The 57,671-nt window shown below is 58.7% G+C and carries 50 protein-coding genes and 2 pseudogenes (1 of these 52 running past the window's edge); 16 read left to right on the forward strand and 36 right to left on the reverse strand.

The features are described 5' to 3' along the window. From GGR00_RS24935 to GGR00_RS24965, 7 genes and pseudogenes are all read right to left on the reverse strand, one after another. Positions 1-122 (reverse strand): annotated as a pseudogene (locus GGR00_RS24935) (S-(hydroxymethyl)glutathione dehydrogenase); the annotation flags it as partial. Continuing rightward, entirely contained in the window at positions 119-1,147 is a 1,029-nt protein-coding gene (locus tag GGR00_RS24940; protein ID WP_184701964.1) for a xylose isomerase, read from the reverse strand. The pseudogene GGR00_RS24935 and the gene GGR00_RS24940, both read right to left, overlap by 4 nt. Before the next feature lie 65 nt (positions 1,148-1,212). Continuing rightward, positions 1,213-2,235: a BMP family protein gene (locus GGR00_RS24945; RefSeq protein ID WP_184701966.1), complete on the reverse strand. Its 1,023-nt coding sequence runs from the start codon at positions 2,233-2,235 to the stop codon at positions 1,213-1,215. A 21-nt stretch (positions 2,236-2,256) separates the two neighbouring features. Next, positions 2,257-3,210, reverse strand: coding sequence for an ABC transporter permease (locus GGR00_RS24950; RefSeq protein WP_184701968.1), 954 nt, complete (start codon positions 3,208-3,210; stop codon positions 2,257-2,259). After that, positions 3,207-4,295 carry an ABC transporter permease gene (locus tag GGR00_RS24955; RefSeq protein ID WP_184701970.1) on the reverse strand — a complete coding sequence of 363 codons (1,089 nt, stop codon included), beginning with the start codon at positions 4,293-4,295 and terminating at the stop codon, positions 3,207-3,209. The genes GGR00_RS24950 and GGR00_RS24955 overlap by 4 nt, the downstream gene beginning before the upstream one ends. After that, positions 4,285-5,889 carry an ABC transporter ATP-binding protein gene (locus GGR00_RS24960; protein ID WP_184701972.1) on the reverse strand — a complete coding sequence of 535 codons (1,605 nt, stop codon included), beginning with the start codon at positions 5,887-5,889 and terminating at the stop codon, positions 4,285-4,287. The genes GGR00_RS24955 and GGR00_RS24960 overlap by 11 nt, the downstream gene beginning before the upstream one ends. A gap of 25 nt (positions 5,890-5,914) precedes the next feature. Continuing rightward, on the reverse strand, positions 5,915-7,024 hold the full coding sequence (locus tag GGR00_RS24965; protein ID WP_184701974.1) for an aromatic ring-hydroxylating oxygenase subunit alpha: 1,110 nt from the start codon (positions 7,022-7,024) through the stop codon (positions 5,915-5,917). A gap of 293 nt (positions 7,025-7,317) precedes the next feature. Here GGR00_RS24965 and GGR00_RS24970 point away from each other — a divergent pair, with 293 nt between their 5' ends. Next, positions 7,318-8,223, forward strand: a complete 906-nt coding sequence (locus GGR00_RS24970; protein WP_184701976.1) for a LysR family transcriptional regulator — start codon at positions 7,318-7,320, stop codon at positions 8,221-8,223. Between the two features lie 243 nt (positions 8,224-8,466). On the opposite strand, the gene GGR00_RS24975 is transcribed toward GGR00_RS24970, so the two are convergent. Continuing rightward, a complete protein-coding gene (locus tag GGR00_RS24975) occupies positions 8,467-9,597 on the reverse strand; it encodes a hypothetical protein (RefSeq protein ID WP_184701978.1) in 1,131 nt (376 codons plus the stop codon). A gap of 6 nt (positions 9,598-9,603) precedes the next feature. Further along, on the reverse strand, positions 9,604-10,428 hold the full coding sequence (locus tag GGR00_RS24980; protein ID WP_184701980.1) for a Shedu anti-phage system protein SduA domain-containing protein: 825 nt from the start codon (positions 10,426-10,428) through the stop codon (positions 9,604-9,606). Between the two features lie 332 nt (positions 10,429-10,760). On the opposite strand from GGR00_RS24980, the gene GGR00_RS24985 reads away from it, so the two are divergent. Next, on the forward strand, positions 10,761-11,534 hold the full coding sequence (locus tag GGR00_RS24985) for a hypothetical protein (protein ID WP_184701982.1): 774 nt from the start codon (positions 10,761-10,763) through the stop codon (positions 11,532-11,534). Positions 11,535-11,726: 192 nt separating this feature from the next. Here GGR00_RS24985 and GGR00_RS24990 read toward each other — a convergent pair whose 3' ends face one another. From GGR00_RS24990 to GGR00_RS25060, 15 genes are all read right to left on the reverse strand, one after another. After that, positions 11,727-13,175 (reverse strand): ApeA N-terminal domain 1-containing protein, encoded by a 1,449-nt coding sequence (locus GGR00_RS24990; RefSeq protein WP_184701984.1) that lies wholly within the window; start codon positions 13,173-13,175, stop codon positions 11,727-11,729. A gap of 165 nt (positions 13,176-13,340) precedes the next feature. After that, positions 13,341-18,665: an ATP-binding protein gene (locus GGR00_RS24995; protein WP_184701987.1), complete on the reverse strand. Its 5,325-nt coding sequence runs from the start codon at positions 18,663-18,665 to the stop codon at positions 13,341-13,343. A 375-nt stretch (positions 18,666-19,040) separates the two neighbouring features. Further along, the gene (locus GGR00_RS25000; RefSeq protein WP_184701989.1) at positions 19,041-19,823 is read right to left on the reverse strand and encodes a hypothetical protein; all 783 of its coding nucleotides are present in this window, start codon (positions 19,821-19,823) and stop codon (positions 19,041-19,043) included. A gap of 242 nt (positions 19,824-20,065) precedes the next feature. Beyond that, entirely contained in the window at positions 20,066-20,698 is a 633-nt protein-coding gene (locus GGR00_RS25005; RefSeq protein ID WP_184701991.1) for a tyrosine-type recombinase/integrase, read from the reverse strand. A gap of 132 nt (positions 20,699-20,830) precedes the next feature. Then, positions 20,831-22,315 carry a hypothetical protein gene (locus tag GGR00_RS25010; protein WP_184701994.1) on the reverse strand — a complete coding sequence of 495 codons (1,485 nt, stop codon included), beginning with the start codon at positions 22,313-22,315 and terminating at the stop codon, positions 20,831-20,833. Between the two features lie 216 nt (positions 22,316-22,531). After that, positions 22,532-24,379, reverse strand: a complete 1,848-nt coding sequence (locus GGR00_RS25015) for an ATP-binding protein (RefSeq protein ID WP_184701996.1) — start codon at positions 24,377-24,379, stop codon at positions 22,532-22,534. Then, positions 24,372-25,508 (reverse strand): hypothetical protein, encoded by a 1,137-nt coding sequence (locus GGR00_RS25020; protein WP_184701998.1) that lies wholly within the window; start codon positions 25,506-25,508, stop codon positions 24,372-24,374. The genes GGR00_RS25015 and GGR00_RS25020 overlap by 8 nt, the downstream gene beginning before the upstream one ends. A 450-nt stretch (positions 25,509-25,958) precedes the next feature. Continuing rightward, a complete protein-coding gene (locus GGR00_RS25025; protein ID WP_184702000.1) occupies positions 25,959-27,254 on the reverse strand; it encodes a hypothetical protein in 1,296 nt (431 codons plus the stop codon). 590 nt (positions 27,255-27,844) lie between these two features. Beyond that, positions 27,845-28,615: an ABC transporter ATP-binding protein gene (locus tag GGR00_RS25030; protein WP_184702063.1), complete on the reverse strand. Its 771-nt coding sequence runs from the start codon at positions 28,613-28,615 to the stop codon at positions 27,845-27,847. A 7-nt stretch (positions 28,616-28,622) separates the two neighbouring features. After that, on the reverse strand, positions 28,623-29,624 hold the full coding sequence (locus GGR00_RS25035; protein WP_184702002.1) for an ABC transporter substrate-binding protein: 1,002 nt from the start codon (positions 29,622-29,624) through the stop codon (positions 28,623-28,625). A gap of 61 nt (positions 29,625-29,685) precedes the next feature. Further along, positions 29,686-30,534 carry an ABC transporter permease gene (locus GGR00_RS25040; protein WP_184702004.1) on the reverse strand — a complete coding sequence of 283 codons (849 nt, stop codon included), beginning with the start codon at positions 30,532-30,534 and terminating at the stop codon, positions 29,686-29,688. A gap of 25 nt (positions 30,535-30,559) precedes the next feature. Beyond that, positions 30,560-31,924 (reverse strand): LLM class flavin-dependent oxidoreductase, encoded by a 1,365-nt coding sequence (locus GGR00_RS25045; protein WP_184702006.1) that lies wholly within the window; start codon positions 31,922-31,924, stop codon positions 30,560-30,562. Positions 31,925-32,009: 85 nt separating this feature from the next. Continuing rightward, positions 32,010-32,567, reverse strand: a complete 558-nt coding sequence (gene msuE, locus GGR00_RS25050) for an FMN reductase (protein ID WP_184702008.1) — start codon at positions 32,565-32,567, stop codon at positions 32,010-32,012. 260 nt (positions 32,568-32,827) lie between these two features. Beyond that, positions 32,828-35,941, reverse strand: coding sequence for an AAA domain-containing protein (locus GGR00_RS28620; protein ID WP_184702010.1), 3,114 nt, complete (start codon positions 35,939-35,941; stop codon positions 32,828-32,830). A gap of 655 nt (positions 35,942-36,596) precedes the next feature. Further along, on the reverse strand, positions 36,597-36,875 hold the full coding sequence (locus GGR00_RS25060) for a helix-turn-helix domain-containing protein (protein WP_246441633.1): 279 nt from the start codon (positions 36,873-36,875) through the stop codon (positions 36,597-36,599). Positions 36,876-36,927: 52 nt separating this feature from the next. Here GGR00_RS25060 and GGR00_RS25065 point away from each other — a divergent pair, with 52 nt between their 5' ends. Then, positions 36,928-37,464, forward strand: a complete 537-nt coding sequence (locus GGR00_RS25065; RefSeq protein ID WP_184702012.1) for a hypothetical protein — start codon at positions 36,928-36,930, stop codon at positions 37,462-37,464. Next, a complete protein-coding gene (locus GGR00_RS25070; RefSeq protein ID WP_184702014.1) occupies positions 37,454-37,912 on the forward strand; it encodes a hypothetical protein in 459 nt (152 codons plus the stop codon). Before GGR00_RS25065 ends, GGR00_RS25070 begins: the two co-directional genes overlap by 11 nt. 210 nt (positions 37,913-38,122) lie before the next feature. Here GGR00_RS25070 and GGR00_RS28625 read toward each other — a convergent pair whose 3' ends face one another. The 4 genes from GGR00_RS28625 to GGR00_RS25085 all read right to left on the reverse strand — a co-directional run bounded on the left by GGR00_RS28625 (position 38,123) and on the right by GGR00_RS25085 (position 40,669). Further along, on the reverse strand, positions 38,123-38,284 hold the full coding sequence (locus GGR00_RS28625; protein ID WP_343065642.1) for a hypothetical protein: 162 nt from the start codon (positions 38,282-38,284) through the stop codon (positions 38,123-38,125). A 322-nt stretch (positions 38,285-38,606) separates the two neighbouring features. Next, positions 38,607-39,371: an HWE histidine kinase domain-containing protein gene (locus GGR00_RS28630; protein ID WP_343065643.1), complete on the reverse strand. Its 765-nt coding sequence runs from the start codon at positions 39,369-39,371 to the stop codon at positions 38,607-38,609. Then, positions 39,349-39,486, reverse strand: coding sequence for a hypothetical protein (locus GGR00_RS28380; protein ID WP_246441634.1), 138 nt, complete (start codon positions 39,484-39,486; stop codon positions 39,349-39,351). Before GGR00_RS28380 ends, GGR00_RS28630 begins: the two co-directional genes overlap by 23 nt. Before the next feature lie 229 nt (positions 39,487-39,715). Beyond that, the gene (locus tag GGR00_RS25085) at positions 39,716-40,669 is read right to left on the reverse strand and encodes a sensor histidine kinase (RefSeq protein ID WP_184702016.1); all 954 of its coding nucleotides are present in this window, start codon (positions 40,667-40,669) and stop codon (positions 39,716-39,718) included. A gap of 41 nt (positions 40,670-40,710) precedes the next feature. On the opposite strand from GGR00_RS25085, the gene GGR00_RS25090 reads away from it, so the two are divergent. Both GGR00_RS25090 and GGR00_RS28555 read left to right on the forward strand, forming a co-directional pair. Next, positions 40,711-40,995 (forward strand): hypothetical protein, encoded by a 285-nt coding sequence (locus tag GGR00_RS25090; protein ID WP_184702018.1) that lies wholly within the window; start codon positions 40,711-40,713, stop codon positions 40,993-40,995. Between the two features lie 767 nt (positions 40,996-41,762). Next, positions 41,763-41,897 (forward strand): hypothetical protein, encoded by a 135-nt coding sequence (locus GGR00_RS28555; protein WP_281389309.1) that lies wholly within the window; start codon positions 41,763-41,765, stop codon positions 41,895-41,897. A 184-nt stretch (positions 41,898-42,081) separates the two neighbouring features. Here the strand turns inward: GGR00_RS28555 and GGR00_RS25095 are convergent, their stop codons facing one another. The 3 genes from GGR00_RS25095 to GGR00_RS25105 form a co-directional block, all read right to left on the reverse strand. Further along, on the reverse strand, positions 42,082-42,255 hold the full coding sequence (locus GGR00_RS25095) for a hypothetical protein (RefSeq protein ID WP_184702020.1): 174 nt from the start codon (positions 42,253-42,255) through the stop codon (positions 42,082-42,084). Beyond that, positions 42,252-42,446 carry a hypothetical protein gene (locus GGR00_RS25100; protein ID WP_184702022.1) on the reverse strand — a complete coding sequence of 65 codons (195 nt, stop codon included), beginning with the start codon at positions 42,444-42,446 and terminating at the stop codon, positions 42,252-42,254. Before GGR00_RS25100 ends, GGR00_RS25095 begins: the two co-directional genes overlap by 4 nt. Positions 42,447-42,945: 499 nt before the next feature. Then, entirely contained in the window at positions 42,946-43,083 is a 138-nt protein-coding gene (locus GGR00_RS25105) for a hypothetical protein (protein ID WP_184702024.1), read from the reverse strand. 686 nt (positions 43,084-43,769) lie between these two features. On the opposite strand from GGR00_RS25105, the pseudogene GGR00_RS28385 reads away from it, so the two are divergent. The 7 genes and pseudogenes from GGR00_RS28385 to GGR00_RS25135 all read left to right on the forward strand — a co-directional run bounded on the left by GGR00_RS28385 (position 43,770) and on the right by GGR00_RS25135 (position 48,176). Next, positions 43,770-44,068: pseudogene (locus GGR00_RS28385) on the forward strand (PRC-barrel domain-containing protein). Between the two features lie 287 nt (positions 44,069-44,355). Continuing rightward, entirely contained in the window at positions 44,356-44,547 is a 192-nt protein-coding gene (locus GGR00_RS25110; RefSeq protein ID WP_184702026.1) for a hypothetical protein, read from the forward strand. A 268-nt stretch (positions 44,548-44,815) separates the two neighbouring features. Then, the gene (locus tag GGR00_RS25115; protein ID WP_184702028.1) at positions 44,816-45,121 is read left to right on the forward strand and encodes a hypothetical protein; all 306 of its coding nucleotides are present in this window, start codon (positions 44,816-44,818) and stop codon (positions 45,119-45,121) included. A 49-nt stretch (positions 45,122-45,170) separates the two neighbouring features. After that, the gene (locus tag GGR00_RS25120) at positions 45,171-45,404 is read left to right on the forward strand and encodes a hypothetical protein (protein WP_184702030.1); all 234 of its coding nucleotides are present in this window, start codon (positions 45,171-45,173) and stop codon (positions 45,402-45,404) included. Positions 45,405-45,428: 24 nt separating this feature from the next. Further along, positions 45,429-45,632 carry a hypothetical protein gene (locus GGR00_RS25125; protein ID WP_184702032.1) on the forward strand — a complete coding sequence of 68 codons (204 nt, stop codon included), beginning with the start codon at positions 45,429-45,431 and terminating at the stop codon, positions 45,630-45,632. An 827-nt stretch (positions 45,633-46,459) separates the two neighbouring features. Beyond that, a complete protein-coding gene (locus GGR00_RS25130; RefSeq protein WP_055975764.1) occupies positions 46,460-46,960 on the forward strand; it encodes a YciE/YciF ferroxidase family protein in 501 nt (166 codons plus the stop codon). Positions 46,961-47,159: 199 nt separating this feature from the next. Beyond that, on the forward strand, positions 47,160-48,176 hold the full coding sequence (locus GGR00_RS25135; RefSeq protein ID WP_184702033.1) for a YihY/virulence factor BrkB family protein: 1,017 nt from the start codon (positions 47,160-47,162) through the stop codon (positions 48,174-48,176). Between the two features lie 21 nt (positions 48,177-48,197). On the opposite strand, the gene GGR00_RS25140 is transcribed toward GGR00_RS25135, so the two are convergent. The 3 genes from GGR00_RS25140 to traA are packed head-to-tail and all read right to left on the reverse strand — an operon-like array spanning position 48,198 to position 53,177. After that, a complete protein-coding gene (locus GGR00_RS25140) occupies positions 48,198-49,346 on the reverse strand; it encodes a conjugal transfer protein TraB (RefSeq protein ID WP_184702035.1) in 1,149 nt (382 codons plus the stop codon). 1 nt (position 49,347) lies between these two features. Continuing rightward, the gene (gene traF / locus GGR00_RS25145; RefSeq protein WP_184702037.1) at positions 49,348-49,878 is read right to left on the reverse strand and encodes a conjugative transfer signal peptidase TraF; all 531 of its coding nucleotides are present in this window, start codon (positions 49,876-49,878) and stop codon (positions 49,348-49,350) included. Further along, positions 49,875-53,177, reverse strand: a complete 3,303-nt coding sequence (gene traA, locus GGR00_RS25150) for a Ti-type conjugative transfer relaxase TraA (protein ID WP_184702039.1) — start codon at positions 53,175-53,177, stop codon at positions 49,875-49,877. Before traA ends, traF begins: the two co-directional genes overlap by 4 nt. A gap of 143 nt (positions 53,178-53,320) precedes the next feature. On the opposite strand from traA, the gene GGR00_RS25155 reads away from it, so the two are divergent. From GGR00_RS25155 to traG, 3 genes are read left to right on the forward strand one after another with little or no spacing between them, the layout of a single operon-like run. After that, the gene (locus GGR00_RS25155; protein WP_055975748.1) at positions 53,321-53,599 is read left to right on the forward strand and encodes a TraC family protein; all 279 of its coding nucleotides are present in this window, start codon (positions 53,321-53,323) and stop codon (positions 53,597-53,599) included. 4 nt (positions 53,600-53,603) lie between these two features. Next, the gene (gene traD, locus GGR00_RS25160) at positions 53,604-53,819 is read left to right on the forward strand and encodes a conjugal transfer protein TraD (RefSeq protein WP_055975745.1); all 216 of its coding nucleotides are present in this window, start codon (positions 53,604-53,606) and stop codon (positions 53,817-53,819) included. After that, positions 53,806-55,695, forward strand: a complete 1,890-nt coding sequence (gene traG, locus GGR00_RS25165) for a Ti-type conjugative transfer system protein TraG (protein WP_184702040.1) — start codon at positions 53,806-53,808, stop codon at positions 55,693-55,695. The genes traD and traG overlap by 14 nt, the downstream gene beginning before the upstream one ends. A gap of 91 nt (positions 55,696-55,786) precedes the next feature. Here traG and GGR00_RS25170 read toward each other — a convergent pair whose 3' ends face one another. Both GGR00_RS25170 and GGR00_RS25175 read right to left on the reverse strand, forming a co-directional pair. Then, entirely contained in the window at positions 55,787-57,241 is a 1,455-nt protein-coding gene (locus GGR00_RS25170; protein WP_184702042.1) for an NAD-dependent succinate-semialdehyde dehydrogenase, read from the reverse strand. Between the two features lie 36 nt (positions 57,242-57,277). Beyond that, a protein-coding gene (locus GGR00_RS25175; protein ID WP_184702044.1) for an arginase family protein crosses the window boundary here: on the reverse strand, positions 57,278-57,671 show its final stretch. Its footprint extends 614 nt past the window's final position; the window shows 394 of its 1,008 coding nt (coding positions 615-1,008); its start codon lies off the right edge, out of view; the stop codon is at positions 57,278-57,280.

Here is a 57,671-nt window from a genome sequence, read left to right on the forward strand (position 1 = left end):
TGGCAGATGCCGGTCGCCTTGATCTCGACGAGCACCTCGCCCTCGCGCGGACCCTCCAGGTCCACCTCCATGATCTCGAGCGGCTTTCCGGCTCCAACGGCTACGGCGGCGCGGGTTTTCATGCAATTTTCTCCAAGGCCGGGAAGCGGTCGTCTTTGGCCGCTTCAACGTTGAGGGTCTGCCAGAGGTCGCGGATCCATCCGCCGATGGCGACGCTCTGTTCGAACAGCGAGTATCTGGCGTTCTGGCCGTAATCGATGAGATCGATGATTTCGGTCGTGATGTAGCGCAGACGGCTGTCCGGCGTGTCGCGGTGATGCCGCAGCACCTTCTTCACGACCTCCTTGAACGGCTCCAGCTTGTAGGCGAACCATTCCGAATGAAATTCGCCGGGTCGCGGCCGCATGAACGGATACTGACAGGCACGGCCGGCATTGCCCTGTTCGTCCTTCGCCCAGAGGTTTTTCGGGCCGTTGGGAGCGACCGGACGCACTGCATGCCAGAGTGTCATGTTTCTGCCGATCCAGTCGTCAACGATGTTGCCGGGTTCGAAAGGATCGAGAATGATGTCGCCGGCTTCGACTGCCGCACGCATGCCGCAGCGCTCCTGCTCTTCCGGATTGTCGAGCTTTATGAGCACATGGCTGTGGTCGAGCAGGAAATTGAACGGCACGCCGCGAGCTTGAACCAGATCGGCGACCTGGTTCACGCGCCTTACGTCTTCCGACCACATGTAGATGTGTACTTCGAAGGTGATGTCGATGCCGATGCGCCGCGCTTGGTCATAGGCAAACAGATAGAAATCGGCGACGGCTTCGTTGCTGATTGCATGGCCACTAGCGTGGGTTGCGTACAGCATGATGTTATGGCATTCGCCACCCGCTTCCTTGGTCAGCCGCAGATTGTCGACGAGCAGCTTTTCGTCCCTGCCCAGGGTGTAGGTCCACAGGCCGGTCAGGATCGGCAGGTGGTGCTTCTGCGCGGCGGCGATGTATTCCTTCTCCAGGCCTGGCTGCGGCAGGCGATCGAAATAATCGAAAACGCCGCTTTCCTTGACCATCCGAAACTGGTCGTCAATCGAAGGTGGGTTGCCTGGCAGGTGCTGCGCACCGCGACCGTTGCATCCCAATAAAAATGTCTTTGCCATCGTGTTCTTCCGTCTTTTTGGGAAGGCGGGGACATTCCCCGCCCCAAGCTCAGGATCGCCCGCAACTATTTCGGCACGAACGCGACTTTCAGGGTGCCGGATTTGATGTCGACCAGGGCCTTGTCGAAGGCGGCGGTCGTTTCAGCCGACGGCCTTCTGTGGAAATCCGGATGGACTATCACCGAGATGCCGCCCTCCGGCACGCCGAAGGAATAGGCCTTGCCCGGACGGAAGCTGTTCGCCCCGATGTCAGCAACCATCCTGTCCAGCAGGACGTCGAGGTTCCAGACGACGGAGGCGAAGACATTCTTCGGCGCCAGACTCGACATGTCGCCAACGTAGCTGGTGGCGCCGAGATTGCGCTCCTTGGCCGCTTCAATCGTGCCGAGCGTGACCCCCTGGCCGCAAGACATGAAGTAGTCGGCGCCCTGATCGGCCAAGGCCAGCGCCGCCTGCTTGGCCTTGGCCACATCGACGAAATTGCCAGTGACAGTCGAAAGAACCTTTACGTCCGGCTTGACGCTCCTGGCGCCAGCTTCGAAGGCGGCCATCGATGCATGGCATACGGGAATGTCGAACCCGGTGACCGCGCCGATGACACCGGATTCGGTCATTCCACCGGCCAGGACACCCGCAAGATAGTATCCCTGGTAGAAGGGTTGGTCATAGTCCGCGAGGTTTTCAGCCGTCTTGCCGATGCCGCCCGGCCAGGCGAAATTGACGTCGGCGAATTGCCCGTTCATCCGAGCCACGGACTTGCCGTAGGTGAAGGAGTGCGTGACGATCAGTCGGTAGCCTTGCTGGGCATATCCGGCGATGATCGGATCGAGTGTGGTAGCGTCGGGTTTGACCGCTTCGCTATAGGCAAACTCGATCTTACCTTCATCGCTCAGCTTCTTCGCCGCCTCGTAGGCGCGCTGGTTCCACGACAGATCGTTGATCTCGGCTGGCAGAACGAGTGCGACCTTGGTCTTTTCCGCCGCATGAGCGGAACTGACCGAAAGGGCCGCGGTCAGGATCAGCAGAGAGCAGCTGGTGCTTTGAGTAATACGCATGTTCTCCTCCGTTTGTTTTGTTGATGCGGGCAATCCGCCCGTCTTTTCTGGGACTCAGTGTTTCTGTCCTTTGATGAAGGGGATGCCGAGCGCGGACGGCTGGGCATTCCTGCGGGCACGCATGGCCGAAAGCACGAGCACGGCCATGGTGATGACGTAGGGCAATGCCTGGAACAGCTCGAAGGGAATGGCAGAGTCTATGCCGCCAGCCACGACCTGTATCTTGAGCTGGATCGCGTCGACAACGCCGAACAGCAGGGCGCCGGCGAAGACCCATAGCGGCTTCCAGCGGCCGAAAATGACCAGCGCGATGGCGATCCACCCGCGGCCGGCGGTGATGTGATCGGCGAACAGGTGAAGTTGCGCGATGATCAGCACGGCACCGCCGAGACCAGCCATGGCGCTCGATATCAGGATGCCGAACCAGCGCAGGCCATCCACACTGAGCCCGGCAGCATCGCCGGCTTCGGGCTTTTCGCCCACAGCCTGCAGGGCGAGGCCCAGCGAGGTGCGCTCAAGCATCCATGACAGCAACACGATCAGTGCCAAGGACGCGTAGACCAACGACGTCTGCTGAAAGAGGATCGGACCGATGACCGGAATGTTGCTGAGCAGCGGGATATGAAGCAGTGCCAGCCCCTCGATGCGCGGCGGCGTCGTGCCGACGTGGAACAGGCTGCCATAAAGATAGGATGTGAGACCAAGCGACAGCAGCACGACGACGATGCCACTGACGACCTGCTCGGCCTTGATTGAGATACACAGCACACCCATCAGGATGCCGAGGGAGACGCCGCCAGCCACGCCGGTTAGCACACCGATCCAGGAGCTGTCGAAATAGAAGGCGCCAAGGAAGGCGGTCAGCGCGCCCATCAGCATCATGCCTTCGACGCCGAGATTGAGCAGGCCGGTGCGTTGGCAGATACACTCGCCGACAGCGGCCAGGCCGACCGGAATGCTCAGCACGAACGCCATTGAAAGCAGCGGGATCAGGAAATCGATGTTCATTGTTCAACACCCCGTGCTCGCTTTGCCAGATGATCGCTGACCAGCAGGAACAAAACCAAAAGTGCGCTGAGCGTCGCCACGGCGGATGCGGGAATGCCGTGGGTGATCTGCATCGCGTTGCCACCAACGGTGATGGCGGATAGAACGACCGCGGCCGCAAGGGCGCCGACAGGGTGGAGACGGCCAAGTAGAGCGACCATGATCGCGGTGAAGCCGAAGCCAGGAGAAAGGCCTTCCAGCAGGGCATATTGAACGCCCAGCACCTGAATGACGCCCGCGAGACCGGCGAGGCCACCCGAGATCACCATCAGCTCGATCGTCATGCGGGATGGATCGACGCCGACGGCGCGGGCGACACTCGCACTGCTGCCGATCATGCGGATCTTCATGCCGTAAGGCGTCGCGGACAGCAGGTAGGCGAAGAGAGCAACCAGCGCCAGGGCGACGAGCAGGCCGATATTGGTGCCGAGTCCTGGAATGAACGGCAACTGTGAAAAGGCCGGAACATCCTTGGACTGCGGCAGAAAGCCCATCGGGTCGCGCAGGGGACCACGGATCAGGTAGCTGAAAACAAGCGCCGCGATGAAGTTGAGCAGAAGGGACGTAATGACTTCATGAACTTCCCACTTGGCCCGCAGCCACCCGACGATAGCGCCCCAGCAGCCGCCTGCTGCAAAACCGGCTAGCATGGCGCAGGGTATGGAGAGCCAGCCGCTTTCAACTGGAAACTCGATCGCGACGAAGCCGCCGGCGAGCGCGCCGATCAAAAATTGGCCCTCGGCGCCGATGTTCCAGATGTTGGCCCGGAACACCGCGATCAGGCCAACTGCGATGATCAGTAGCGGCACCGTGCGTGTCAGCACCTGAGCAAATGCAAACCATGAACCGAACGCGCCTTCCAACATGGTCGCGTAGGCAGCCAAAGGATCGACACCCGATACCTTGAATAGCAGTCCGCCCAACATCAGGGCCGCAGCACAGGCGATACCCGATATGGCGATTGCCTTGAGGCGGGGGAGTAGGCGCGTGATCGTTGCAGGCGGCGGCGCGGCCGCGGCGACAGGTGGCGCTAGATTAGTGGACATGGACCGCTCCCAGCGCTGCTGTGTTCGAAGATTGATTGGCATGAGGCATGCCGCCCATGGCGAGGCCTACCGCCTCGCGATCAAATTCGTTGCGATGCCAATGGCCGATCAACTTGCCGCGGTAGATGACGTAACAGCGGTCGGCGAGTGCGAAGACCTCGTCGAGTTCCGTCGAAATCAGCAGGATGGCAACGCCATTGTCCCGGGCGGCGCTCAGCTTCTCCCAGACAAAGGAAACGGCACCCACATCGAGGCCGCGCGCGGGTTGTGCAGCGACAAGGGTGGTAATGTCTCGCGACAGGGTACGAGCAAGCACCACGCGCTGAGCGTTGCCGCCCGACAAGGTTCCTGCAGGCTGCTGCGGCGACTTCACCTTGATCGCGAAGCGGCCAATCAAATCGCGCGCATGACTTTGGATGGTATCGAGCGAGAGCCGCCACCGGTGGGCAAAAGGTTTTTCCCTGAAGCGGTCGACGACCAGATTCGAGGAGACGGCCATGTCGCGAACCAGTCCGTAACGGTAACGATCAGAAGGGATGTACGCCATGCCTGCCTTGGCCCGCTGGCCCGGATCGGTGCGGATGATATCTGCGCCGGAGAGCATAAGCCTCCCGGTGGTGCTCTCCCGCAGGCCGAATAGAACTTCCTCGAGTTCCGTCTGCCCATTGCCCGACACTCCGGCAATGGCGACGATCTCCCCTGCTCCCAGTTCGAAGCTGACGTCTTCCAATGCGTTCTGGCCGTGATCGCCCTCGGCGCTCAGACCTTCAGCGACCAGGCGCATCTGTGGCGCTTCACCACTCGTTGCACGCGCGATCCTGTTGTCAGCGGGGCGCTGAAAGTCCGCAACGTGGCCGACCATCATCCGGGCCAGGCTGCGTGCGTCGGTATCGGCGGCCTGCAGTGTCCCGGCATTTTCGCCTGCCCGCAGGACGGTCACATTGTCGGCAATCGTCAGCACATCGTGGAGATGATGCGAAATGATGATGATGGACGTGCCTTCGGCCGCGAGTGCCTTGAGCCGCGGCAGAAGCTGCTCGACCTCTTTTGGTGTCAGCATCGCCGTCGGTTCGTCAAGAATGAGGATCGTCGACTGATGGTAGAGGGCGCGTAAGATCTCGACCCGTTGTTGTTCGCCGACAGAAAGCTGCCAGATCGGCACATCCAGCCGAACGGTTAGGCCATACTTGACAATCAAATCCTTGAGTTGACCGCGAACCTGTTCGAGATGTCGCTCCGACAGGACGAATTTCGCGCGATCGCCCAGGATGATGTTCTGCAGCGGCGTAAGCGTTGGGACCAGCATGTAGTGCTGGTGCACCATGCCGATGCCTGCTGCCTTGGCAGCCTGTGGCGAGTCGAAGCGAACCTCGCTGCCATTTACTCTTATGCTCCCGCTATCCGGCTTAAGCAGACCGTAGAGCATGTTCATCAAGGTTGACTTGCCGGCTCCGTTCTCCCCGAGCAGTGCATGGATTTCCCCACGGCGAACCCGCAGCGTGACATCCTTGTTGGCGACAAATCGTCCGAACCGTTTGCTGATCGACAGCATTTCGACGGCGTAGTGATCGGCGTGATGTTGGTGGGTTGCCATTGGACCGCTTCCTCCCAGATTGGTCTCAAATTCCGCTGACGATCCCGAGCTCCTCGAGCCAGCGCTGGAACTCCATCAACGGCTTGTCCGCCGGGCCGAGCGGGAGTTCGATCTGCGTCCAGAAGGGCGGCAACAGCCATGGCCTCTGGCTCTCGATCACCGGCTTGTCCTGCGACCTCACATGAGCTGAGAACTCCTCGTAAATGGAATCGCGGCCAGGATTCATGTCGTAGTTGCGGGAGAAGGCCCAGAAATTGGTCGTGCGGTTGTAGGCGCTGGGACAGGTAGCCAACCAGACGACGTAGCGGCCCGCGTCGCTGTCTTTCACGAGGCGGATAACATTGGGCATGCCGACATAATCGGTATAGCGCAGAGCAATCTTCTCGACCTTGTCAGCACCCTCGGCGGACATGTCGGTGGTGGCCAGGTTCGGTGGCTGCTCGACGTCGTATTGCAGGACCAGATACTGGCCCTCGCGCCATACCTTGTGATCCGGTGCGGCGGGCTCATCCCGACTGCCGAGGATACCTTGATGGACCCACGGGAAGTGGGTGTCGTCGAGCGTACCCATGATCATGCGGATCGAGGAGGTCTTCGACGGCTGCTCTTCCTTCATGACGACTGTGCGGAAGGTATCGTCGCCCCATTCCGGATAGTCCGGGATGTCGAATTTCGGCTCGTCATCGAGGCAGACCCAGATCAGCCCGTATCTGATCGCAACCTTGTAGGAATCGACACGCGCATTCGGCGGAATCTTGCGGCCTTCGAGCAATTGCGGAATGCGTTTGCAATGCCCGTCCGACCCGTAGGACCACCCATGGTAGGGACACATCACATGCTGCAGGCCATCAAGATCGATGACTTCGCCAAGTGAAAGCCGGGCCTGGAAATGCCTGCACAGATCACGCAATGCAACAACCTGTCCATTGAGCCTTGCAAGTGCGATGCCGATGCCCAGCAACTCGACACGTACAATCTTGTGTTCAGGCAGGTCGGCTTCGGACAGTACAGGATGCCAAAAGGGCTTCATGCCGTCATAGAAGGCGGCAATGGCTTCTTGTGACGGCCCGTCGGAGTCACAAAAGCTGGGTTTTCCAGATGGAGCCTGGTCGGCAACGGGTGCGGTTTGGGTCATGACCTCTCCTTCTGCTGCCGAGCAAGCGCCGGCATCAGTCCTTGTTTGCGATCCGGCTCCGCGCCTCACATAAATGAGGCAGCCGTTCGTTCATGAGTTGCACTGCGCTGGTAGTGCGGACCGGCGTCGGTCAGCTCTCAAGCCCTACCAATCGGCTTGCTCCATGGGGCTTGCTCGCCCTCTTATTTGGTTACGTTAGCAGGGCGGCCCGTTGCCGAGTATCGAAAGCTTTTATAAGCTTTCTTGAAAATTTCTCAAAAATGGAGTGCGCTTTTTTGGTCGAAGTGAGCGACATGACCGTATTCGCCAAGGCGGTGGAATGCTCGAGCTTGACCCTGGCAGGACGCGAATTGCGGATGACGCCGGGCGCGGTCACAAAACGCTTGAACAAGCTCGAGGAACGGCTGGGCGTCAGGCTTCTGAACCGGACAACGCGCAAGATTGAGCTGACCGAGGCAGGCACTGAATACTACGCAAAGGCCCGGGTCATTCTGAGCGACATCAGTCTGCTCGAAAGCTCGTTGTCGACCTTGAGCGACGAACCTCGCGGCTACCTCAAGATCACCGCCCCTACTCTCTTCGGCCGGATACAGATTTGCCCGATCATATTGGAGTTCCACGAGCGATACCCCAACGTTCACGTCCACCTGCAACTCACCGATCGCAGTATCGATCTCTTGCCGGCTGGCTTCGACATGGCCATCAGCAACCTGGCAATGAGAGAAACGAGCTTCGTGGCGCGCAAGCTCGCGATCGACCGGCGCGTCGTTTGCGGGTCTCCAGGTTATTTCGAGCGGCATGGCCGGCCGCAGGTACCGGCAGATCTGCTCAATCATAGCTGCCTGTTGCTGCGCTTCCCCGGCACAAAGGAGTATCGCTGGCATTTTCAAGAAGGCGATCTGCACACATCGTTGGATATGAAGGGCAAGGGTGCGCTCGACTCCGACAGCGCGGAAGCGCTGCACCAATGGACCCTTGCCGGTGCCGGTCTCTCAATGCGCTCGACGGCAGAGATCGCCGACGATCTGCGATCTGGCCGTCTGGAAGCTGTTCTCACCCACAACATTCGCACCGATCGTCATTTCAGCGTGTTCTATGCTCGGCGAGAAATGCTTCCTCAAAAAGTGCGCGTTTTCGTCGATTTCATGTGCGCGAAGCTTGGACGCCATCCCCACTGGGACGTTGGGCTGGGGTTCTGACCCCCGCAATGGTTTGCTACCCGGTGTCAGAAAGGGGGCCGGAAGCGGTCCGTCTGGTCTCGGTCGCGATTGATGGATAGCTGCCAATCAGTAGCCGACCCGTTTCGGCCGCCCGATTCAAATTTTGAAAGTCGGATGGCGGTCGTGCCCCCTGCAATATCGATTCGGCTTCGCTGCGCGTGCGCAGCAATATCGGGCTCGGCTCCGAAGCGCCAATCGCGACGAAAGCGGTCACCGTGGAGACTATGCCTGAGGCGCGGCTCCTCTGGGATCGGTGCTTTCCGCCCCTTCCTCGACCGCAGCCGATACCTGCGCACGTGCAGCGCGCTCCACCATCTCGCGCGTCACGACCTTGCTGTGATCTCGCTCGCGGTAGAGACGCGCATACTCATCGTCGTCGAGATCGCCAGGACCATAGTCGTGGTAGTCGAGATGACGCCAGCCCCGTTCCGTGAGGTCCATGCCGTATTCTACGCCGACAAATCCGCTTAAGGGCGCAATGTAAGTCTTTACAAAGGGAACGTCCTCGTATGCCCGCTTGATGAACTGTGCGCCGGGAGTGTTCTCGATGAACCACGGTTGCCGGCCGAACGCGCCAAACTGCAATTGGATGATGCGGCCGAGCGTTTTAAGTGCCGATAGAGCGTCCTCCCGCATCGTGGTGTAGGTCGCCGGGTTGAAATGGACGGAGCGGTTGCGCAACACCGCTAGCTCGATAAAAGCTGGCCCGACTTCAGGTAGGAGGACGCCCCAGTCGCCCAGCACGCGCAAGGCGAACCGCCAGTCATCGAAGGACTCGCTGCGATAGATGCGGCGGTAGTGCGGCGACGATTTGTAGTAATCCCGAAGGTCTAGGATAAGGTGGTTGAGAACGCGCTCGCCGAGGGCGCACGCGGCGACTAGGGCCGGGAAGTAGAGCCCTGATACAAAGGCGCGGCGTGCCTGTTCATGCATCAGGTTATGATAACTGACGATGGAGAACGCCTTTGAACCAAGGTCCTTAGTGTCCTGGATCACCTGCGCGTGGCGGCGTTCACCGTACTCGGCCTTGAGCCTCTCAATCGCTTTGTTGCGGTTTTCGATATGGAGCGCCTTCACTTTCTCTTCCCAGTGCTCACCAGGATCGTCGAGGCTCATCGGGGTGGAGTCGAAGTCATAGGCAAACGGATGATACCGCCGCCGCCCGCGGTCTCGCACGGATACGTGCTCCTCGTGGTCGTAGAGGCCGCGCGGCAGGTCAGCGACCGTGATGAACCCTTCTGATACCGTTCTCTCCGTGTGACCGTTGCTCTCGATCTCAGCGGCCACCCGGTCCTTAGTCGCTGCGGGCAAAGACTTCTTATCTTCGACGGCAGTCGGTTCTTGGTTGGCCATGGTCCCTCAGCGCGCCCCCGCAGCCGTTCGGCGGCGCACCCTCACCTTCAGCGCATCCGGATAGAAATTGCCCATAAGATGGCCCCGTCCTGTTGTACCGAAGGGCGAAGGTGTGTTCTTGGCCACGACCGCCTCAAGCTTTTCGTACAGCCCTTCGCTGACGGTCAGCATATGAGGGTCGGCCCAGATAAAGAGATTATTGTCAACGACCTCCTCATTCTGAAGGTCCGTGAACTCGGCGCGCCGGACGCCGAGCCACAACTCTCGCTTGCTGGATAAGCCCTCCGCGAGACTGTCGAACGTGATGATCTTGAAGTCTTCGCGCTCTTCCGCGCGAATACGGCTGCGCCGCAATTCGCTCTCCGCGTACTCGGCGCGGCGGCCGAACACCAGCACGAATTTCGGATAGGTTGGATTGCGTTGCATCGTCGCCGGCACGCGGATCGTGATCAGCTGATTGACGAAGGCCTGCAGGTTACCTTCGATCGAAAGCCAAGCCCGCCAGCTGCTGATCTGCTGCAGAGCGTGCACGAAATCCGGATGGTAATCGTGACCGCCGTCCTTAAAGAAGCGCGAGGTCGGTTCTTCGATCTCGATGAAAACCGCATTCCAGTCGTCAGAGCTTTTCGACAGGAAGAAGAAGTCGCTCTTGAAATCGGCGCCGAACCCCAGCTTCCGCAGCACGAGATACAAGTGGACGCCGTGGTTCTGTACGAAGTCGCGTGGCACCAGCTGCGTGTTGGTTTCGATGAAGCTTTGATAGACCTGCTCATTGTACCCTTCATCAAGCAGGGCGAGATAGCGGGTCATGAGTTCGTCTGTGTCGTTCACGCCACGCCTCCCAATAGATCTACGCCGGCCGCCCTCTTGGCCCCAGCCCTCCGGCAGGCTACAGCGGATCGCTCTGCATAATCGATGGCGCCCGAACACGCCCAGCATTCTGCAAAGCCTATCTCACGCTACCCAGAAATGCGATCAGGGGGAAAGTGGCCGTGGGTATATGGCCAAAAAGAGGGACTGATGGGTACAATATCACAATTCTTCCAACCTCCGCTTTTTTGGCAGCAATTCGAGGACCTCGCGGTCGGGCTTCTACGCGAAGTCTATGATGTACCAAATGCACAGCAGTATGGGCGGCCCGGCCAGGCGCAGAACGGCGTTGCGTGTCCCGTCGCTTCGGTATGAACGGTATTCAGTGCAAGCGCCTTTCGGACCTTGACGAAAACGGAAATCCCTTGCCCGGCGGGTCAATCAACCGCCAATTCCTGCGTGATGCCGCAGCGGAATCACTTGCCTTCTCACCGTCGCTGTCACTCTGGATCTTGGCGACAACCGCGAAGCGCGACACCAAGGTCCAGGGCCTCGTGGATGAGTTGAACGAAGACTGGAAGCACGAAAGGCGGGATCGAACTGCGATGGTCTGGTCGTGGGACGACTGTGTTTCGTATCTCAACGGGTTTCCGTCACTGCAGCGATGGTATTATCGTGACGTAATTCAAGTGCGAAGTGCCCGCGACTTGGATGACATGATCCTCCATACCATCGCGATGGCGTTTCATCGCCCGGCATTCGAAGTCCCGCTACATTGCGAGACCACCGAGGAGTTTTTGCAAGCGCTTCAAGATACGCAACGCGCGATGCGGACCGGCGAGTTACTCGACCGAGAGACTCGGCATGTGATTCGCAAGGCCGTTGGCGGCTGGCGCGAGATCGACGATCCGGACTGGCGTCGAGGACTGAGCAGGATAGACAAGCGGCTTCGTGAACTGCGGGGGAAGCTAACTCAGGGTCTGAAGGACGAAACGATCAGGCACCACGGTGGCTACCTTGATTTCCGGGACTATCGGCTCGCTTGCGAACTTGAGGAGATACGCGGCAAGTGCATCCGCGACCTGAACCGCGTACTGGTTGCCGCAAACATGCCTCCGATTAGGTAAGAGTGGTCGGCGGGGCTCAAGGGGGGCCGTCTCCGGACGGTCCGGTCGTGGGGAGGGTTCTGCGAATGACTGCCGTTCAGCAATCGACCCTCGAGGCAGTCGTCCACGCCGGACTTCGCAGCACCTGAAACCTGCCGTTTATTCAGCACCTGTTTTCGACTTAACCGGGTCCGTTAGCGGAAAAAGTGGGCGTCATCTTGGTCGGTCCGCCTTCGCCCAGAGTTGTGCGAACTCACGGTGGCGACGCAGAAGGGGCTTGATGTCGCCCGCTGCTATCCCGAGGCGTTGCAAGACCAGCAGAGTGAGCAACAGCACGACCCGCCTCGTCGCCCAATACATGCCCTCGCCGTCCAGGGTCCGCTCGCTCAGATCTAGTGAGAAGTGTGTATAGTAGTTGCGGGTGTCGACGAGCTTGCGCAGGAATTTGCCGTCGAAGCCGCCCGGCGCCTCGCCGAATGCGTCAGTTAGCGACGCAACAATCGACCGGAGCCTCTGTTTGAGGCTCGGCTCATTTGCAAATCGATACAGCGATTTGAGCTTCTCGCGCATGTCGGGTTCAGTGTCCGGGGGGATCGCCGCCACCATCGCCTCGGTGAAATCAACGAATTTCTGCTCAGCCATAACGGTTTCGCCGCTAGTGCGGCGATGGAAGACCTCAAGCGCCTGGATCGCGAGTAGCAGCCGGATATTCGTGAACATCTTCCGCGCGCCGGTGATTGTGAAGAACAGGCCCAGTGCCGGGCTAAACGCCTCGAACTGGTCGAACCACAGCTGCACCGCCTGAGGATTAAAGCGAATTAGCTCTGGACCTGACACGATCGGGGTGTCGCGCTTGGACTTGGTTTCGTCTCGCCCCTCACCATGGATCAACCGTGCGTAGAAATGCACCTCGGCAGGCCGCGTGAGTCCTCCGCCGAGTTCGACATCGGGTCCACGGAGTTCAAGTGACGTGAGTGGCAGGAAACGGCCGGAGCACAAGGATGCCAGTTCCTGGAGACGTATCGCGCGATTGAGATGCCAGTTGAGCGACTGGGGCTCGCGTGGGGCGATCGCCATCTGGGTCGTGACGTCGATGACGAAACGGGTCGCTGGTTCGTTGTTGGAGTATAAGCTTCCAACCGAGCTCACATCGAAGTCGGCGTGCGAAGCAAAGGCTATCTCGCGCGGCTTCTCGGCAAGGACATTGAGGGTATTGGCTTTGGAGTCGAACGTATCGGTGAACGGGCTGTGCTCAAGCCACGACTCAATCTCGTCGAACCGGAAATAGGATTTGGGGAAGATCGCCTCGTCATCTGCGCTCATCATGTGCGCACCGATCACCAGCAAATTCGAACTCCAGATCTCATTCGGGATGCCCGGCATGTTGAACTGTCGATTGGTGTTAATGGCGTGCAAGAGACTGATGGGCTTCCCCTTCGCCGTCTCGCCGTGAATGACCGCTTTTTCATCATCGTGCGAGCCACCAAAAGTCCGTTTGAACCCTTCGCTCAACTCGCCGAAGATGCCCAAGAGCTTGAGCGCCGCACCGTTCTCAGGGTCATAGCTGAGAGTGCCGGAGACCTTATCCTTGGGATGCTCGGGGAGCCAGAACACACCTTGTTCGATGAAGCTATCGTAGATTCCGTTCGGTGGGCTGGCCATCGCTTCACTCCTTGGAACGATTGAGCCTAACGGCTTAGCCGCTACGTAACTAGCTGAGACTTCCTCCGGTAACCCCGAAGGTAATGCGCGTATATCTGAGTCCGCCGGGCTGCATGAGCGTTTGCTTGGCGCTTCAGGCATTGTGATCGAAAGGTATAACGCGCCCTAAAGTAAGCTCTTTAGCCGGTCCTGAAGGGCGAAGGCCGCCGACAATTGTTTCGATACGGCCAAGCCAACCAGATCAATCAGCGCCTGCCTAATTTCGGGCTGTGCCACGGCAGCCGGCCCATTTTCGGTGACCACAGTGGTCAGGAACTCGACAAACGCTGCGGAGGTCCTGTCACGATACCAATGTCGATCTGCAGCCGGACCTTGGTTGGCGAGCCGCGCGAGTTCCGAAGCGCTCTGAATGGCGTTGGCAATCCACACAAGTCCCTCTAGGCGGATGGGCTGACCTGCCTTCGTCGACAAGAACCCGCAAAGCCCGGCGAGGTTGTCTTCATCGCCTGGCAGCCGCTTAAGAGCCCACGCGCGATACAAATCGCGCATCGGTTCGATCAACCTCGCTGAAGCCGAAGGCCGGGCCAGCGCGTCCGACCGCGCAAAGCTCAACGCGTGCCTTTCCAGACTTTGCTGATGATACCATGGCCCGCCCTCCCAGCCTCGCCCGGCCATGACGGCCTCGATCATAGGTCGCCAGCGCGCAGCGAAAAACGCTGGATCCGTGTCCTCCTCGAAGTGGCTAAAAATGCACTTGAATAAGTGCGCGATGGCATAATGGCCCCTAGGACCAATATCGAAAATCGGTTGCCACAGCGACGGTGTCTCGGCAGGGTCCGTCACCAGGACCATGCCCGCAATGGCTTCCACCAATTTGTAACCGAACTGGCTCATCGGGGAGTAGTCGCCAGACGTTTCGCTCTCGCTCCCAACGAGCAGCCATGCGGTGTGAGCCCAGAAGGCCTTGAGCAACTGCCGCCGCTCGTCCAGCTCCGCCGCCTCCGCAGGTAGATTTTTGTCGATCAGCAGCCACGCAAACGCAATTCGGAGGAAATGCGTCTCCAATGCGCCAGACATCCGGCGGGACCGATCTCGGGTGAATCTTCGGCCGTCACGGTGATATTCTTCCTCCCATTGGCGAGCTTCAAACTCTTCAACCCGCTTAGCCACATCGAGGGGACGGATGTCATCGACCGTGCATGGCACGCCCGATACTCGCCGCGAGAGCAACCAACGCGCACGCCGCAACCAACGGCTCTGATCCGGCCCGTCCTCTCTATCAAAGCGCGGTCTGAGGATCATCAAGCCCGACCACAGAAGCGCGAGGTACTGCAGCCGCCACCATCTGTCGCCTAAGGTGGCTCGGTGGATGTACGCCGTCTCTGCGATTACAGCCGCAGCGCGGTCGTCGCCGCTCGTCAGGACGCGCAACAACGCACTATCGGTTTCCAGCGATGGGTCCGCGAGCCATTCGTGAAAGACTAGGTAAGCGACGAACTCCAAGTAGCTCGGTGCCATGGAATAGCGAAAGCGGGAACGGTCCTTATCGAGAGCTGTGTCCTCCATCGCAGCGTTCACGATCGCTTGCGTGCGGTCGCGCACACCTTCGTTCGAGGCCAGCCATTCCTTGGCACCCAAGAGAAGCACTACCGCCGCCGTGACGCGCGCGGGCCGAAGCATCTCTTCCTCAAGCCCCACATCCTCGTCGCCATCTGCCGCAGCCATCAAACCGGCGATTGCTGTGATCTGCTCGGCCGGTAGCGGCGCAGGCGCGGCAAGAAAGCGCCGGCAATTCTCAGGGAAAACAAGTATCTGCCGCGCCCGGCCCCTGCTCCGTTCAAATCCGGAGACGGCAGCAGCAAGCCCGGCCGGACATACAAATTCCACCTGCTCGTCCTCCCCCGCAACTACAGCCCGGTAGTTGCGGTAGTCGAGTTGCGCGGCCCTGATCTGAAACTCGATCCGCTCCTTGTCGCCATCTGGCGGTGTCCACTGGGCTGCGGCGGCATTGACGAAGTCACCGAGCACATGGTCCTTGCGGCACAGCTCACTGACGATGGCTATGAGATTCCTGTGACGGTAAGGCGCAGCGTGCCATTCGCGCGCCATTTCGAAGACCATCTCGCCGCTCTGAATCCATATCGTGCCGGCGAAGCTATACTCGCTGTCCCGGACGCGCCTTTCGTCCCACTCGTAGAATGGCGCGACTGTGAGCAATGGCTTCAGCACGGCGCTAAAAAGCTCCGGCAACCGCTTGCCGACGTTGATAATCACGCCGAGTATCGCGACGCTATCCGCATGTCGCATCAACGTATCGATGTGGCTGCTGACATCTGCCCCGTGGTCAACTAGGCCACATAACCATTTCTCCAACGCCGCCAGCGACGAATAAAGCGGCCCGTTGGAATGATCACTCGCCTGCGACCACGCGAAGACGCTGTAGCGGCCTCGGAACTGCCGCTCGGTGCCATCGTCCAAGCGTATCAGTATCGGCGCGGGCGAGCGGCCCCCACGACTGGTAACTTCATGCTCCCAGCGGTCCATGCAAAAGGAGACAAGCTTTAGAAGCGAGTCGATTGCCGAGGCAGGGTCGACATGTAGAAATGAGAAAAACGGACTCTTCCAGTAAGCCGTGGGGTAGCCCTCGCCGTCATTGGCAAGCCCCAATTCCTCGCGATAGCTCCCGCGCGAACCGTAGCTCTCTTCCGGCGAGTCTTCGATCAAGACAGCCAACAACACTTCGGCTGCCTCCGCAGGCCGAGCGCGCATGAGGCTTTGAAACGTTTGCGACCGAACCGCCTTTTCAAACGACCTGTCCACTCGATCTTGAGGTCCTAGCGGCCAAGGTGGCAGCTTCCTACCCGATGATACGAAGGGAATGCTCCGCTTGCGGCCGTGACGTTCGCGGTACTCGGCATCGCTCGCCATCCGGCGGCTGTGCTCGGCAGCCTTTTCCTTGCGATGCTGATTCAACTTCGCCTGCAGGTCGGCACGCATCGGGCGACGCTGCGCCGTCTCCAGCGCCCAGGTCGTCACATCATCAGGGAGATCTTGCGCACCGGCGAAGGCCGCCTCATAGATGCCGTCGTCGTCGCCGAGGTACATGACTCCTTTCGCAACGTTGAGTTGACGGGCGCGCGCGGCAGCAAGCGCCAACTCCGCAAACTCCCGCCGATAGGGAAACGGCGTTCCGTCCGACGACGTGAGCGGCATACTGGTGAGCCAGCGCTCGCAAAGAATCGAAACGCGCGGAAGTTCAAGGTCTGCCACGCGCTCGCGATGATGGCCAAGAAACACCGCGAGGGCAGGCCATCTCCCGATAATCGGCGTGCGAAATTTCGCCTCAAGATATACGCCATAGTCCTTCAGCGGCCCCTCGGCACCTGGTGAGATGCCGGACACGCTTGCGACATGCTCGAACCTCGCCAACAGGCGCTGGAGATGCTTTGCATTGTTTGCAAAGAGCATGTCGGCGCGTACTTCCAAGATGGCGACCGCCTCTGGATCGAGGAACAGCGCATCAAGCAAGATGTCATCCGCGAGCGGAAGGGTGCCCTGCACCGCCTCCACTTGATCAAAGGCGTCGTCCCATGCCGTTCGCGAGCCTGACGGCTGCCGCAAAAGGAACTGGCCCAGCATGCGCAGTGCGCCATTCCAAAGCGGATTTTCTGCGTAAGCGGCCCACTGCGCCGTGTCGAACGCGATCTCTTTCAGCCTTTGGAAGCGTGCCCAATCCGCTGCAAGATCATGCTCGAACTGTACGTGATTATTAGCGGGATTTCGCCTGACCGGGCACTGCGGAGGCCGTCCGTCGAACGCAGTCGCGTCCGCCGCGTCGAGGGTGCTGACGGGAACGCTATGCTCGAAGGCCGCATCGCGCAGCGCTAACCGTATCAAGAATCCTTCGAGCGCCGTCCGACCTGATGTCCAGTGCGCCCAAAGCTTCTCGGCAATAGCCACCATAGAGGTGGGAGCCGCGCCGCTGTCATCCTGAAACACCCCTGCCGCTTGAACCACCCAAGCGAGCGTTCTCAGGTTTGTCAGGGCAATGAGGGCGTCGTGGTGAGATGCAAGCCACTCAAGTCCGGCGCTGACACGCAGTACGGCCGTAACATCGCCTGCGGATCGTGCCCGAACCTCCCATCGCGCCAAGGACGGAGTGCCGGCAATCTTCGACAGCTCGCCGCTTGCCCAAAACTCGGTTTGCCCAATGAGGATCACGCGCCACGCAAGCGGAGGTTCCGAGCCAGTCATTTCGAGCAGTTGCTTGACCAACTGTTGGGCCTTGAGGCGTGACGCAGGCGAAAGGCGTTCCGCTGAATCGATGATAAGAAAGTTCTCAGCCGTTACGGCAGCGTCGAGGACGCGGATAAGGGGATGAGCGAGTCCGAAGCGCGCGCGTTCTGCTTCGTTCAACGCTAGCTCAAGATGTTCCGGTGCAAGCCATACCCGCGTTGCTGTAGGAAAGTGCGTATCAAGGAAAGCCTTCACCAAAGCAGACTTGCCGGTCCCCGAATCTCCGTAGACCGCGATGCACGGCTTTCCTCGAAGCTGCGTCAGAAGCTGGTCGCATTCGGACCTGAAGTCGAGGCGTGCCCCTGAAGGTAAAGCTGTTTGGACAAGGCTCTCCGTCTCCGCGCTCAGCGCCCGAAGGCGAGCCCAGCTCGGCTCGTAGTCCGGAAAATCCCGTAGCGCGAAGCGGGGCCGCAACCACCGTTTCAGAGCCGCTATATCCAGCGTACCGCTGCCCAAGCGAGTTTCTCGCGCGCGACCGACGATCTCTTCCCAAAGCCTTTTGGCGTCCTGCGCAGTACCGCCCGCCAGAAGCGAGAGCGCAACGGCGATGGCATCGCCTTCGTCCTTCGAAGGCACCCGCTGGAAATCGAACGGCAAAACATCAATGCAGCCGATGAGCCCAAGAACGTCGGCGTCCGTGACGGCCGTTACCGCCGCCGCCTTTAGGCTATCGAAAATTCTCTTGTAGCGTGGATTGGCCTTGATCTGCGCCAGGGCTAGAGCCGTATCGGCACCGGCCGTGAATTTCTTGATGTCGCTCCACGCACTCTGGAAAACGTCGTGCGCTCCCTGGGTAGCAAGCGCCAGGCGGTCCGTCGATCTGTCGAACGGGCTGTCAGTCGTGGTCCAGAGTCGCCAAGCCTGCTGAGCAAACGATTCCGGCAGACCATTTGCCGAAACCTGCACATTGCCTTTGCACGAGACGGCAAGTCGCCGCGCCACCGCCTTGTCCTGCGCAGTCACGAGCAGGTCATCGATATCCCATTGCAGCGTGCCGGTCTGCATTTGGAGACGCTGTAGATTGCCCTCGACCGGGAGGCCGCGTCCAGCGAGCGACGACAATACAAATTGCGCGGCTACGCTGTCCTCGAAGTCAAAGCCCGTCCCGGCGGTAGACCGTCTGGTAGCGGTCACCTCTTTTTTCTTGGCTGTTCGTTTTTCTTCCGAGGATTTCGCCTTCTGCCTTGCTGTCACCGTGCCCGCCCGTGGAAAACCTATAGGGAAAATCCGCCTTACCACAAAAGCGACAAATGAACCCCCAGGGTGAGCGAGAGTGGCACGACAATACCAATACGATCAACAACGAGTGCAGAAAAGCCGCGTGTCTGTTTCCAGGATGCCAGACATAGAACACGAACGACTGGTATGGAGGCGCGACGCGGAAGTCAGGTTGGCGCCCGGTAGAGGACTGCAGCTGTTGGTTGGCGGACACTTGGTGAACCGCCGCCTTGCGGCTCAGCAATCCTCTGCAGGCGCCCGGCACGCTCATGCCAGTTATTGAGCCGGTTGGGCTCGGTAAAACCAGCCCGGCAGCCATTGGGCTCTAAGTATTTGCCAAAGTCCAGACTTTTAGTGGATGCACCCTAGGTAACACGTGCCGAACCGTTGATCGGCTGCCTTCGACAGTTCGCTTCCACACAGATCCGAAACAAAGAGACCGAAGCCTCTGACGTTCAGCGTGGCCATCCCGATCACGTCCGAACTGTCGATGTCGTCATCGATCTCCCTGGACTGCTTGAAGAAAGCGTAGCGGAGCCTAGCCCATATCTCAAATCCGAGTTCGATCTCCAAATCCGGATCGTACCCAGAATTTACGCCAGCCTTCACCTTCTTAGTGGCGATGCCCATTTGTGCCGCCAGCACCGTGCCCGCGTAATGGGCCGCCAGGTCCGCGACCTGAATGCCAGAGGTCAGTCTTGAATCTTGGTTCGTGTATATTTGGCACCCCCCGTTGGCTCTTTCCGAAAGAGCCTCGATCTGGCTGTCGGGAATCTCGATCCCTTCGTCGAAAAATGCCGCATGGCGTTCCAATGCTAAGCCGTTAGCTTCGATTAGCTTGCTTAGGGCTTTGGCCGCTTCGGCGCCAATCGACGCCCTTTCTCTGCTCGGCAACACGAGGACGGCAATTCGCGTACTTCGCAACAGGCCGTAGATGGCAACCCTTAGCTGCTGTGACTGCTTGTTTCCCTGCATCTTTGCGCTGCTTTTGTACTCATCGACCTTAGGCACCAGACCCAACTTCGAAATCGCTGCGTCGACGGCCGGACTTAGGTCCTGATCGGAATAGACGAAAGCGCCAACAATAAATTCGCCTCGCTCTTGGATACTTTCATCAAAGTAGAGGTAACCCATAGTTATTCGCCCGATTGTGGAACAGCGACCGCGTTTCATACATCGTAAACAGTATGAAAAGCCTAGCACAGGACGGTAGCCGTCGAGTAGAGCTGAACGGCTGGAGCGCAAAGGCGGGGCCGAGGGTATGCTGTCTAAGTCTGCTGCTGGGTGAAATCAAAGTTTGCCATAGCGTCTCAAATGAGGGCGGTTCTAGAACGCGACCCCGCAAAAATCTGGCGGGGCCGCAATCGAGACGACTTTCAGATTTCGGTCGTTTCGGCCAAAGTTAGGGCATCATCGATATCAACGCCAAGGTAGCGAACCGTGTTCTCTATCTTGGTGTGTCCAAGCAGGATTTGAATGGCTCGAAGGTTACCGGTCGCCTTGTAAATGAGTGCCGCCTTGGTGCGGCGGAGCGAATGTGTCCCGTACTCTTCTGATGGCAACCCGATTGCCGTCACCCACTCATCGACCAGCCGTGCATATTGCCGGGTGCTCAAATGCCCTTCGGGATTAACTCGACTAGGGAAAGCAAAGTCGTCGATACTGCCGCCGCGACGCTCGAGCCAAGAGAGCAAACTTGCCCTCGCATCCGCTGTGATCTCGAACTGAACCGGCCTTCCCGTCTTCTGCTGGATCACCATCGATCGGTTCCGTATCGCCGGGCCGGACACGAGCGACCCGATCCTCATTTTCACAAGGTCGCAACCGCGAAGCTTGCTATCGATTGCCAGATCAAACAAGGCTCGATCACGCATCCGACCTTCGCGATCCAGGAAAAACCGGATCAGCCATATCTGCTTCACTTTGAGCGGTCGTTTGACGCCGACCTGCTTACCTGCGTTCCACGCCGGCCGACCTTTGGCTGCGGGATCATATTGTGAAATACCCATTGTCGTTCTCCTTCGGCCTACTTTGGCCATTGGAGAAACGATCGGAACGTCTTGCGCGTGAGGGGGGCCGAGAGCGGTGTGACCGGTTTAGGGCGACAGTAGGCAATAGCCGCTGTTGATCTGCCACGCTCGCTATCGGTGCTTATGCCGCTTGACACGGAATGGACTTTTTACTCGGCGTCCACGTCTGAACGTGCTCTCCAGATCCTTCGGATCCGCAAGATCAAACGCTTCTCTGTTAGTTGCTAAGCTCGCCCTTAGCTCTGGCGTCCAGTCAGGGGCATCCATCACGAGCAGATCCTCTGATCTCGACCTAATCTGTCCGTTTCCACGGTATACGTCGAGGGCGATACCCACAACGGTTTCAAGCTGTGGCTGCTCGGAGAAAAATGCCAGGCAGTAGGTCTCCAGCATCCCCCCTCTATATTTGCGGTACTCATCTAGCGTGCCAAAATTCTTTTCGTGCGCAACGCTAAGGAAGACGTAACCCACGTTCCTCTCACCGCGGCTTCTCCCGATTATGGCTCGCCGAATGAACCGCGCAAATCCTTCGTCGACCGCGCGCTCAAGCGCCGACCACAAGATTTGAGCAAGGTGGATACGGTTTATTCTATTCTCAGCGGCCATGACGCGCAGACCACGCTCCGACAATTCTGTGGATGGAGCGTAACCCAGCAGCCCTATTGACGTCCCTTTCAGAACATCGTCAGAGATTAGCTCGATCACTCGGTCCCAAAGACGCGATGATTCCTTTGCGCCGTTGAATTGATGATAAATAGTGGAAGAAGCGTATGTCTCATACTGGCCTTCTGGAATAACGAAGACACTACGTCTTGCCTTTATTCTTAATTTTTTGGGGACGAACGCAGCCTTGCCGTCTGTGAAAGCGTTCATCATGTAGGTGGCGATCAGGTCATCCTCACCCGCAGCAATTGCCAGGCGGCCAGATCTGAGGAGCCGAGCCCGAGCCTGGAGGTAATCTGTGAAATCGGTGATGGTGTCCAGCTCGCGCATCACGAGCTCGAGACCTGCCTGATCGAACACATGCACGAACGTGCCGTCCGGGTTCGTGTCCCCCACTGTGAAGGGTCGGAAGTTCTTGCGATCGAGATCAACATGGCTCCCGCCCTTTAGGGACGGTTCAATCATGAATGTTCCACGCGCATGCCCGAAGTACTTTCGGCTTGCGGCGTTGCAACCGTTCGCCACCGCAATGAGATGGGTGATTCGCTCTTCTTTGGGTGGAAGAGAAATTGGAAGTCTTTGCTCACATTGCTTGTCGATGAAAATCCGATCCGGATGCAGGTCAAGCCAACGCTCGGCTCCCACCAGTTGGCCGATCGACGCATTCACTGCGCGTCTGTACCATCGGCTCCAGGCCAATCCAACCGGCTTATCTGCCTGCCAAGTTGCATCCTTGTCGCTGAAAATAAGTATGTGCGGACCAAACACGACCATGAGGTCAGCAAATTCCTGGCCGCCTCCGGTTGAGCTCTTCGTGCGATCGTTGAACGTGTTGGGATATGACCAAAGCCGCAGGAATGACCGATCGGCAAATCCCGCCAATGTCCGCTCGGTTGCTGTGAAACCCTCGCCCCGTTTGATGCTTGTGCTCATTGCCCCCCTCGCAGCTGCACGCAAAAAAAGGCGGACTATCGGAACGCCCCCAAGGCGGTCTATCGAGTTGCGTTGGCTACGCCAATAAGAAATGGCAGGTTTAGGTCACCGACAGGTATCCTCCATGGGCGCAGTTCAAGCTATTGTGTTGGAAGCGCTAGCAGAAGCTGGGTGCAGTGGCTTGCCGGATGGATTCGAGTGGCAGTAGTTCATCTTCTACTCGGCTTTGATAAGGACCTTGCCGCGCCATCGATCGATGACGGTGTCAAAATCGACAGGGCGCCAATCAGCATTCCATTCCTGCAGGTAATTAACGCTTCGCGAGTGCGGTTCCGGCACCGGAAGTGCGAAATGGCCCACGGTAGGCATGAGGGGAGCGTCGCCCACGATAAGGAACTCGCCTTGGCCCAAGTTCGGCAACAAGTCACCGACGCCAGTAGACAAGTCAGGGAGAAGGGATTTGACGTAGGCTTGGTCGACGGCGTTGGTGAGACGTAGCGATATATAGTTCGAGCATTGCGAAAAGATGGTCTCCGACACTTCCGAAGGGCGCTGACTAACCACCATCAACGTTACGCCATACTTACGCCCTTCTTTGGCGATGCGTTCGATCGACTTTCGAGAGGAATCATAGGCCGCGCCACCCGAGCGTGGGACATAGTTGTGCGCTTCCTCGCAGACGACAAGGATCGGAACATCACTTACCTCCCCGCCTACGTGACGGGTCTTCGAATAGTGAAATCCGAAGTCGAAGATCATTCGCGAGATAAGGCTCACAACGATGCTCAGAACTTCAAATGGTATGCCGCTCAGATCGACGATCGAGACGTTCGATTTGGTGAGATAACCCACGAACTGCCGAACCACATCGACGAAGTCGTCCGTCGACAGATCAGTTCCGTTTGGTCTCTTCGGGTAGAACAAGAATTGCAGCCTCGGGTCGGCCAAGCGAGTGCGAAGGCGCAGGATCAGGCGGTCGAACTCGCCGTTGAAGGGACCGTTCGACGCTTTCGTTGCCGCGGCTGTTGAGGACACGACGAAGGACTGGAGGCCGCTGAAATAGAAGTCGTCGCGATCCGCAACTAGCGTGCCGTCAACCAGTTTGGGCTTTCCTTCCTCAGGTAGCTTGCCAATTACCTCGGTGTTCATGTTTTCAAGGTAGGTCACGACCTCGTCGATCGAGAAGTAGATTGGAGTATCGAAGGAAACGTTGGTCAGGGCCGGGTTGTGCCGGCATTTATTCCTGACCACGGCGTGTCGGAATTGGGAAATCTGGTTGTGCGAATTCTGCTCGTTGCTCTCAATGAAAATATCCTCGAGTTCCTGGGCGTTCATGAGCCAGTACGGCAATCTAAGGTTGTCTACATTGAGTAGGTTGAGAGTGAAGCCCTCAGTATCCGCGAGCTTGAAAGCCGCGGCGTATTCCGCGTGGATGTCGAAGATGACGATGTGCGAGTTCTTTTGAGCTGCTTTATGGGAATTGGCTTTCGATTCGATCCCAACGACTGCCTGCAAGATCTTTGCGACCGCACAGGATTTGCCGGAGCCCGTCGATCCGACGACGGCCACATGCTTGCTGAAAAAGCGGTCTCCGTCGATCTCTAGCAGCACGTCTGGTGCGATGCCGAGCGTTCCGAGCGAAAACCGCGACTTGATCTGCTGTGAGAATATTTCTTTTAGCACCGATGCTGGGGTGACATAGGCATGCTCCGTAGGGACTGGCAGAGAATGCGATCCGCGCGAGAACTCGCCGTCTTCCGAAAGCGTGCCGATCGGCTGCGTATCTATCTGGAAGCGGAAAGCGACTGTGTGGGCATCGGAACTGCCCGCGGTGTCGCCGTCATCCGTCGAGCCCACAGCCGCGCGCCGCTCGACATGCGAGGCCCGTACCGCCGTAATCGTGGCCAGCAGGTGCAGGTTGTTGCCTGAAGCTATGAGCAGATACTGGCCGACGCCCAACTTGGACTTGTGCTTCTCAAATTCCTCGGCCGAGGAAATCTCGATGCGGACCAGAGAGTGAGAGCTGTCTGTAACGCTGCCGACGGGCTCGCCAAGGTCAGGCATATTCACTCCTTAGTTGCAGTACGTATTCGAGATCGGAAAGGCGCTCGATTTCAAATTGGTGGACGTTGATATCGGCGTGCTTCCAATCGTCGTCGGCGACATTGACCAGGAACAGCTCGTCGGGCCGCTTGGGTGGCTGCTCAGTAACCAGCTCGCGCAGTGCCAGCCGTAGGCTGAACTCGATCCTGAAGGGTTGCCGCGTGATGAGTGGCTTCTTGAGAAGCTCCTTGATGACGACGGACGATCCTCCGACTCTGCCGGTTTCGCAACGCAGGCCGGTGGCGTAGAGGCGTTCCTGGAGGGCGCCTACGTCATAGTCGCCCGTCACCATGAAGAGCGGCGGGTTCGAGTGCAGGTATTTAGAGCTGTACCGCTGCACGAACGCCTTGACGAAGCGCACGAACTCGTCGTCGAAATTCTCGATTCCGGCCGGGTTGATCACGAACACGCGTCCGCGCGAGTTCTGGCCCAGGGAGGCCTTGAGGTCTTTGCGCAGGCGCGCGAAAATTTTTGCCTTGGTCGCGAGTTCCCGCGTCCAGCGGGTAAACGTCACCCGGCGGACCTCCTTGAGGCCGGCGAGAAACGCGCCCGGTTCGACGGTCCGCCCATCCACGTCGGATCGTGTCGCGAGTTCCACGATGCGTTGGATGGCATTCGGGAAGATTACCGCTTCGATGTCGTCGGCGTCGAAACCCTTTTCCTTCAACCCCGCCAGGACCTCGGCCTGCAGATCCTCGGCGGAGGGGCCGTACTCGATGACGAACCGTTCCAGGAACACGTCGTAGTCGACGCCAGGATCTATACGCGCCACGATCGCCTTCAACGGTTCGCCTTTAGTGGTTAGTACGGTCTCGAGTTCTTCCTTAGTGAGCGCCTTGGTCCCCGACTGTTCGGGAAAATGGCAGAAAAGTCGGTAGCTCACCTTGGGGTTAGCTCCCGAATTCTTCGAAAAATGCTCAAGCATCAGCAAGATCGGCTTGTAGATCTTGCCGAGCGTATATTTGTCTGCCTGCTCGTGATACTTGCACTGCACCGCGGTGGTCAGCCCGGCAACAGCAATGTCCACGTCCTCGATGGCGCCCTCGATGGTGATTTTGGCGCCGTCGTCTGCAGCCAGGATGTCCGACAAGTAGCGAAGAAATTGGTAAAGGTAGCCCTTTATCGAATACTCTGCTGTCCTAGCCACGTCTGCCCCTAGCCGCCCAAATTGGCCGGTGCTACCAGCCAGTGAATCTACTTTCGCTATCGGGACGCCCGCGACTCGTTATTTCCCGCCGCATAGCCTCAAGCCGGCCGTCCGCCTCACCGTCAGCCAAATGGATAACGAGCGTCTCGCGACGAGCGATACGGCCATCCGATCGGCACTCAACAACCTTTGTGACTGTACGCAAAGGGAGTCGTCCTCCACAGCAATGAATATGCCTTGAAGCACCCAGTGAAGATGCAATGCATACTTGAGTCGGATAAGGTGGCAAAGAAGCATACGTAGCCTTCATCGACCAACAGAATCCGAACAGCAGCTTTTCGGGTATCCGCTGGAAGTTTGAACGGCCGAAATGGGGCGCTAACGCGCCCATTTCTATTCGGCGTCGTTCGCTGCCTTCTTAGCGCCTTTTGGAGGGATTTTGAAGCTGGCACCGGTCGGTCCGACTGTAACCTCTGGTCCCAAGCCCATAACCGCGCCAAGGGCCGCCAGCGAACCGATCTCAGCATCCTTTTTGTTTGCCGCCTGAAACAGGCCTGCGCATGCTCCCTCGATCCATCGCTCAGGTAGGGCAGCTCCTTCCTTGGTGGTCATTTCCATGGCGGTCTCGATGACCCAACTCGCACGGTTAATATCCATGCCATATCGCTGGAATTCGTGCAGGGTGCTCACCTCGGAATCGTAGGACTTGCGAAGCATCGAAATTAGATACGCTGCGAAACCGACGCAAACCGCCGAGAGTACAGCGCCGCGAAGCGCCATCATCCACAACAGATAGGTATCTTGTGGAAGGCGTTGCGTTTTGAGGATAGAATCCGGGCCAGCAGTTGGATCTGGAATGGGCTGTGTTGCTTGGGCCAGCGAAACGAAAGACTGAAAGCTTTCGAAGGCGAGTATGGCTGCGCCCGCGCTGGCGACCAGGCAAAGACCTGCAATAAACCAGAATTTGAACGCTGACTGCCGCGACGATAAGGGGCGCTTAGTAAACTCTTGTACCTGGTTGGTAATGTCCTCACGCAATTTTCGGCGGGCGAACATGTGGTCGGATTGGTCGAACTCCCTAATCTTCTCGTCTAATGCAGCTTTTTCAGCATTAATGTGTTCAAGCGACTCAGCTTCTCGCTTCCGGATTTCTTCGTGGGCTAGAAACTGCTGCTCCTCGAATTTCTTCCGGCGTTCGGCGGCGTCTTCCTCGTAGCTGATACGAAGAAATTCGGCGTTCTCCAACATTGTATGGTGGAGTTGGGCAAGCGAGGCGGTTTCGCGGTCAATGATACCAAGGGTATTTTCGGCCAATCCCTTTGCGTCGCCAGCCTTCGGGAAGGTCAGGTAACGGCGAAGGACCTCCTCGACCTCAAGCAGCTTCTCGGCATTAATGCGGCCATTCGCGGGGTCCAACTTTATTAGGTCATAATAAGCGGGGCTAAGGCTTGGCAAAACATTGCCGCGGTTCATATTCACGTTGAAGGTGCTGTCGCCGGGATTGAATGAAAACGACTGGATGAGGAGCGACGGCCCCTTCTTCTTCCGGATCAGTTCGTGCTCGTTCTCACCTAGCGGCACACCACCGAGATCGACGCCCATATGAGACGAACCATACTTTTCCTTTAGCTCGGCAAGCATGTCGAGAATGGTCTTGTCCGGTACTTTCGCAACATATAGGTCAGTCACACGCAAACCTCCCAGCAGTCCAGCGAAAATACACTTGTTACTTGGCTGCTGGTAATTGGCGGCAGCGCTAAACAGGTGTTATGCACAGGATGTTGTCAGGGACGGAAGCCTTAGAATGCGTCGGACGGAGCAGGATGAGAAAGACGCCAGGGCGTTAGACTGCCAAAAACCTTGAGCATTTCTCTATCGTAAAACGGAATCGACCAAGACTTTGCTGACCGCTACGGCGTTCGTAATGACCACGCAATTCGCGGAGCAGAGGCTTGAATAAGACGTAGCGAACGACCGCACTCGTCCATATGACCGCTGATGGTAGCATATCTGATGGCCGCTCCTGGACTCCACGCCGAAGCGCTTGAACGACCGATATGCGGGCGCGAAGCGGCCATTCACGGGTCTCAACTGTCACGTCTGCTTTTGCGCGAAGGCAAAGTTTGCCTAAACGTCCTGTATGCGGGCGCGTTGCTGCCCTCTTGAGGAGGGCAGCTGGCATAGGCGAAAAGTAGTGCTCACCAGCGCGACCGAAGAGGCGGCAATCTGAACTCCCGCTCGTAGAGCGAAGTCACCAAGACCGTCGGCGAAGCCGCAATCTAATGCAGCCCAAACTCGCGCAATAGCGCCTCGCGATGGCGCACGAATCGAATTTCGCTACGGTCGCGCGGACGTGGCAGGTCAACGTCGATCAGTCGCGTCGTGTCGCCCTTTTCCTTCGGCAGGATCAGCACGCGATCGGCGAGGTAGACCGCTTCCTCCAGGTCGTGGGTGACCACGACCATAGTGACATTCTCTTCGTGCCAGATGCGGGCGAGCTCTTCCTGCATTGTAATCTTGGTCATCGCGTCGAGCGCACCGAGCGGCTCGTCGAGCAAGAGTATTTCTGGTTGGACGGTGAGCGCTCGGGCGATGCCAACGCGCTGGGCCATGCCGCCGGAAAGCTGGCGGGGATAGGCATCTGCGAAATCGCCGAGGCCGACCAGGCGGATGTAGCCACGAGCGCGTTCTTCTGCCTCGGCCCGTGCGATGCCACGCACTTCGAGGCCAAAGGTCACGTTACCGAGCACGGTGAGCCAGGGTAACAGGCGTGGCTCCTGGAAGATCACCGCGCGTTCGGCACCGACGCCGCGGACAGGCGCGCCATCGATCAGCACCCTGCCTCCGTCGGCCTGCTCCAGTCCGGCAAGCACACGAAGCAGGGTCGTCTTGCCCGAACCACTGGCACCGACGATGACCAGGCATTCGCCCGGCTTGACGTCAAGGTTCAAGCTCTTGAGCACATTGATCGAGCGACCGTTGATAGCGAAGGATTTGGAGAGGTCTCTGATGGAGACCTCCCCGCGTTGGGCAGATTGCGCAATCGTCATGTTGGCCTCAGTTTGATTTCGCTTGGGCGTTGGGATCAAACAGGATGTCGGCGGCCTTCAGTTTACCCTTGGACAGCTTGCCCTCGCGTTCCAGCGCGGCGATCCAGAAATCCAGGTCGCGCGGCACCGCCTGAGCGCCAGGCCGCAGGCCAAAACCGCGCCAATGCTTCGCCAGGTCGGCGTTCTCACCTCGATCTTTCAAGATCTTTGCCAGCACCGCGCGTGCCTCGTCCGGATGCTCCCGTGACCAGTCGGCGGCCCGGATCGATTGCTGGACGAAGTTGAGTGCAGCTTCGGGGTGAGATTCGATGAAATCACGCCGCAGCACAATGAAGCCGCCCGCAATCTCGCCAAGCACGTCGGTGTCGTCGAAGACGGCACGCACGCCCCCGTGCTCTTTCAGCACGCCCTCGAAGGTGGATTGCCAGTAGCCGACGCCCGCGATGTCGACCTGACCGGAGCGTAGCGTTTGCTCCAATTGCGGACCGGGCACGACGACAAGGTTCGCCGCATTCAATGGCAAGGCGCTCTGGTGCAGCGCCTCACGTACCGTATAATCGAGATGTGCCCCCAGCGTGTTGACCGAGATTGACTTGCCGGCGATGTCCTTGATCGATTTGATAGGGCTGTCCTCCAGCACATAGAAGGTGCTCTGAACCTGATCGTTGATGCCGTTGGAGGCATAGGCCGCGACGAAATCGTTACCGCCAGCGATGGAGTTGATGACGGCCGAAGTTGCCGCTGAACCGAGGTCGACGCTTCCGGCAGCCAATGCAAACAACGAGGCGGGCCCACCCTGGGCATAACCGACATTTTCTATCTTGATACCGTTATCCTTGAAGTAGCCAAGCTCATTGGCAAGTTCGTGCGGGGAGATGCCGCCCTGGCTCGCCAGGTAGCGGAAAGTGACAGGGTCAGCGGCAGCAGCCGGAACGCTGTTGTGGGTGGATGCGAGAAGGCCGGCGGCGACGACGGCTCCGATTTTCGTGAAGTGGAATGAGAACGACATTTGGTTGGTCCTTGAGTTCCGGATTGTTGTCAGAGGGAGGCAGGGATGGCACTGGCTGCGGTCAGCCGATGACCTCACTCCAGCGACATAGTCGTCGCTGCAGCGCGACAAGTGCGAAGTTGGCGATCAAGCCAAGAGCGGCCAGCAGCAGGATTGCTGCAAACATCAGCGGGATCTGGAAGTTGTACTGAGCATTCATGACCTGGAAGCCGACGCCCTTGTTGGCGCCGATCATCTCCGAAGCGATGAGCAGAAGCAGTGCGGTGGTGGCCGAGAGCCTGAGGCCGACGAAGATGGACGGTACAGCGCCGGGGAGGACGACACGTCGAAAGACGGTCAGACGTGACGCGCCATAAACGCGCGCCATCTCGATCAGCTTCTTGTCGACCTCCTTGACACCGCCAATGGTGTTCAAGAGCAGAGGGAACAGGGTTGCCCAAAAGATGACAAACACCTTCGAGGCCTCGCCGAGACCTAGTAGCAGGATGAAGACCGGATAGAGCGCCAGCGCTGAGGTCTGACGGAACACCTGCAGGATCGGGTCCAGCGCACGTTCAACCGCACGGACCTGGCCCATGAACAATCCAAGCGGGATCGCGACCAAAACAGCCGCTACGAACGCCGTTCCCGAGCGCTGCAGGCTGATCGCGATATCATCGAGCAGGGCCCCGTCGACAAGGCCGTCCCACAGGGCGGCGACAATCGTGCCCAACGGCGGAAACACAGCTGCGTTGATCCAGCCAAGGCTGCTGGCGACTTGCCATAGGGTCAGAAAGCCCAAAAGCACACCGTAGCGCGAGAGGAAACTACCGGCTGCTTCAGATGCCTGTCGGACCAGTCCGGCGACGGATTTCTGCCTGTGAGGTTCACGGCCGACGAAGAACGGCCGCTCGATCTGCTGCAAACTCATTGCCTTATCCTTTGCTGATGGCGGATCATTCGGCGGCTGGCGCAAGCGCTCGTGCGGTAGCCCAAGGGTTTTCGGGGCGTGGTAGCCCGAGATTTTCGCGTAGCGCGCGACCCTCGTAGGCTGTGCGGAACAGGCCGCGCCGCTGCAATTCCGGGATCACCAGCTCGACGAAGTCGTCCAGCCCACCTGGTAGCCAGGGTGGCAGGATGTTGAAACCGTCGGCCGCCTCGTTGCGGAACCACTCTTCCAACTGGTCTGCGACCTGTTCTGCGCTGCCAACCACCGTATAGTGGCCCCGGGCAGTGGCGATCCACTGGTAGAGCTGACGGATAGTGAAATTGTGCTCGTCGGCGATCTGGCGGATCAGCGCCTGCCGGCTCTTCATGCCCTCGGTTTCCTTGCTTGGGGGCAGCGGGCCATCAAGCGGATAGCCACGAATGTCGAGGGTCTGGCCAGCCAACCCGTTAAGAAGCCCGACGCCGTCATCTGGCAGGATAAGGTCGGTCAGTTCCTCGTATTTCACCTTAGCTTCCGCCTCAGTGCGGCCGACGAACGGCGCAACACCAGGCATAACCAGGACATGGTCAGGGTTGCGACCGGCGGCACGCACACGCTTCTTGATATCGCGATAGAATTCCTGTGCCGATGCGAGGTTCTGGTGCGCGGTGAAGATGACCTCCGCAGACTGGGCAGCAAGCCCTCGCCCGTCCTCCGACTGCCCGGCCTGCACCACGACCGGATGGCCCTGGGGTGGCCGCGGTACATTGAGCGCGCCTTTGACGCTGAAGTACTTGCCGCGGTGGTCGATGTCGTGAACCTTGGCAGCGTCATAGAAGCGGCCGCTGGCCTTGTCACGGATGAAGGCATCGTCCTCCCAGCTGTCCCAGAGCGCCTTGACCACCTCGACATGCTCATGCGCTCGCTCGTAGCGGTCAGCATGGTCGGGCTGCCTGTCGCGATTAAAGTTTTTTGCTGTCTCGTCGCCGGCGGAGGTCACTACGTTCCAGCCGGCGCGGCCGCCCGTCAGCAGATCGAGTGAGGCGAACTTGCGCGCCAGCGTGTAGGGTTCTTCATATGTGGTGGAGGCAGTGGCAATAAAGCCGATGTGGCTGGTCAGAGGAGCGAGTGCAGCAAACAGCGTCACCGGCTCGAAACCGGCAATCTTGGCGTTACCACCTTCACGACCGCCGAGCCCGACGGACAGATTGTCGGCCAGGAAATAGGCATCGAATAGGCCTCGTTCGGCCGTCTCGGCCAGACGCTTGTGGAACGCGAAGTTCGTCGCTCCATCGGCCGGCGCGTCAGGATGTCGCCAGGCGGCGATGTGCTGGCCACCACCGGGTAGAAATGCACCAAGCTTGATCTGTCTCGATTTGCGATGACTGGTCATGGAAATCTCCTGGTTTTTGGGCGAGCGCTGCCGATCCGCACCTCGCGGGGCGGTCCAGGCAGACGATGAAGTCTTGCAGGGCTGGCTAGGCGGCCAGGCTCACATTCTCTGGTATACCGATAGCGCGACACGCTTCGGCTACGGCTTGTTGCGCCCGTGCCCGAATTGTCTCGGAAACGAGTATGCCATCGGCAAAGTCCCTGTTTGTGGCATAGATGGCGGTCGGCATGGTCAGCGCCTCGAAGAACCCGAAGAGCGGTCTAAGCTGGTGTTCCACGATCAGCGAATGCCGCTCGCCACCCCCGGTCGCGGTGAGGATTACCGGCTTCCCGCGCAGCGCTGCCGGGTCGAGCAGGTCGAAAAAATGCTTGAACAGGCCGGTGTAGCTGCCCTTGTAGGTAGGCGATCCGACGACCAGAACGTCGGCGGCCGCAATCCGCTCTACTAGATTGTGCGCAGTTGGCTCGAGTTCTTTGAGCTGCCGAGCCTGTCCCAGAGACGGGCCGAGGTCCTCAATGTCGAAGATGTGCGACACCCCGTTTGAGCGCAACGCGACTTGTCCGGCGATGTGTTCGACGAACGTCCGGGTCTTCGACGGTCGGGAGATGTTGCCTGAGATTCCCAATACGAGCTTTGCTGACATCCCATGCTCCTTCACCAGCGTCTGCCGATAAAATCTACAAACTTTGTAGAATTAAGAGAGCTAGCTGATTGCTTCGTGCCGTTGAGATGGGGATTAGGTTTCCAAATGTGGATCAGTTGGCGGAATCCTCATAGACTGATCCGCATCGACATCGGTTCATAGCGAAGCCGCAAGTTTCAGCGCCTCTCCGGAGACGTCCGCTGCCGAGCAAAGGCAGACTCTGTCTGAATGTCCGTGATGGCCGCATTGTTGCTGGGTTGTTAGCTTTGACCCGAGTTGCCGCTATAGCCCCCCCCCAGTTTGTAGGTACGCCGTTTCAAGTCGTCTCTCGTAACGCCGATTTCGGCCCTTACTTCAGCACCTCGGTAAACATAAGAAGTTTCATGACGCGCATATTGACCCTCTCGGTCGGCGCTCAGCCAATTGAAGGACCCTACACAGAGGAGATTGTTCTCGACGGCGACAATCTTGCTGTGCAGCCTTTTAAGACGGTGCAGCGTGACACCAATGTGTTTCAGCGCGTCATCAGCCTCATCGATCTGCTTAGTGCCGTTGAGCGCCAAGTCGGCGTTCAGCAAGGGGTCGGCGTATATATCAATCTTTGCGCCCCGGGCAGCGGCTAACTCCAGGGCCTTCAAAATGCCTGTACGTTCCATCGTGCGCAGCTTGATCCAAGGACTGACAATGAGATAGCGGCGCGCGTCGGAAGACAACACATTCAAGAGGAACGCGTCGTGTTCCGCAGCGTCGCGCAGGCTTTGCAACTGTCCCTGGCTCTCTTGTAGATCGGCTCGCGGCATCGTCTGGAAGTTCAGCTCCCTGCCAGGTTGCTCAAGGAAGGTCGACAGCAATGCACGTGGCGAGCCAGGTACCGCACTCGCCAGAAGATCCATGTCTCCGAACAGCAGAAAGCTGTCTTTGGCACGCGACACGGTCACGTTCAACATACTAGGAGAAGCGTCGATGAAACCACCATCTGCATGTTTGGAATAGACCGGGGAGAATATCACCACCGGGCGCTCAGCACCTTGCAGCGCGTGGACGGTACCGATTGTTATACCCAGGCGCCCCGAGACAGTGATCTTGTATGCGGAGCAAGCTCGCCGTAACTCGTGAACCTGAGCGCCAAATGGAGTAACAATGCCGACGATTTGCTCTACTGGGCGATTGTACCGCGCCTCCAAAGCGGTGCGATTTTGAGCCACCCAAGCGGCGATGGTCTGAGCTTCGGTGGGATTTGAGCGGCTATTGCCCGCACGAACCGCCTTTCCGTCAATATGAACGTATCCCATGGCGGGCAAGAGCGCATCGCCTGGGGCCGCACCGCGACGGGGGCGAAGCTTGCCCCGGTAACAAAGGGCATTGCTGTACTCTATTATCTCATCATGGCAACGGCGGTGCTCAAAGAGCCACAGGCCTGGGTCCAGGTCTGGCCAAGGCGAAACCCTGCAGGCCAGCTGGGCAAGCCGGATCGCGCTGCCCGAAGTGCTGCAAAGGCCCGTGGCGCTAAGGCTTTGAATGTCGCCGTCTGCTCCGAGCAAACCGGCCTCGCGTAGGTTCCCGACGTCAACGGCGCGAGGTACGGCTGAGATCGGCTCTATCTGCCTCAAATCGCCGATGACTAGGGCGCATTTGGCCAAAGCGAAGGCAGCGCCCGCGACCTCGGGCAAGGCTTGGCCCGCCTCGTCGATGATCAGTAGATCGATGAAATTGTATAAATACTCACTGGCCCATTCGCTCCCGTCCCGCCGGCTGTAGGAGAGCTTTGACGGCAGGCTGGCGAAGGTTGAGACCGCGCAAGGGGTCAGCATCATACGGCGACGCCAACGTGGAACTACGGCGGATCGCCCCTTTTTGGGCGCCGAGGCGACGACCTCGGCCAGATCAGCTTCCATCGCAATCAACCACCGCCCTTCCCAATAATGGGTGGCCAACCGGAAAAGCTCGAAACGTAGGCCACGGTCAATGCGGTCCTCCAACCCATCTTCCAGCCCATCCCTTCCGTCGAGCGACATCAGCGCCTGTTTTCGAGCAGATTGGGCGGCGCTGATTTCGGCCAGTACCGTCCTGATGCTCGTCAACGTCTCATTTGCCGAGGCACGCTCGGCTTCGGCCTTTCGGAGCGTCTGAGCCAAGTGTTGGTCAATCTCAGAGATACGCTTCAGGCCTTCGAGGCCAGAAAGACCTTCCAGAGCTACGCGCGCCCTGAGAGCGCGCTTGCGTTCGATGCCAGGCAGAAAACTGAACAGCGCCAGGAGGCTGGATTCCTGGGCTTGCTGGCGGTTGAACACCGCGCGGTGGCGTTGCATGCTTTCGACTACACCGGCCCAGTCACTGACACTTGCCTGAGCACGCGCCTCTGCTGCTGCCGGGTCATCGCCAAGAGCCCGCGTCTTACCAAAGGCGATGGATTGTTGTTCAAGACTGCGATCGGCCTCTTTGAGTTTAGCCACCTCAAGGGTGATGGCCCGCTGAAGGGTCGCGACATAGTCGGCCACCTCCCCCTGCATGTCAGGATAAGCCACTCTTGCAGAGGCTAACCACGCATCTTTGGCCGCCTGGAAAGCTCCCACGGTTTCCATCCGGATTTGTAAGTCCTCGGTTTGATACTTCTCCGCTGCCGCTTGCCGTCGGGAATTTGCAGGCAGAAATATGCCGAAGCTCTCGACCTCGGGCAGCCAGCGCCCCGCGAGCGGCCCGTCGCCCGCGGCGAAATCCTTGCCGAAAGCGTCGATGATATTGGTGACCGCTTGATTATTCGAGGACGTAGCGACGATCACAGGCGGATCACCGCCATTTAGCGCCGCGCGAACCCAAAGTCCTGCCACCGCTGAAAGAAGGAGGGTCGTCTTACCCGTCCCGGGCGGGCCATTGACAGCGATGACGTCGCCTGGCGTTGCGGCGTCCAGCCAGGCCAGAACCTCTCGCTGCTGCTCAGCCAGGGGGAAATGGGGATTGGAATGCCCCAGGCGACGGGCAAGTTCTTTCTCTACCTTCGGCTCGGCGACCGAACCCTGTGCTGGTGCGACGATATTACAGAGAAGCGGCGCCTCCGGACGATTGGCTAGGATTTTGTCGTATAGGTCCAAGATGTTGCGCACTGTCGCCGAAGCGTCTTCGGACGGCACCAACAGACCAAAACCAGCTGGGCGGTAATACTGATCTCCTTCGGGCCAGCCCTTTGCGACGGCGTCCATCATCTTGCGACAATGCGCCAAATATTCCGCCCAATCCATGGGGTCACTCAATTGCAGTGGCTCCGTGGTCAGGAAACTATCCAGGGCCTCCACAGCGCCGATGGTGTATTCGTCGGAAGGCAGCGGCGTCAGCAAGTCACGCGCTATGGTGTTGCGTTGCGGCGAGATCTTGCCCACGCGGTCGACCAGCGCCTCAGTAACGACGGGTGCGACCAGTTCTGGAAGCCCGTCACCGCTCGTCGCACCATGTGATAACCGCCTTGCAACCACCAGAGGCCAAAACCGGACCCCAACAGTCTTTGCCTTTGGCTGATCTTTGAAGAGTCGGATTACTGAGTCATTTGGTAGCACCCCATTCCGCAGGGTCTCCGAAGAGAGTTCAATAAACCGTTGGCGATCCCGTTGGCTAAACTTGCTCTCTCCCAAAGCTCCGTCAGCCAGGGAAGTGCGCCAATAGCGCAGGACGGAATCTACGTTGCGGTTCACAAGTCTGGCCTTTGGTAGAGGGGACGACTGAAATTGATCGATCCAACACCCGATGGTCTACCCAAATACAGACAAGCTGTACATGCCATCATCCAGAGTACGCATGGACAGACCCAAGTTCAGATCATGACGGCTTTCGCGCGTATTCGACACCCAGTCTGTATGTCCGCTTTTAGAACCTTCTGATTATCGGCTGGACGACCGTAATGGGGTCGCGAAGCGACCATTCACGGGTCTTAGCCGTCACACGCGAAGGCAAATTTTAGCTAAACGCCCTGTATGAGGGAACAAAGTGGCTGCCGCGAGGACCACGCACAATCGTCATCTCACTTGTTTGACAATTGGCTCAGTCGGGGATCTTCAAGAGCGAGGCGATCGCTGCCGACGCATCAAAATCGAGAATTTCCGCGAACCTTAAGAACTCGACGACATCTACTCGACGCTGTCCGCTTTCGAGCCGCGCAACAAATGATTGGTATTGCCCAAGCCTGTCCGAGAACTGTGTTTGAGTAAGGCCAGCGGCCTCTCGTTTTCTTATCAACAAGGTAATGAGGGCTTGGTGCCGCTCTGTGCCAAGGGTTGCAAGCACGATTTGTCCCATCCCATTGCAGATGGGGGCTTCCATTATATCTGATTTTCAGTTATCTAAAATTCAGATAACTCTAGGAGGCGGTTGAATGTCGAACAGGTCCCTACTCCCGCCCGACCTTCGGAGCGCCTCGAAATTCTCGGCCGGTTGTTCCGCAAATCACCCACAGCTCTTTGCCGGCATGGTCGATCCCGCATTAGTTCAAGCTCAGGCCTGGAGCTTAGCCCGTAAGCGAACCCTCGCCCTTTGCCGCCGCCAGCAGAAGTTGGAAGGCAAGCTAGCCAGGATCGCTGGCTTCCCGGCAGCTACCTTCCCTCCCCTCTGCGACGACCAGACTTCCGACGCCGTTCGGCAGCAGACCCGCTGGCAAATCAAGGATGCCCAACTCGGCTATTCCCGCGCCAAGGAAGCGGAGCAGCGCGCCGCGGACACACAACAACAAATTCTCGAGCAGCTAACCGCAACGCCCGTAGCAACGCTTGAAGGCGTCATTGCAAAGCTCGAAGTCGTTCTTCTCGAAGGCAAGGATTGTGAAGGCGACCCTCAGTTTCCGTGGCCTCACATTCGATCGATCATCGACGACTTGAAGAATTTTGCTGACCATCCTGTGAATATTGAAAAATAGACTTGAGTTTTGCGATATTCTACATGCATTTCCCACTTTTTCCCGCAGCCTTCTGGATCAGGATTTCGCCTTACCGAAAATTGACAATGAAAAACTCCAATCAACTGGATTCTTCAAATTGCACACGAACGACATCATCCCGGACTTTTCAGAAGTTCACAGCCGCTCGGCATTTGCAGACAGACATGCCACTGAGCTCTGGCAGACCATCTGCATGGACGATCAAGCCACTGTTGAAGGTGCCCGTTCCTGGCGCGCATCTGACCCTGCGGGCGTCGCGGCATCGCTCAAATCTCGGTTCAACGAGGCGGCCGTCGATGTTGCCTGCTGGTGTGCCGTGCAAGCCGACGGCAACGAGCCCTATTTTCGGGCTTGGCTGAATGTGTTCAAGCTGCTGAAGGCCGAGCAGCAGCAAGCCGCCCTTCCCGACGACAGCGACACCTATTAGGCGCCAAGAGATAGACCTGACGAGTTCGCGGATGGCGTCCTGTCGGGTTTGATTTTTGTTCAGCCTATAGTTGTCCACTGCGAGCGAGACAGTCTTCGAGAACTGCGAGCAGGTTGCTGGTATTTCAGCGCGTGATTGTACTCAGATGTGGGCGCGATTTGGTGGCGGCCTGATTGACTGCTAGGGTATGGACCGATGACTGTGGCGTGCCTAGGAGACGTCTGGATTGATCAGTTGCGCCAACACAGCCAATAAATTTAGCTCGTCAGTTTGCTTTCCGACTTTGGGCACGCCCGCGAGGACGGCGCCGCCGAAGCGCTCCGGCTCCTGATATGCGCTTGCCACGGCAAACGGCACATTTTGCGCTTTCAAGCTCTCCGCTACGAGCGTAACACGTTCTTGTCCAAGGTTTACATCGAGGAGCCCCACTGAGGGCAGTTCGTCCGCGGAGTGCGTCTCGGACGTTCGCCACAGGGCCCATCACCCGCCAGCCATGTTCCTCAAGCATTCGCTGGAGGTCTAGCGCGATCAGAAATTCGTCCTCTACAATCAAGACGCTCTTCTGCATGTGCCACTTTCAATTTGGGAGAGAGGCACCCCCAGCGGAATGACTATTTCGCTCTCCAAACCACCCACGGCGTACTTAAGTTCCACCTGCCCGCCCAGGCTGTAGGTGGTGACTGACTGGATAAGCTTAGAGCCGTAGCCCGTGGTGGCGGGCGGGGCGACCGGCGGCCCTCCACTCTCCACCCACTTGAGCCGGAGGTGGTTGCCTTCCTCGACTTCCCAGTTGACCCGCACTCGGCCGCCGGGAACTGAAAGTGCCCCATATTTGGCCGCGTTCGTGGCCAACTCGTGTAGAACAAAGCTGAGGGACAGTGCGGGGACCAAGCACATCGTCCGCGCCGGACTCGATTGCGACAGCCTCGGGATTGGGCGCGTAGGGTGCGAGGATGCGCTCCACCGCCGCCGCCAGCGCGGTCTCGTCCTGCTCGGCGAAAGCCAGATCCTGTGCCTGCACCAGTGCGCCGAAACGCCCCAGGAAAGCATAACGATATTCCTCGGCCGAACGGCCCTCAGTAGTCGTTTGACGGGCAATCGACTGCGCCACGGCGAGTAGATTTTTCATCCGATGGCGAAGCTCGCCGAACAACATGTCCTTTGTAGCCTCCCGATCAAGGCGGTCGGTTGCATCCTCGATGGACAGCAACATCGTATGGCTGCCGTTGTTAGGATGGTGCAGCGTGCGGGCTGACACAAGCATCGTTCTGCGGCCAAGTCCGGGAAAATCGTGCTCGACTTCATAGTTGATTGCGGCTGCGCTTTTTGGGATCACCTCCATGAGAAGCACACGCAGTGCAGGTATATCCCACTGACCATCGCCCAAGTCATAGATGTACTTGCCGATGGTCTCGAAACGATCAACCTTGAACGTTTCAAAAAAATGAACGGCTGGCACGCTGTATGCAAAGGCTGGCATCCAACACGAACAGCGGTTCAGCAACTGTATCTACGATGCCCTGTGCCTGCGCATGGCTGGCGCGCAGAAGGCGGTACAGATCGTCCATATTCATGCGAAGCAAACCTACATTGTAGAGGCGCGCTATCGCGAATTCTGGCGCCCCGCAAATCAACGGAACGAGGGCTCTGCCTCCCAGACGTGCGAAAGCCTGCCGAAAATGACCGACCCTGAGCGAGTTGGCTCCGGTCCGTGAAGGAAACTCTCGCCACCGGCGCAGAGATCGTGAAAAGCGCTGCGGTCGCAAAATGACTCGCCTGGCCATGAAGGGAACGGACGCCTCACTACACGGGCGGCTTGGGCATCAGCAGCGTCACGCGACAGCCAACCGCTAGATTTTCACGCGTTATTGTCCCACCGAGTTGATGGGTCAACAGCGACAGCACGCGGGAGCCGATCCCCCCTGGCCGCTCTTCGTGTAGCCCCACGCCATTGTCGGTTACGGACAGGACCACGTCACGGTCGACCCTTAGCGCTACCTGGATGAGACCGGCTCGCCCGTCTGGAAAAGCATATTTGAGGCTGTTGGTCACGAGTTCATTGACGATTATCGCAATGGGCACAGCTTGTTCGCTATGCATATACAGCTCATCAGCGTCGGCCTTGATGGCAACCGGGCTTGTTCCGCTGATCGATGCGCTGAGCCCCTGGCAGATGTCCGCCAAGTATTCCCTTGCATCCACAACCTTTCGGTCTGCGCGTATCGTAAGGTGGTCGTAAACTTGCGCCATGACCTGAATGCGCGCCGCCATGTCGGAGAGCGCTTCTGATGAGCTCACACTGGAGTCCTTCGACTGAAGTCGCATGATCGCGGATATCATTGCCAAGTTGTTCTTGGTGCGATGAGCGAGCTCCATCAGAAGCAGACCCTTGGCCTTTTCGGCCCTTACCACCTTTTCCATCTCTGTCCGGAGAGTTTCGGCGATGAGCCCGATGGCTGCGCCGGTTACCGCGAACAGCACGCAGGGGGCCACATATCCGGGAAAGGGAGCCATCGGCCTGATGACGAAATAGGCGAATATGGTACCAAGCGCGGTCGCGTATAGAGCCGACCCGCGATCAAATAAGAGACCCGATACGAAAATGCCAAGCAGAAGGAAGAACAAACCAACAAAGCCCGTTTGACTTTGAAGCCCGATATGCACCGCGATGCAGAACGCCATGAGGGCCGTAGTTGTTGCGTACCTCACCCAAAGCGGCTGCGGCTTCTCGGGGAGGAGAATTAGAAGTCGTTCCATCTTCGGCGCAAAACCCCTGCCGGCTTATCCCTAAAGGCACCATGGACGTAAATGGCGACGGAGTGAAGGTGTCGGTGGCGCCCGATCTCAGGATGAACCGAAAAGACCTATTGCGCGTGCTGATAGTCTTCACCTTGGCTGCGCTTTCGTTCCTCCTCGTCGAGACCGGAGTTCTCGCGACGCTTCTCGCCATTGGCGGCATACTCGCCATCGCAACCCTCGTTCGGGTCATCCTCACAGGGGAATGGTCGGATACGAGTTGGTTCGGCAAGTTGGTGCAAGCGATCGCCAAGGGCTTGGGTGGTAGGCCGGACGAAGCCGAATAACCACAACGCAAAAAAGCCCCCGCCACTTTTCCGCAGCGGGGGTAGGGATGGGAGAGTTTCTACGGCTTCAGCCTAACATGATTCTACTGCCGCTACGGCAGCTTGAAACCACCGCCCATCATGAAGGCGACGATCGCCAGGGTGATGCCGCTGATGACCCGCTTAGCGACCAGCGAATGGTCGACAAGCGCCGGCAGCACATATTTCGGAGAACTGCACCGACCATAACGTGGCCCCGTGCTGCCTCTGTGGCCAGCCGATCCACCGCCACAACGACCGTCACTACGACTGCGCCCAAGTGAAGAAGACTTGCCCCGGATCAGAAAGGCCAAACGCCAGCAGGCCATGCACGAGGGCACGAAGGAAATTTCCCGCCGCTTCGCACGCCCGGCCGGCTTGGTCTACGATTGGCAGAAGCGCCGCTGCGTTTCTGCCGATTGAGGAACATTCTTGAAATTTACGCTCGTCGCGATACGCTCAGTCGTTCCCGTTTTCCAGGCGGAGGTATCGCTATGGCTGAGGCACGATATCTAAACCACAGGCTGGAATGTCCCTATTGCAAAACGATCCGGTTGAGGATTCCAGAGGACGCTAATCCAGAGACGCCTATCGCATGCGACGACTGCGGCAAATATCTAGGGACATGGGATGAGCTGCAAACCGATCTGGCAAGGCAAGGTGGGACAAACGGCGCGTTCCTGATAGAGAAAGGCCGCATCAGGAAGATCGGCTAGCGTTTCTTTGTCAAAATTCGAGCTACGACAGTCATGGCCGAGATCAGCCACAAGCTGCCGAGCTTGTTGTTCCGTGATGCCTTCCATCAAGCGCCGAACCAGGAACGCTCCATGCTGAGCGGTTCCCGAGGTTCGTTCATTTCGCGTACCTTTTTCTCACGGATCTGACGGAAAGGCCCACCGCCCCCGGTTGGACGCGGAAGCGATAGGCCCGCTGCTGGAGCGAAACGTCCTGAGGGGTGCCGAATCGCTCCGGTATCGAAATACACAACCGCCTGTATAGTTCCCAATTGCAAGAAGCCCCGCACCTTTCGGCGGCGGGGCAGTTGGTCATACCACTCAAGGTGCAAGCTTAGCATACAGCCAGCGTCGGGAAAATGGTCAGGGCGGCGGCCGGCCTGTCATTAGTACCACATAGCGACGCTTGACGACGCCAGTTGAGCACGATGCCGCCGATGAACCACAGTGCCTTGCCGAGCTTCCCCGCGCCGGCCACCTGCTGGTGCACGCCGAGATAGTCCTTCACGCCCGACTCGATGGCATCCGGCCTTCGTTCAGTCCCTTCACCTCATTGCGCAGCGTGTGGATTTCGAGGGTCAAGGCCTGCAATTCATGCATTCTAAGGCGGCTTTCAGAGGCGTCCTTGTGGCTTTCGGTCAGCGCCGCGACCACGCCGATGAGCTTGCCAATTTCGAATTCACTGTTGCTCGACGTCATTTGCACTGCCCTTCGAGGGCGTCGACAGGGCGCCGTGGCGGCGTGCACATTCGCCCAGCGCTGGGTCCTTACCCCATAGGCGGGTTACTTCCGACAAGGTCAGATTGCGAGACGGAACGTCCTGCACACCCTGACAGGGCAGTCGGAGCGATGTCGGTATTCTCGCCATCGGCAAGGGCTCAGCGACCAACCGGGTGATGGCGTCAGACAGTCGCGAGCTTCGGATTGTGGGATGCCGGCGAGCGAATGGACGGCCAAGACAATATCGTCGATCGGATCGTGGATCAGTTCCGGCGCATCTAGGGCTACGTTCGCATCTGTGCCTGGGGAAGCGCATCACCCAGCCGTGGGAAGCGTTGCGGCCAGACAGCCTTGTTGCGCTCGGCATACGAATAGGTCAGGTTCTCGACCCAAATTTAGCTGGGACTGGGTCTACCTCGCCGCGAACATCATCCCTTTGATGTTGATCTGGCCGCGTGAATTGGCCGGTCGCATGATCCTAGATGTCGCCTGCCCCGGCAGTATCGGTGGCCACCAGCACCTTGCCTTCGAAGGCAAAACCATCCCTGGCCAGGATCACATTTTCGACGACCAGCGTGCCGGCGTCGATCACGGCGAAGTTCTTGGGATCGCTCATGTTCAGCCCACCACTCGGATGATTATTTTGCCTGCGCCGCCTGATGCGTTTCTGCCATCGCCACAACCCGGAACACTACCCGCAACGTTAATTGCGCCGCCGTTGGCGCCGAACTGTGACGTACCGACTGCGCCGCTACCGCCAGTTCCCAACCCGCCGCCGCCTTAGAGGGCATCACCGCCTCTGGTACCGCCTGCTCTCACTCTCCTTGCCATCACCTCACGGGCCTAAGCCTCGTCCCGTCCGCCGGCCTGTCCCTGACGTAGCCACTCGCAGCGGCTAGTTCTCTATCGTTCCTTGCTGAACCGCTCTCTGATCGATCGTTTCGCCGTAGAACTCCATCGCTCCCCAAGCGAGGGCTGCCAGGATAAGCGCTCCCAGGAGAACCAGTAGCACTTGATAGCCACGATGCCCCTGGCGGGCTCTCCAACTCGGAATGGTCTTGGCCATAACTTTTCTCCATGCAGCTTGGGCGTCAGACAATCGACTGCAGTCCGAACCCATGCGATTGGAGATGGTTCCCCCATTGAATCACCCCGCCTGCTTGACGGGTGTCCTATGATCCGAAAGTTCAGGGAGGGGTCGGGGCACGCCAAATAGCGTCTGCGATCACATATACTCCGCTAGGTTGGAACGGATCCGTGGTTGATCTGTTACGGCCATCTAACCCAGCGAGGAAACCAGTAATGGACCACAGCAATCATGTCCGCCTAACCGAAGCAGAACTCACCGCTGACATTCTCACGGACGCAACGATTTACGGGCCCGACGACGAGGATATCGGATCGGTCTCGCATGTGCAGGTTCCGGCAACACTGCCCAAATCATAATTGATGTCGGGGGCTTCCTCGGCATCGGCGCCAAACCAGTTGCAGTACCATGCGGCCAGTTGGACTTCATGCGCGACGAGGACGGCGAGGTTCACGCAGTCACGACCTGGACCAAAGATCAGCTGAAAGACGTGCCTGAGCACGTCGACGACTAGCCAACATTCCAAGGGTTGCGCGGCTGGCGATGGTTGACGACGGTCGCCTAAGTGCCCCTTCCTATCGCCCGACAACGCTCGCATAGTGGCTGCTTAGCGAATTGAGCCTTGCGGGCTGCCTGCCAAGCCTTCAAGTTATACCAGCGGCGATACTCCGGAGCCTCAGACTACGACTACACGGCATTGTGGTTTCTCGCCGGTTTGAGCGCTCGGCGGCATAGTCTGGCGCGCTAAACTTTGGGACCCTCGGGCCCAGAGAGATTGAGGTGGAGTAACAGGGCCCGGAGATGAGCGAAACGAAGCCGATCGTCGGATATGCTGTTTACCCACCGGCGTTGCCTGGTCTGCCGTATCTTGCCGTAACCCTTCTGCCGGACGGCAAGGTTGAAGCTCGTCAATTCGAAAGTGCCGAAGCGGCCAATCTCTACATCGTCAAACTATCAAAGGGCAGTCTCATCCCCCAGTCACGAAAACATTGAGACTTTCCGGGCGCTGCTGAGCGTCACCTGTTCAACTATCAGGACGGCGATGTCTGACCAGAAACACCGCTATATACGGTCTACTTCAAGATGAGACTCGGCCTACTTGCGCTAACCGGCTGCTCTACCCTGCTGAACTCGATGCCGGGCTACCCTCCCGGCTGACCGCTGGTGCCGGACACCAACCCGGCTGGTTGCGATGAGCCAGGCTTGGTCAAACCGGAACATCTTCTCCAGCTATGGGTTCTATGTCCATAAGGAGATTCCGATGGCTACCAACATGAGTCCCGAAGGGAGGCCTGCGACCCCGACGCGACCAGACTTAGAGACACAAGGCATAAAGAACGGACGTGCAGATCAAATCGGTCAGCCGATCAACCCAGGCCTGACACCGCTGGCTGCCGAGGACCAAATGGTGCCTCCACCGCGCCCGACCAGCTATAACCCCACAAACGTCATTTCGCGCGCAGAAGAACAGCGCGGTACTAGAAGAATATGGATGTGGGTCGTCGCGGTTATCGCTGCGATTTTTGTTGCCTTGCTAGCAGTGTCGTTCTTCGCGACGACCACGTGAAAACTGGTTTGCGCGTTGTTCTGCAGGTTTCGGCTAACGGAGCGAAACCATGACTGGGATCATGTGGCTTGGTGCGTTGCTGGTTGTTTCCGGCGTGATGATGCTGGCTTTGACGGCTATTAATCGTGGTCGGCTCAGCGAAAGCCATACTGACCCAATCGCAGGCCGGACTCTTGAGCCCTCACATCGAGGTCTAAGGTTTCTTGAATGGCGTCAATACTGGCTCGGTATTTTATTGGTCTTGCTTGGCGCGTTCACCCTTTTCGCGTGGGCACTTGCCTGAACTCCGCACTGACTGGAAATTCCTATGTTCATCAACCTGACGCTATACGAAGAGGCCGCAACGGCCATCTTCATCAACGTAATACACATCATCAGTTTTACGCGGAAAGCCGGCGTGAATTTCACCGAGGTGCACTGCAGCAGCATGGGCGGCGAAAGTACGACCATCTACCTCGTTACCGAAACGGTCGAAGAGATCGTCGAACTTGTACAGGTAGAGGACGCCTGACGCCCTGTTGGCTTGATCCTCTGGCCCTCTATCGGGTCAAGGAGATCAGGCCTGTTTGCTGGTTTTGCGTCCGCGACATCCAGTTCGTGACTGTCACTATCTTGCCGAAATCCCCTACCCTGATTGGCAGAAGTGGCGCCGCCCCAGTTAGGTGCCTGTAACGATTGGGTTTTTCTAAGGATCGCGGCGCGATGGCTTTGCGTTTGCTGGTCTATCCGCCGTTCTGCCGTCCTACGAACGCGGCCTGTTTTCTTGCAGAACTCGCGGAACAGCCGACCAAGTAAGGCGTGGCAGGCATATCGCCCACTTGCCGAGGATCACACGCCGTTCAGCCCCTGCCACAACGGGCAGCAATGCGTCGCGGCGACCGATGACCGCCTGTATGGCGGCGATCGCGATGCAGTCGCCGGGCATGAAGCCTGCCGAGGGGTATTTGGAGATACGGACTCCGGCGCGCTCGCACACCTGCGGGGCGAAGACCCGAACCCGGGCTGGGCAAATGCTATCGCACGCTCGCGGCGTGGCTAGCTGGAGTGCGAGAAGAAGAAATGCTGGTCGCATCGACACGCGAACAATGAAATTGCTAACGGATTCCGGTACAAAGCAGTGATCGGGTGCCGCTCAGGCGTAAATGAATTGCGGATTGCTTTGCAGCCTTCACCGCCAGACAAGCATGCGATCACACGCCAAGACCCGATAAATGCCACCGCCAAGGCCCCACTCGAGATTCCCCGCTGCGGAAAGTCCGATAGCGATCATTGCGGCCGGAACCTACCGCAGCATCACTCGTTCTTTGCCCAGAGGCGGATTTCAAAAAGGAGCCACCCATGCCTACCAAAGAAAAGGGTCTCGACGACCTGTTCTATGACACCCTGCGGGACATCTATTACGCCGAACGCAAGATCCTGAAGGCGCTACCGAAGATGGCGCGGGGCGCCAGTTCCCAGGAACTGAAAGCCGCGTTCGAAAAACATCGGGATCAGACCGAGGGTCACGTCGAGCGCCTGCAGCAGGTGTTCGAACTTATCGGCAAGCGTGCCCAGGGCAAGACCTGCCCAGCGATCGACGGCATCATCGAGGAGGGCGAGGAAATCCTCGAAGAGTTCAAGGGAACCGCGGCAGGAGACGCTGGCCTCATCTCCGCCGCCCAGGCTGTCGAGCACTACGAGATCACAAGATACGGCACACTTCGTCGCTGGGCCGAAATCATGAAGATGCCCGACGCCGCCAAGCTTTTTGCTGCGACCTTGATGGAAGAGGAAACGACCGACAAGGACCTGACAAAGCTTGCTGACAGCAAGTCGAATCGTGAGGCTCTTGCGGCATGACAGCCAACAGAGGCCGGTCGCACTGCGGCCGGCCTCTGTCATGCGTCGGCCTGGCGTTCGCCAGGATGGAGGAATGGAATATCGGCCTTTGTCCCCGGACCTGACAGGCAGCACGGAACACTACCGCGCAAAACGAGAGCATAGGTCGCGATACCAAAGAAAGGGAGCCGGAGTACCCAGAGCAGCGAGGACGTTTTCGATGAGCACTTGGTTTTGGGAAGGATATGCCTTGGTGAAAGAGAGCACTCTGGCATTCGTCGAAGACAACGCACTTAGTCACGGGGCTGCGATGGCCTTTTATGCCGCCACATCCTTGGCCCCGATCCTGTTGATTGTCGTCGCTATTGCTGGGATCGCGTTCGGCCACGAGGCAGCGGAGCTGGCATTGTCGGCACAGATTTCCGGGCTTATGGGATCGCAAAGCGCAGACCTTTTGCGGGAGGCGTTGCAAAGCGCTTCCGCCAGGACGAGCGGCATGCTTGCCACGGTAACCGGATTGGTCGCATTGTTCCTGACCGCCTCCGGTGTCTTTGGCGAGATGCAGTCGGCGCTGAATTCCATCTGGAAAGTCGAACCGCACGGAACTTCAGTCTCGCGTCTGGTCAGAGCCCGAGCTGCCAGCCTGGGTCTTGTAGCGGCACTTGGATTTCTTCTGCTTGTCTCTCTAGCTGTGAGCGCCGCCATCTCATCGATGAGCGACATGATAAACGCTCGCTTGCCGTTGGGGACCGTCGTTCTTGCGACAATCAATACGACCATTTCCTTTGTCCTGATCGCTGCCATGTTTGCTGCGATCTACAAGATCCTGCCGGACCGCAGACTGGAATGGAGGGACGTCATTGTTGGCTCCATGGTCACGGCCGCGCTGTTTACTTTAGGCAAATCACTTATCGGCTGGTACATAGGCATAAGCGAGATTGCTTCTTCCTACGGCGCCGCCGGCGGGCTGCTGGTCATCCTGCTTTGGGTCTACTACTCCTCCCAGATATTCCTTTTCGGAGCCGAGTTGACGCGCGCCTATTCTGCCCGTCACGGTAGCTGGGCACGGCCCCCTTCACCCCTCACGGTTCCGCCTCAGCACATGGCAATTGGAACTGCACCCACAAGAAAAGCTGCCGGCGACCTTGGTCGGATGACATTGCTGGCGGCAGCCTGGACGCTCGGTGCCCTCGCTGCGCGGATGTGGCGTTCAAAACGTCAATCTGGCCGCCCCTGAGATTACCTGGTTTTGTGGGCACTACCTGTTGAACGCCATGACAACCGGTTTCGAAAAGAGCTTCGCCCAGGCAATGGTGCTGGCTTTCTGGATAGGGACGATCGAAGTGCGGTCCGCCCACCAGACATTTGCCATAGCGACAACGATGTCAGGTGAACCCAGCATGGATTGCACTATCGGCCAGACCAGCAGTTGCTCATAGCAGAGCAATGGCGCCACCAGCATTCCGTCAACTTCGACGATGGGGTTAGCGAGGAAGTGAGCACGCGCACCGCCTCCATCTGACCACACCCGCCAGGGCTGCCACATCGAAAGCGGCACCGGCATTCTCTGCCGGTAGAGGGTTGCCGGGTTGCCGGAGGTGACCATGATGGCGTTGTCGTAACCTGGGCCGTCGGGAATGGTGGCCCCAGCCATTACCTTGACGCCGATCCTCTTTGTTTCGTTGTGCCAGAGCCTCGCGACGGTTGGCGTCCATTGGCCAATGGCGTTCTCCGGAAGCAGGACGATCCTGGCGCCCTTCGCCGCGGCTGCACCAGCCTTTTCGATCAGTTCACGGTGGTGTTCCAAGCCGATATCGCGGCCAAGCCGTTGCCCGTATTCGAGATCCAGCCCTGCCCAACCACTCGGGGTCGTCGGATTCTTCCATTCTGCCACCGACAAGAGCCAAAGGCTGCCCAGTATAAGGGCCGCAGGCAGCCAGCGACGCGTGGTCATTGCGGCAAGCGCAAGGACGGCCGCTCCCAGTCCCCACCATCCTCCACCGGGAAACAATACTCCCGCAGCAGTGACGGGATGCGCCCAACCGACAATACCCAAGGGAGGGAGAGCCATGAGAAGGCTGGCGAAGAGATACCGTCGGGTTTGCTGCCGTCGGCCAGGCTGAGTCCAGAGAATGGAATGCGTGGCAACGAAAACGAGCGAGGCTGCGCCCCACAACAGAACACCATACCAAGGCACGGTGGCGTAGTAGGTGGAGACGCCCTCGGGCAGACCTCGGGACGCTGCCAGAAAATAGCTTGCAGATACGAGCGCGGCGATGGGCCGCGATGGCGAACGCGCCCAAAGTAGGGGAAACATCATGGCAGCGGGAAGCGTTCTGACATCGCCGCTCCAGCCGACAAGGCCGATGGTGGCTGCACCGAAGACGAGCAGTGGAGCAGGCCACATGCTAACGAGGCAAGGTTAGAACGGGACGCGCAAAGCCCAACAGTCCTTCTGCTGGAATTGGCCCGAAATATCGGGAATCATACGAGCCTTCGAAAGACGACTGGAGAAACAGGGTTCCGAAGGGCACGCGGCCGCCAGACCAGGGCTGCATTGGCCTGCCCTGACCGTCAAACCGTCTGATCGCGGAAGAGGCAAGCCGAGTGCCGTCAATGATGACCTCCCTGTCGATTTCGACCGCCTGGCCGGGCAGCGCTGCAACCGGCTTGATTAGGGGGGCAAAGCCACCCGGACATAGCCCGCGCTGAAGGTAGCCACGTGAAAGAGCCTGGCCGGACAGGCCACCTGGCTGCGGACAGGCAAACACGATGTCTCCGACCCTTACCGGCCTTCGGATCGTCTCGATGCGCCAGAGGCCGAGTGGAACACTCGGCGTCATGTTAAGACGGTAGCCTCCCATCAACCCCGCTGCCACAATTGTGAAATTCCCCGCCGCGGCCATTGCGAGCACCGCGACTGCCCGAGCGCCCCTCATTGCCTGACCACCGGCGACTGGCGGTGCTGATGAACGAGATCTTCCGTCCAATTGTGCTTGGCCGTCATCCGTTCAAATGCGGCAAGCTGCTGGGCGGTTCTCATCAGGGGCCATGCCTCGCGCAAGCGTTGTTTGTCCTTGTCGCCAAGCTCCCTCGCAAACTGGTTGAACTGTCCGTCCTCGGGCGTCAGCGCGGCCTTGGTCAACAACGTTCGCTCACCAAATCGCAGCGATACTGCCCGGTTGAACCTCTCAATCTCAAGGCTGATGGCGGGATCCCCCATGGCGCAGTCTCGAGCGGTGGAAAGATCGTTTCGCCCGATCGCTTCCTGCGCTCGAAACAAGGCATTGACCGCACCTTCGGATAGCGCCGGAATATCGACCGACATTTGTTGTCGACGAACTTCCTCGTCCGTTCTTGCTTGCACAACAGCAAGCCCGCGCATGTCGAGGTAACGATCGATATCCCGCTTCAAGGGCTCGACATTGGCAAGAGCCAGTTGCCGTTCCATCCTTGAGCTTTTCGACGAAAGAACTCCCGTTTTGCCCTTGAGTGGCCCGATCGACGCCGGATTTACCACGAGGCGGTCGAGCATGGGTATGCGCTTCGCAGTGCCGGCGACAACCTCCTTGAACTGCATTGCGTGCAACGCCGCCTCGGCATCGACAAAGACATATGAAAGGCGGCGTGTGATCTCCTGCCAGCCGCGCGCGAGAACTTGGTCGTGCAGGAGTTTCTGCTCAACGGCATCGTCCAAGGTCACGACGTGGAGTTTCACTCCGGGCACCATGGGCTGGTCTTTCGGCGATGCCTGATGCGTCATGGCAGGCATAAGACCAAGGCGGGCACCCGTGCGGCGCAGCGCCGTACCCAATTCTGCCAGCCGCTGCCTTTGCCGCAGCGCCCAATCGAGATTGCAACGCAAGATGGTTCGGGCGGCAATGACGATGTCGAGCCCCCGATTCTGGGCAAAGCTTAGTGCGTGCCGGTAGCGGCCGCGCCCTTCGTAGTCGAGCGTGGTTTCCTTGGCGTTCTGACGTGCAAGGACTTTCGAAAGGCCGCCCTGGAGCGCGAACGAACGACGGCTGTAATAGAGCTTCATGTCCTCGCGATGCCGCGTCATCGCAACATAGGTCAGATGCCGGTCGAGCGAGAGGGACGCAAGCACTTTGACCCGATCCACCGTGGCACCCTGGCTTTTGTGGACAGTCATCGCGTAGCCATGATCGACATCCCGGTAGGAAAGGTGTTCGGCGGCAATTCTTCTGGCTGACTCACTCTCTCCAACCGCTGCGACGATCTTGCCCGGCGCGGCCTCGACGACCCGACCCAGCATGCCATTCTTCACTCCGAGCGCGCTGTCGTTCCTCAGAAAGACAATCTGGTCGCCGATATCGAAATTTCGCAGACCGGTAGACGTGTTGAAGTCGTGTCCCGCCCCGACAAGTCCACGCTTGACCAGCTTCTCGCGGGCAAGTTCGTTCAGAACTCTAACGTCCCGGCGCAGATGCGCGAGAATGAGTGTCGACTTCCGGGAATCATATTCCCGGCTCCAGTCCGCAATCAGGCTACCAATCGCCTGTTCCTTCAGCTCGGAACCAAGCACCGCTCCATGCGAACGGTAGCTTGCAATGGCTTCCTCCACCTTTCCCCGGGCGAGACTGAGCGAGGCCTCCCGCATCCAGCCTTCGCGCTGGCGATAGATGGTCTCGAGTTCTACATAGCCAATGCGCCCGACAATTGCCCGAAAGGCAGCACCGGCACCGATCGGCTGCAATTGCCCGGGATCGCCGACCAGTACCAGTTTCGCACCGGTCTCGATCGCCGATGCCACGACGGACGCCATTTCCTTGGACCCGACCATGCCCGCCTCATCCAGCACGAACACAGTCCTCTGATCGAGCCGATCGGCACCCCGTTTCCAGAGAAGTTGCCAGGAAGCAAGCGTTCGGCTGGGGATGCCTGCTTCCTTTTCGAGCCCTTCCGCCGCCTTGCCGGCAAGCGCTGCCCCCACGACATGATAACCGGCAGCTTCCCAGGATTCGCGTGCGGCCCGCATCATTGTGGTCTTGCCCGCCCCAGCGAGACCAACGACGGCGGCTATCCTGGAAGAACCTGTGACATGCTCGAGTGCGCAGCGCTGTTCGTCCGACAATTTCGGGTGGCGGAGATATGCTCTTTCAAGCACGACCTCACGAACACTCCGGCCAGCCTGACGGGAAAGCCAATTTGCCCTGCTCACCATTTCCGCCTCGAGGCGGATGAGTTCTCTGGTGGTATACCGGGCGGGCAAGCGCTCGCCGCTTCCGATCGCGATGGTTTCGCCCTGCAACTGCAGCAGCCGCGGACTTGCAAGGATGCGCGTCAGCATTTGCTGGAACAAGTTGGGATCATCGATATAGCGGTGGAGCACCTTCGCCACGTCGCGCTGATCGAAGACGCTCTTTTCCGAGACGATCAGATCAACCACCGTTTCTGGCCGCCTGAGAACCCGCCGACGGTTTTCGGAACGTTGCTGTTCCAGGAATTCGCGACGCTCCAAGGAAGGCTTCACGCCTTTGAAGCTGGCCTTGCGTTCTACCGCTTTTGCGCCAACACCCAGATGAGAGGTTGGCAAGAGATCTATCCCCTGCTTTGTGTAAGAGCGCCCATCAACCCGAAGGTCGAGACCATCGAGGGCGAGATGATGGTTCAGCCGGTTGAACCAACCATCGCGGAATTCGGCGAAGTCGCTGGCATCTCCCGCCCAGAGGCCATAGACGATCTTGCCGGCTGGCGTCCGCAAAGGCTGCCCATCCGTAGAGAGAACTGCAACTTTCTTGGGACCGAATCCGGTCTCCGCCAAGGGCCGCAAGGTCATCATCAAATGGATGTGGGGATTGCCGGGTGCGTCGTGATAGACCCAATCTGCAACCATTCCCCTGGATAGGATGTGCTGGCGCACGAAGTCCCTGACGAGCTCGATGTTCTGGCTGGCCGACAACTCCATTGGCAATGCGATGGTCAGGTCCTTGGCAAGCTGAGCGTCATTCCTCTTCTCGAAGTTCTCCACAGCGTTCCAGAACGCCTCCGAGGCTTTGGATGGCGGGCTGTCTGAGACCATGTCCCTTGCCCACCCTGGAGCATCGGGGGGCAGGACGAACTCTTCATGGAGAAGACCTTTCTTGGCGCGATAGTCAGCGGCCTTGGCCTCGCGCTCGAAGTTCATACGAGCGCAATGGCGATAGGCTGCCGATAGCACAGCGCTGCGACCGGTGCCGCGGCCTATGATGCTGACTGAAAAATGAGCGATGGCCAAAGGCAAGGATGTCCTTAAGCTAGAAGCGCTGCATGTTCCATGCCGACCCCTCCTCAGCCACTCCTCAAATCTGACGATTGCCAAATGCCGCCGCCAAATCCTCCTTTCAGGCGAATGTTCCAGGACAAGGAAGGCATACGCCGATGAGACGACCGGTTGCAAAGATCAGGCTGGAAATCGGACGGCTCCAGGAACAGTTGCGGCAAGCCGAAACCCGTGAAGCCGAGCGGGTCGGGCGGCTGGCGCTGCGTGCCGGTCTTTGTGAGATTGAGGTCGACGATGTCGTGCTCGTGGCCGAACTCGAAAAGCTTGCAAGCCGCTTTCGAAGCGCGCCACCCTTATCGCTGGCAACCCAAGGCAAAAGCAGAATGGGCGAGCAAGTCATTTCTGGCGCGCCTAAGGGCGGCAACGGCGCGGCTTGAGAGAATGTTGAACAAGGCCACTCAAGAAGCGCGCAGGAAAGACGCGCGTGAAAAGATCGAGCTTGGCGGCCTGATCGTCAAGGCCGGGATGCGCTACGAGAAAAGAGCATTGTTGCTTGGCATTCTCATCGACGCCAGCCAACGCCTCAGGGACGACGAATCCGAACGTCTTCGCCTGACTGCTATCGGGAACAGGGCCTTCGGCAGTGGCAGCGACTAAGATCTTGCTGTCTGTCGCTCCCGCTGCAGCAATGCTCACGGTCCTCGCTGGCACGCCCGACCTGGATATCCGGCTGGTGACACTCGCAAAGACAGAGGCCAGCAGGATCGTTCTGTTCGAGATCGGCCGTGCCGCACCGTTCGTACTGGCAAGTTCATTGGGTGCTGTTGCCCTGTTTGCCTGCCAGGGCATGGTTGCCATAAGGCACGCTGGTCTAAGCGTCACGGGAGGCTGCCTCGTGCTGCTGGCGCTTGCAGGATTTTGGGACGCTGGGCCACAATGGACACCCAAGGACGGTCTGCCTGCGGGCAAGAACGAAGCTGCGTTGCCCGAACTCGCGTTGGTCATCAGCGTTACCGCAACCTTTCTTGCAGCGGCATTTGCGCTCCGTGTCGCGATGGTAGGCAATATGGCTTTTGCTTCGGACACGCCGCGGCGATTGCGAGGGCGACGGGCCATTCATGGCGATGCGGTATGGATGTCCATGCGGGACGCATCAAATCTGTTTCCGGCGCGAGGCGGCATCGTCCTGGGCGAGCGATATCGGGTTGATCGCCAAAGTGCATCGGCTGTTTCCTTTCGCCCGGACAAACCGGACAGTTGGGGTGCCGGCGGCAAGGCTCCCCTTCTGTCATTTGATTGTACGTTCGGGTCGACCCACGGCGTCGTCTTTGCAGGCTCCGGCGGTTTCAAGACAACTTCGGTGACCATTCCGACAGCGCTGACCTGGGGCAGCGGGCTCGTGGTGCTCGATCCATCCGGCGAGGTCGCCTCAATTGCCCGTGAACATCGACGCCGGCATGGACGACACGTGATTGTTCTCGACCCCAATGACCGCCTGACGGGGTTTAATGCCCTCGACTGGATCGGCAGGTTCGGCAGCAGCAAGGAAGAAGACATCGCAGCCGTGGCGACCTGGATCATGACCGACACTGCGCGCCTGTCGGCACGCGACGACTTTTTCCGGTCGTCCGCGCTGCAGCTTCTGACCGCTTTGATTGCCGATGTTTGCCTGTCTGGACATACGGCAGAATCCGATCAGACGCTCCGCCAGGTACGAGCCAATCTCGCCGAGCCCGAACCAAAGCTGCGTGAACGTCTGATCCGCATTCACGACATGTCCGCTTCTACATTCGTCCGCGAAAACGTGGCACCCTTTATCGCAATGACGCCCGAGACCTTCAGCGGTGTCTATGCCAATGCCATCAAGGAAACGCACTGGCTTGCCTATTCCAACTACGCTGCCCTAGTGGCCGGCTCGAGTTTCACTACAAGCGATTTGGCGGAGGGCAACACCGACATATTCCTCGCGTTCGACCTGAAGGTGCTCGACACGCATCCCGGCCTAGCGCGGGTGGTGCTGGGGTCGTTGCTCAACGCGATCTACAATCGTTCCGGTAGCGTCGAAAAACGGACCCTCTTCCTTCTCGATGAGGTCGCGCGCCTCGGATACATGCGCATCCTGGAAACCGCACGTGATGCCGGCCGAAAATACGGCATTACCCTTCTGATGATATTCCAGTCTCTGGGGCAGCTGCGGGAAGCTTATGGCGGGCGGGATGCCACAAGCAAATGGTTCGAGTCCGCATCCTGGATTTCATTTGCCGCGATCAACGATCCAGACACGGCCGAATATGTGTCGAGGCGATGCGGCGATACCACCGTGGAAGTTGACCAGGTGAGTACATCGTCACGCTCCCGAACCCGAACCAAGCAGCTCTCGAGAAGGGCGTTGGTCATGCCGCAGGAAGTGATGGCGATGCGCGCCGACGAGCAGATTGTCTTTACCGCAGGCAACCCGCCATTGCGCTGCGGCCGCCCAATCTGGTTCCGACGCGCCGCTTTCAAGAATTGCGCTACCTCTTCTACAAGCTAGCCGGACTCGGCCTGCAGGAGCGTTAGCAGCTTGTTCAGTCTGCCCGAGCACAGCTTCATAGATGCCGACGAGTCCGACGGCCAGTTCAATCCTACCGATCGAGGCCTGCCAGGAAGAGATACTTCTTCTCGACGAACTCATCGATGCCGTGATGTGATCCTTCCCGCGAATTGCCACTTTCCTTGATTCCCCCGAACGGGGCCAATTCGGAAGAGATGAGCCCCGAGTTAACGCCGACCATCCCGTATTCCAGTGCCTCGCCCACGCGAAATATTCGCCCGATGTCACGGCTGTACAGATAGGCCGCCAAGCCGAATTCGGTGTCGTTAGCGCGACCCACCACATCGTTTTCGTCGTCGAAAACAAAGACAGGGGCGAGCGGTCCGAAGGTTTCTTCCTTTGCAACCGTCATGTCATCGGTCACGCCAGACAACAATGTGGGTTCAAAAAAGGTGCGACCCAACGCATGTCGCCGGCCGCCAACAACGACACGCGCGCCCAGCTCGACCGCGTTGGCGATATGGGCCTCGACCTTGTCGATTGCCTTTTCGTTGATGAGCGGTCCCATCTGCACATCGGCGGATCGACCGTCTCCTACGGCAAGCTTGGTTACCGCAGCCGCAAGCCTCGACGTAAAGTCGTCAGCGATGGCGCGCTGCACATAGATGCGATTGGTACATACGCATGTCTGCCCGCCATTGCGGAACTTGGAGATGATTGCACCTTCGACCGCGGCATCGAGATCGGCATCGTCGAACACGATGAACGGAGCATTGCCGCCGAGCTCGAGCGCGACCTTTTTGACTGTGCCCGCTGACTGCCGCATCAACTGCTTCCCAACCGCAGTCGAACCGGTAAAACTGACGACCCGTACTGCTGGATGGGAGGTCAATACCTCACCAATCGGTGCAGGGGCACCCGTGATGACATTTAGCACGCCTGCGGGAACGCCAGCCCGATGAGCCAATCCGGCAAGTGCGAGCGCTGTGAGGGGGGTCTCTCCAGCAGGCTTGAGTACCACCGTGCATCCGGCGGCCATCGCCGGACCGACTTTTCGGGTGATCATCGCCGCAGGGAAATTCCAGGGCGTGATCGCCGCCACCACCCCGCTTGCCTGGCGAAGCACCAGGATACGCCCGTCGCTGCGATGACTGGGCAACGTCTCGCCGGCGATGCGCTTGGCTTCCTCGGCATAGAACTCGATGTAGCTTGCGGCATAGTCGATTTCGCCTTTTGCCTCGGCAAGCGGCTTGCCCTGCTCGCTGGTGAGGATCAGCGCCAGATCGTCACGATGGGCGACGATCAGGTCGAACCAGCGCCGAAGTATGTTGGCGCGGTCTTTGGCAAGACGTAGCGACCAGGATTTGAAAGCCATTGCGGCAGCCTCGACAGCAGCAATGGCCTCATCGGAGCCAAATGCCGGAACATGTGCCAGCAATTCACCCGTGGCGGGATTTGCCACTGGTGCTTGTCCGGTGCCGACAAACTCGCCATTAACATAGCATTGGGTTCGCAATATCGATGGATCAGTCAGCGTGATGTTCATCGGCACTCTCTTGTGGTGGTTGCGGTGTCCGCGAGCCTATGCGTCAGGATGGTTTTTCTTGTAGTCGGCCATCAATGACAGCAGCTCGAACATCACCACCATGGAATTCATTGCCGTGATCTGGTTCGGATTGTCCTTGGTGGGCATGATGCACACGACGTCGGCTCCCACGACGTTCAGACCACGCAGACCCTGAAGCATACGCATGGCGTCGCCGATACGGATGCCGGGATACCCTGGCTCAAGGTTCGAGACACCAGGGGCATCTGCGGGATCGAGTGAATCCAGATCGAAGGTAACATAGACAGGCATGTCGCCAATCCGGTCCCGCATGGTCTTGATCACGCCCTGGACGCCAATCTCTTCGATTTCATCCATGCCGATGATGCGGTAGCCAAGTTCCTCGCTGGTGTTCTTGGAGCCTGGCGTA

It is taken from the genome of Aminobacter aganoensis (assembly GCF_014206975.1).
GTDB classification, from domain to species: Bacteria; Pseudomonadota; Alphaproteobacteria; order Rhizobiales; family Rhizobiaceae; genus Aminobacter; species Aminobacter aganoensis.

Bases quoted from the DNA above. Each gene is read 5' to 3' on its own strand.
- GGR00_RS24940 (WP_184701964.1), bottom strand. From the start codon at position 1,147: ATGGCAAAGACATTTTTATTGGGATGCAACGGTCGCGGTGCGCAGCAC.
- GGR00_RS24950 (WP_184701968.1), bottom strand. From the start codon at position 3,210: ATGAACATCGATTTCCTGATCCCGCTGCTTTCAATGGCGTTCGTGCTG.
- GGR00_RS24955 (WP_184701970.1), bottom strand. From the start codon at position 4,295: ATGTCCACTAATCTAGCGCCACCTGTCGCCGCGGCCGCGCCGCCGCCT.
- GGR00_RS24960 (WP_184701972.1), bottom strand. From the start codon at position 5,889: ATGGCAACCCACCAACATCACGCCGATCACTACGCCGTCGAAATGCTG.
- GGR00_RS24965 (WP_184701974.1), bottom strand. From the start codon at position 7,024: ATGACCCAAACCGCACCCGTTGCCGACCAGGCTCCATCTGGAAAACCC.
- GGR00_RS24970 (WP_184701976.1), top strand. From the start codon at position 7,318: ATGACCGTATTCGCCAAGGCGGTGGAATGCTCGAGCTTGACCCTGGCA.
- GGR00_RS24975 (WP_184701978.1), bottom strand. From the start codon at position 9,597: ATGGCCAACCAAGAACCGACTGCCGTCGAAGATAAGAAGTCTTTGCCC.
- GGR00_RS24990 (WP_184701984.1), bottom strand. From the start codon at position 13,175: ATGGCCAGCCCACCGAACGGAATCTACGATAGCTTCATCGAACAAGGT.
- GGR00_RS25000 (WP_184701989.1), bottom strand. From the start codon at position 19,823: ATGGGTTACCTCTACTTTGATGAAAGTATCCAAGAGCGAGGCGAATTT.
- GGR00_RS25005 (WP_184701991.1), bottom strand. From the start codon at position 20,698: ATGGGTATTTCACAATATGATCCCGCAGCCAAAGGTCGGCCGGCGTGG.
- GGR00_RS25010 (WP_184701994.1), bottom strand. From the start codon at position 22,315: ATGAGCACAAGCATCAAACGGGGCGAGGGTTTCACAGCAACCGAGCGG.
- GGR00_RS25015 (WP_184701996.1), bottom strand. From the start codon at position 24,379: ATGCCTGACCTTGGCGAGCCCGTCGGCAGCGTTACAGACAGCTCTCAC.
- GGR00_RS25030 (WP_184702063.1), bottom strand. From the start codon at position 28,615: ATGACGATTGCGCAATCTGCCCAACGCGGGGAGGTCTCCATCAGAGAC.
- GGR00_RS25035 (WP_184702002.1), bottom strand. From the start codon at position 29,624: ATGTCGTTCTCATTCCACTTCACGAAAATCGGAGCCGTCGTCGCCGCC.
- GGR00_RS25040 (WP_184702004.1), bottom strand. From the start codon at position 30,534: ATGAGTTTGCAGCAGATCGAGCGGCCGTTCTTCGTCGGCCGTGAACCT.
- GGR00_RS25045 (WP_184702006.1), bottom strand. From the start codon at position 31,924: ATGACCAGTCATCGCAAATCGAGACAGATCAAGCTTGGTGCATTTCTA.
- msuE (WP_184702008.1), bottom strand. From the start codon at position 32,567: ATGTCAGCAAAGCTCGTATTGGGAATCTCAGGCAACATCTCCCGACCG.
- GGR00_RS25060 (WP_246441633.1), bottom strand. From the start codon at position 36,875: ATGGAAGCCCCCATCTGCAATGGGATGGGACAAATCGTGCTTGCAACC.
- GGR00_RS25065 (WP_184702012.1), top strand. From the start codon at position 36,928: ATGTCGAACAGGTCCCTACTCCCGCCCGACCTTCGGAGCGCCTCGAAA.
- GGR00_RS28380 (WP_246441634.1), bottom strand. From the start codon at position 39,486: ATGAATATGGACGATCTGTACCGCCTTCTGCGCGCCAGCCATGCGCAG.
- GGR00_RS25085 (WP_184702016.1), bottom strand. From the start codon at position 40,669: ATGGAACGACTTCTAATTCTCCTCCCCGAGAAGCCGCAGCCGCTTTGG.
- GGR00_RS25090 (WP_184702018.1), top strand. From the start codon at position 40,711: ATGGACGTAAATGGCGACGGAGTGAAGGTGTCGGTGGCGCCCGATCTC.
- GGR00_RS28555 (WP_281389309.1), top strand. From the start codon at position 41,763: ATGGCCGAGATCAGCCACAAGCTGCCGAGCTTGTTGTTCCGTGATGCC.
- GGR00_RS25100 (WP_184702022.1), bottom strand. From the start codon at position 42,446: ATGACGTCGAGCAACAGTGAATTCGAAATTGGCAAGCTCATCGGCGTG.
- GGR00_RS25105 (WP_184702024.1), bottom strand. From the start codon at position 43,083: ATGAGCGATCCCAAGAACTTCGCCGTGATCGACGCCGGCACGCTGGTC.
- GGR00_RS25110 (WP_184702026.1), top strand. From the start codon at position 44,356: ATGAGCGAAACGAAGCCGATCGTCGGATATGCTGTTTACCCACCGGCG.
- GGR00_RS25115 (WP_184702028.1), top strand. From the start codon at position 44,816: ATGGCTACCAACATGAGTCCCGAAGGGAGGCCTGCGACCCCGACGCGA.
- GGR00_RS25120 (WP_184702030.1), top strand. From the start codon at position 45,171: ATGACTGGGATCATGTGGCTTGGTGCGTTGCTGGTTGTTTCCGGCGTG.
- GGR00_RS25125 (WP_184702032.1), top strand. From the start codon at position 45,429: ATGTTCATCAACCTGACGCTATACGAAGAGGCCGCAACGGCCATCTTC.
- GGR00_RS25130 (WP_055975764.1), top strand. From the start codon at position 46,460: ATGCCTACCAAAGAAAAGGGTCTCGACGACCTGTTCTATGACACCCTG.
- GGR00_RS25135 (WP_184702033.1), top strand. From the start codon at position 47,160: ATGAGCACTTGGTTTTGGGAAGGATATGCCTTGGTGAAAGAGAGCACT.
- GGR00_RS25140 (WP_184702035.1), bottom strand. From the start codon at position 49,346: ATGTGGCCTGCTCCACTGCTCGTCTTCGGTGCAGCCACCATCGGCCTT.
- traF (WP_184702037.1), bottom strand. From the start codon at position 49,878: ATGAGGGGCGCTCGGGCAGTCGCGGTGCTCGCAATGGCCGCGGCGGGG.
- GGR00_RS25155 (WP_055975748.1), top strand. From the start codon at position 53,321: ATGAGACGACCGGTTGCAAAGATCAGGCTGGAAATCGGACGGCTCCAG.
- traD (WP_055975745.1), top strand. From the start codon at position 53,604: ATGTTGAACAAGGCCACTCAAGAAGCGCGCAGGAAAGACGCGCGTGAA.
- GGR00_RS25170 (WP_184702042.1), bottom strand. From the start codon at position 57,241: ATGAACATCACGCTGACTGATCCATCGATATTGCGAACCCAATGCTAT.